At 66.3% G+C, this 57,375-nt stretch carries 49 protein-coding genes, 1 tRNA gene and 1 pseudogene (1 of these 51 only partly in view); 20 read left to right on the forward strand and 31 right to left on the reverse strand.

The genetic code is table 11. The features are described 5' to 3' along the window. Positions 1-206: 206 nt before the first annotated feature. Entirely contained in the window at positions 207-2,036 is a 1,830-nt protein-coding gene (locus ACQR1L_RS33710) for a reverse transcriptase domain-containing protein (RefSeq protein WP_434862216.1), read from the forward strand. Positions 2,037-2,545: 509 nt separating this feature from the next. After that, a complete protein-coding gene (locus ACQR1L_RS33715) occupies positions 2,546-3,946 on the forward strand; it encodes an amidase (RefSeq protein ID WP_434862217.1) in 1,401 nt (466 codons plus the stop codon). 34 nt (positions 3,947-3,980) lie between these two features. Here the strand turns inward: ACQR1L_RS33715 and ACQR1L_RS33720 are convergent. The 5 genes and pseudogenes from ACQR1L_RS33720 to ACQR1L_RS33740 form a co-directional block, all read right to left on the reverse strand. Then, a pseudogene (locus tag ACQR1L_RS33720) lies at positions 3,981-4,088 on the reverse strand (urea carboxylase); the annotation flags it as partial. Between the two features lie 46 nt (positions 4,089-4,134). Next, positions 4,135-4,665 (reverse strand): hypothetical protein, encoded by a 531-nt coding sequence (locus ACQR1L_RS33725; protein WP_434862218.1) that lies wholly within the window; start codon positions 4,663-4,665, stop codon positions 4,135-4,137. Continuing rightward, entirely contained in the window at positions 4,655-5,527 is an 873-nt protein-coding gene (locus ACQR1L_RS33730) for an FAD:protein FMN transferase (protein ID WP_434862219.1), read from the reverse strand. The genes ACQR1L_RS33725 and ACQR1L_RS33730 overlap by 11 nt, the downstream gene beginning before the upstream one ends. After that, a complete protein-coding gene (locus tag ACQR1L_RS33735; RefSeq protein ID WP_434862220.1) occupies positions 5,508-5,966 on the reverse strand; it encodes an FMN-binding protein in 459 nt (152 codons plus the stop codon). Before ACQR1L_RS33735 ends, ACQR1L_RS33730 begins: the two co-directional genes overlap by 20 nt. A 412-nt stretch (positions 5,967-6,378) precedes the next feature. Then, complete coding sequence (locus tag ACQR1L_RS33740) at positions 6,379-8,373, reverse strand: multicopper oxidase domain-containing protein (RefSeq protein ID WP_434862266.1); 1,995 nt, start codon at positions 8,371-8,373, stop codon at positions 6,379-6,381. 592 nt (positions 8,374-8,965) lie between these two features. Between ACQR1L_RS33740 and ACQR1L_RS33745 the strand changes: the two genes are divergently transcribed. Continuing rightward, entirely contained in the window at positions 8,966-9,268 is a 303-nt protein-coding gene (locus ACQR1L_RS33745) for a hypothetical protein (RefSeq protein ID WP_434862221.1), read from the forward strand. Positions 9,269-9,299: 31 nt separating this feature from the next. Here the strand turns inward: ACQR1L_RS33745 and ACQR1L_RS33750 are convergent, their stop codons facing one another. From ACQR1L_RS33750 to ACQR1L_RS33810, 13 genes are all read right to left on the reverse strand, one after another. Beyond that, positions 9,300-9,971: a hypothetical protein gene (locus ACQR1L_RS33750; protein ID WP_434862222.1), complete on the reverse strand. Its 672-nt coding sequence runs from the start codon at positions 9,969-9,971 to the stop codon at positions 9,300-9,302. A gap of 8 nt (positions 9,972-9,979) precedes the next feature. Further along, a complete protein-coding gene (gene gspM / locus ACQR1L_RS33755; RefSeq protein WP_434862223.1) occupies positions 9,980-10,534 on the reverse strand; it encodes a type II secretion system protein GspM in 555 nt (184 codons plus the stop codon). Continuing rightward, positions 10,531-11,514 (reverse strand): PilN domain-containing protein, encoded by a 984-nt coding sequence (locus ACQR1L_RS33760; RefSeq protein ID WP_434862224.1) that lies wholly within the window; start codon positions 11,512-11,514, stop codon positions 10,531-10,533. The genes gspM and ACQR1L_RS33760 overlap by 4 nt, the downstream gene beginning before the upstream one ends. 101 nt (positions 11,515-11,615) lie before the next feature. Further along, positions 11,616-12,560 carry a general secretion pathway protein GspK gene (locus ACQR1L_RS33765; RefSeq protein WP_434862225.1) on the reverse strand — a complete coding sequence of 315 codons (945 nt, stop codon included), beginning with the start codon at positions 12,558-12,560 and terminating at the stop codon, positions 11,616-11,618. Next, on the reverse strand, positions 12,557-13,255 hold the full coding sequence (locus tag ACQR1L_RS33770; RefSeq protein ID WP_434862226.1) for a PulJ/GspJ family protein: 699 nt from the start codon (positions 13,253-13,255) through the stop codon (positions 12,557-12,559). Before ACQR1L_RS33770 ends, ACQR1L_RS33765 begins: the two co-directional genes overlap by 4 nt. Further along, positions 13,255-13,644: a PulJ/GspJ family protein gene (locus ACQR1L_RS33775; protein ID WP_434862227.1), complete on the reverse strand. Its 390-nt coding sequence runs from the start codon at positions 13,642-13,644 to the stop codon at positions 13,255-13,257. Before ACQR1L_RS33775 ends, ACQR1L_RS33770 begins: the two co-directional genes overlap by 1 nt. After that, on the reverse strand, positions 13,622-14,074 hold the full coding sequence (locus tag ACQR1L_RS33780; RefSeq protein WP_434862228.1) for a pilus assembly FimT family protein: 453 nt from the start codon (positions 14,072-14,074) through the stop codon (positions 13,622-13,624). Before ACQR1L_RS33780 ends, ACQR1L_RS33775 begins: the two co-directional genes overlap by 23 nt. Before the next feature lie 23 nt (positions 14,075-14,097). After that, positions 14,098-14,574: a type II secretion system major pseudopilin GspG gene (gspG, locus tag ACQR1L_RS33785; RefSeq protein WP_434862229.1), complete on the reverse strand. Its 477-nt coding sequence runs from the start codon at positions 14,572-14,574 to the stop codon at positions 14,098-14,100. Between the two features lie 13 nt (positions 14,575-14,587). Continuing rightward, complete coding sequence (locus ACQR1L_RS33790; protein ID WP_434862230.1) at positions 14,588-15,802, reverse strand: type II secretion system F family protein; 1,215 nt, start codon at positions 15,800-15,802, stop codon at positions 14,588-14,590. 4 nt (positions 15,803-15,806) lie between these two features. After that, on the reverse strand, positions 15,807-17,477 hold the full coding sequence (locus ACQR1L_RS33795) for a GspE/PulE family protein (RefSeq protein WP_434862231.1): 1,671 nt from the start codon (positions 17,475-17,477) through the stop codon (positions 15,807-15,809). A gap of 121 nt (positions 17,478-17,598) precedes the next feature. Beyond that, the gene (locus tag ACQR1L_RS33800) at positions 17,599-17,958 is read right to left on the reverse strand and encodes a tetratricopeptide repeat protein (protein ID WP_434862232.1); all 360 of its coding nucleotides are present in this window, start codon (positions 17,956-17,958) and stop codon (positions 17,599-17,601) included. Positions 17,959-18,122: 164 nt separating this feature from the next. Then, the gene (gspD, locus tag ACQR1L_RS33805) at positions 18,123-20,423 is read right to left on the reverse strand and encodes a type II secretion system secretin GspD (RefSeq protein WP_434862233.1); all 2,301 of its coding nucleotides are present in this window, start codon (positions 20,421-20,423) and stop codon (positions 18,123-18,125) included. A 133-nt stretch (positions 20,424-20,556) separates the two neighbouring features. After that, positions 20,557-22,272, reverse strand: a complete 1,716-nt coding sequence (locus ACQR1L_RS33810) for a hypothetical protein (RefSeq protein ID WP_434862234.1) — start codon at positions 22,270-22,272, stop codon at positions 20,557-20,559. Between the two features lie 1,016 nt (positions 22,273-23,288). On the opposite strand from ACQR1L_RS33810, the gene ACQR1L_RS33815 reads away from it, so the two are divergent. The 3 genes from ACQR1L_RS33815 (at position 23,289) to ACQR1L_RS33825 (ending at position 30,533) form a co-directional block, all read left to right on the forward strand. Beyond that, positions 23,289-28,163, forward strand: a complete 4,875-nt coding sequence (locus tag ACQR1L_RS33815; RefSeq protein ID WP_434862235.1) for a helicase — start codon at positions 23,289-23,291, stop codon at positions 28,161-28,163. Between the two features lie 34 nt (positions 28,164-28,197). Further along, entirely contained in the window at positions 28,198-29,670 is a 1,473-nt protein-coding gene (locus tag ACQR1L_RS33820) for an SUMF1/EgtB/PvdO family nonheme iron enzyme (RefSeq protein ID WP_434862236.1), read from the forward strand. Positions 29,671-29,843: 173 nt separating this feature from the next. Further along, positions 29,844-30,533, forward strand: a complete 690-nt coding sequence (locus tag ACQR1L_RS33825; RefSeq protein ID WP_434862237.1) for a DUF4399 domain-containing protein — start codon at positions 29,844-29,846, stop codon at positions 30,531-30,533. 829 nt (positions 30,534-31,362) lie between these two features. On the opposite strand, the gene ACQR1L_RS33830 is transcribed toward ACQR1L_RS33825, so the two are convergent. Together ACQR1L_RS33830 and ACQR1L_RS33835 are read right to left on the reverse strand one after the other, a co-directional pair. Then, positions 31,363-31,447, reverse strand: a tRNA-Leu gene (locus ACQR1L_RS33830). Between the two features lie 135 nt (positions 31,448-31,582). Next, a complete protein-coding gene (locus ACQR1L_RS33835) occupies positions 31,583-31,879 on the reverse strand; it encodes a FliM/FliN family flagellar motor switch protein (RefSeq protein WP_434862238.1) in 297 nt (98 codons plus the stop codon). A gap of 14 nt (positions 31,880-31,893) precedes the next feature. On the opposite strand from ACQR1L_RS33835, the gene lipB reads away from it, so the two are divergent. Next, positions 31,894-32,616: a lipoyl(octanoyl) transferase LipB gene (lipB, locus tag ACQR1L_RS33840; protein WP_434862239.1), complete on the forward strand. Its 723-nt coding sequence runs from the start codon at positions 31,894-31,896 to the stop codon at positions 32,614-32,616. 3 nt (positions 32,617-32,619) lie between these two features. Here the strand turns inward: lipB and ACQR1L_RS33845 are convergent, their stop codons facing one another. Beyond that, positions 32,620-33,045, reverse strand: a complete 426-nt coding sequence (locus ACQR1L_RS33845; RefSeq protein ID WP_434862240.1) for a tautomerase family protein — start codon at positions 33,043-33,045, stop codon at positions 32,620-32,622. Between the two features lie 107 nt (positions 33,046-33,152). On the opposite strand from ACQR1L_RS33845, the gene ACQR1L_RS33850 reads away from it, so the two are divergent. Both ACQR1L_RS33850 and ACQR1L_RS33855 read left to right on the forward strand, forming a co-directional pair. Beyond that, positions 33,153-34,019 carry a LysR family transcriptional regulator gene (locus ACQR1L_RS33850; protein WP_434862241.1) on the forward strand — a complete coding sequence of 289 codons (867 nt, stop codon included), beginning with the start codon at positions 33,153-33,155 and terminating at the stop codon, positions 34,017-34,019. A gap of 50 nt (positions 34,020-34,069) precedes the next feature. Beyond that, the gene (locus ACQR1L_RS33855) at positions 34,070-35,107 is read left to right on the forward strand and encodes a helix-turn-helix domain-containing protein (RefSeq protein ID WP_434862242.1); all 1,038 of its coding nucleotides are present in this window, start codon (positions 34,070-34,072) and stop codon (positions 35,105-35,107) included. 18 nt (positions 35,108-35,125) lie between these two features. Here ACQR1L_RS33855 and ACQR1L_RS33860 read toward each other — a convergent pair whose 3' ends face one another. The 3 genes from ACQR1L_RS33860 to ACQR1L_RS33870 are packed head-to-tail and all read right to left on the reverse strand — an operon-like array spanning position 35,126 to position 37,804. Next, positions 35,126-36,562, reverse strand: coding sequence for a TIGR01777 family oxidoreductase (locus tag ACQR1L_RS33860; protein WP_434862243.1), 1,437 nt, complete (start codon positions 36,560-36,562; stop codon positions 35,126-35,128). Beyond that, a complete protein-coding gene (locus ACQR1L_RS33865; protein ID WP_434862244.1) occupies positions 36,559-37,218 on the reverse strand; it encodes a DUF4166 domain-containing protein in 660 nt (219 codons plus the stop codon). The genes ACQR1L_RS33860 and ACQR1L_RS33865 overlap by 4 nt, the downstream gene beginning before the upstream one ends. A 16-nt stretch (positions 37,219-37,234) precedes the next feature. Then, a complete protein-coding gene (locus ACQR1L_RS33870; RefSeq protein WP_434862245.1) occupies positions 37,235-37,804 on the reverse strand; it encodes a GbsR/MarR family transcriptional regulator in 570 nt (189 codons plus the stop codon). Between the two features lie 153 nt (positions 37,805-37,957). Between ACQR1L_RS33870 and ACQR1L_RS33875 the strand changes: the two genes are divergently transcribed. Next, the gene (locus tag ACQR1L_RS33875) at positions 37,958-38,767 is read left to right on the forward strand and encodes a class I SAM-dependent methyltransferase (RefSeq protein WP_434862246.1); all 810 of its coding nucleotides are present in this window, start codon (positions 37,958-37,960) and stop codon (positions 38,765-38,767) included. 9 nt (positions 38,768-38,776) lie between these two features. Here ACQR1L_RS33875 and ACQR1L_RS33880 read toward each other — a convergent pair whose 3' ends face one another. The 5 genes from ACQR1L_RS33880 to ACQR1L_RS33900 form a co-directional block, all read right to left on the reverse strand. Further along, positions 38,777-39,079: an acylphosphatase gene (locus ACQR1L_RS33880; protein ID WP_434862247.1), complete on the reverse strand. Its 303-nt coding sequence runs from the start codon at positions 39,077-39,079 to the stop codon at positions 38,777-38,779. After that, on the reverse strand, positions 39,076-39,942 hold the full coding sequence (locus tag ACQR1L_RS33885) for an isocitrate lyase/PEP mutase family protein (protein ID WP_434862248.1): 867 nt from the start codon (positions 39,940-39,942) through the stop codon (positions 39,076-39,078). The genes ACQR1L_RS33880 and ACQR1L_RS33885 overlap by 4 nt, the downstream gene beginning before the upstream one ends. A 108-nt stretch (positions 39,943-40,050) precedes the next feature. Then, positions 40,051-42,066: an acetyl-CoA carboxylase biotin carboxylase subunit gene (locus ACQR1L_RS33890; protein WP_434862249.1), complete on the reverse strand. Its 2,016-nt coding sequence runs from the start codon at positions 42,064-42,066 to the stop codon at positions 40,051-40,053. A 153-nt stretch (positions 42,067-42,219) separates the two neighbouring features. After that, positions 42,220-42,426, reverse strand: a complete 207-nt coding sequence (locus ACQR1L_RS33895) for a hypothetical protein (protein WP_434862250.1) — start codon at positions 42,424-42,426, stop codon at positions 42,220-42,222. A 71-nt stretch (positions 42,427-42,497) separates the two neighbouring features. Then, positions 42,498-43,625: a zinc-binding metallopeptidase family protein gene (locus ACQR1L_RS33900; RefSeq protein ID WP_434862251.1), complete on the reverse strand. Its 1,128-nt coding sequence runs from the start codon at positions 43,623-43,625 to the stop codon at positions 42,498-42,500. A 226-nt stretch (positions 43,626-43,851) separates the two neighbouring features. On the opposite strand from ACQR1L_RS33900, the gene ACQR1L_RS33905 reads away from it, so the two are divergent. The 9 genes from ACQR1L_RS33905 to ACQR1L_RS33945 all read left to right on the forward strand — a co-directional run bounded on the left by ACQR1L_RS33905 (position 43,852) and on the right by ACQR1L_RS33945 (position 54,090). Next, on the forward strand, positions 43,852-46,320 hold the full coding sequence (locus ACQR1L_RS33905; protein ID WP_434862252.1) for a PAS domain-containing protein: 2,469 nt from the start codon (positions 43,852-43,854) through the stop codon (positions 46,318-46,320). Positions 46,321-46,390: 70 nt separating this feature from the next. Further along, entirely contained in the window at positions 46,391-46,642 is a 252-nt protein-coding gene (locus ACQR1L_RS33910) for a type II toxin-antitoxin system RelE family toxin (RefSeq protein WP_434862253.1), read from the forward strand. 1 nt (position 46,643) lies between these two features. Further along, entirely contained in the window at positions 46,644-47,057 is a 414-nt protein-coding gene (locus tag ACQR1L_RS33915; RefSeq protein ID WP_434862254.1) for a helix-turn-helix domain-containing protein, read from the forward strand. 133 nt (positions 47,058-47,190) lie between these two features. Next, positions 47,191-48,639 carry a sensor histidine kinase gene (locus tag ACQR1L_RS33920; protein WP_434862255.1) on the forward strand — a complete coding sequence of 483 codons (1,449 nt, stop codon included), beginning with the start codon at positions 47,191-47,193 and terminating at the stop codon, positions 48,637-48,639. Then, a complete protein-coding gene (locus tag ACQR1L_RS33925; protein WP_434862256.1) occupies positions 48,624-49,979 on the forward strand; it encodes a sigma-54-dependent transcriptional regulator in 1,356 nt (451 codons plus the stop codon). Before ACQR1L_RS33920 ends, ACQR1L_RS33925 begins: the two co-directional genes overlap by 16 nt. A 114-nt stretch (positions 49,980-50,093) precedes the next feature. Continuing rightward, a complete protein-coding gene (locus ACQR1L_RS33930) occupies positions 50,094-50,789 on the forward strand; it encodes an OB-fold nucleic acid binding domain-containing protein (RefSeq protein WP_434862267.1) in 696 nt (231 codons plus the stop codon). 39 nt (positions 50,790-50,828) lie between these two features. Beyond that, a complete protein-coding gene (locus ACQR1L_RS33935) occupies positions 50,829-51,497 on the forward strand; it encodes a hypothetical protein (protein ID WP_434862257.1) in 669 nt (222 codons plus the stop codon). Positions 51,498-51,539: 42 nt separating this feature from the next. Beyond that, on the forward strand, positions 51,540-52,814 hold the full coding sequence (locus ACQR1L_RS33940; protein WP_434862258.1) for an MFS transporter: 1,275 nt from the start codon (positions 51,540-51,542) through the stop codon (positions 52,812-52,814). Positions 52,815-52,836: 22 nt separating this feature from the next. Further along, positions 52,837-54,090, forward strand: a complete 1,254-nt coding sequence (locus tag ACQR1L_RS33945; RefSeq protein ID WP_434862259.1) for an arsenic transporter — start codon at positions 52,837-52,839, stop codon at positions 54,088-54,090. Between the two features lie 11 nt (positions 54,091-54,101). Here the strand turns inward: ACQR1L_RS33945 and ACQR1L_RS33950 are convergent, their stop codons facing one another. Next, complete coding sequence (locus ACQR1L_RS33950; RefSeq protein ID WP_257165135.1) at positions 54,102-54,596, reverse strand: ferritin-like domain-containing protein; 495 nt, start codon at positions 54,594-54,596, stop codon at positions 54,102-54,104. Between the two features lie 200 nt (positions 54,597-54,796). Between ACQR1L_RS33950 and ACQR1L_RS33955 the strand changes: the two genes are divergently transcribed. Further along, positions 54,797-56,650 carry an alkaline phosphatase family protein gene (locus ACQR1L_RS33955; protein ID WP_434862260.1) on the forward strand — a complete coding sequence of 618 codons (1,854 nt, stop codon included), beginning with the start codon at positions 54,797-54,799 and terminating at the stop codon, positions 56,648-56,650. 424 nt (positions 56,651-57,074) lie between these two features. On the opposite strand, the gene ACQR1L_RS33960 is transcribed toward ACQR1L_RS33955, so the two are convergent. Next, positions 57,075-57,375 carry the end of a S1C family serine protease gene (locus tag ACQR1L_RS33960; protein WP_434862261.1) on the reverse strand. The gene runs 824 nt beyond the window's last position, so the window shows 301 of its 1,125 coding nt (coding positions 825-1,125); the start codon falls outside the window, past its right edge; the stop codon is at positions 57,075-57,077.

A 57,375-nucleotide genomic window follows, 5' to 3' on the forward strand; every position in this document is an offset into this window, starting at 1 on the left:
ACTGGCCCGATCTTCACTGGGCCGGGGCTGCCCACCCATCCGCAATCGCAGAATGGGTTCTTTGAACCCAATTGCGGATGGGTGGGCGCCCCGGCTTCGAGTGGATCGATCCAGTTCTTGGAGAAGACGAAGGCAAACCGGCCTGCGCTCCTTCCGATCTCTCTTGATCGCTCTGCAGCGCCCCTCCTGACCGGAGGGCCGGCCGCGTGACCGACACCGTTTCGCCGGGCAAGCTCACGCGCCAGGAGCTCTACGACCGCATCCGGGAATCCTCGAAGGACGAGGTCATTCTCGAAGAGATGATCCGGCTCGGCTTCTGGCCCGATGGCGAAGCAGCGCCCGCGCCGGCTGCGGAGGCCGTCCGCAACCGTGCGGAGGCCATTCGCGAACTCGCCGAATTGCAGCGTCAGAACGCCGCGCTCGGCGATCCCGTGCGCGCATTGAAGGAAATGCACAAGCGCCGCAAGGCCGAGGCGATGGCGCGGCGGCAGGAGACCAGGCGTCGCCATGCCGAGGCGCGGCAGACGCGGGCGTTTGCCTGGTACGAGCGGCGCAAGCGCGACGTGCTCTATCTCGGCGAGGATGTTTCGCCCGGACTTCATAACCGAATGAATGCCACGCCCTTGCGTGATGGCCTGCCCCCACTTGCGGACGCCAAGGCGCTGGCCGATGCGATGGGCATTGCGCTCGCCGAGTTGCGCTTCCTCGCCTTCAACAGGAAGGTGGCGTCGGTCAATCACTATCAGCGCTTCACGATCCCGAAGAAGAGCGGCGGCGAGCGGCTGATCTCGGCGCCGATGCCGCGCCTCAAGCGCGCGCAATATTGGGTGCTCGACAACATCCTGGGCCGAGTGCCGCTGCACGAGGCCGCGCACGGCTTCGCGCCGGAGCGCTCGATCCTGACAAATGCGCGCAACCATGTCGGCCGCGACGTGGTGATCAATCTCGATCTCAAGGATTTCTTTCCGACGCTGACCTATGTCCGCGTCAAGGGCCTGTTCGAGGCGCTCGGCTATGCCGAGTCCGTCGCGATTCCGCTTGCGCTGTTGTGCACCGAGCCGATGGTCGACGAGGTCACGCTCGACGGCGAGCGTCACTTCATCGCCGACGGTCCGCGGCTGCTGCCGCAGGGCGCGCCGACGAGTCCGGCGATCACCAACCTGATCTGCCGCAAGCTCGACCGGCGCCTCGCAGGCCTCGCGCGCACGCTCGGCTTCGTCTACAGCCGCTATGCCGACGACATGACCTTCTCCGGCTCGGGCGAGGCGGTGAAGAAGATCGGCACTCTGCTCAAGGCCATCCATGGCATCGTCGAGGCCGAAGGCTTCAAGGTGCATCCGGACAAGACGCGCGTGATGCGGCGGTCGGCGCGCCAGGAGGTGACCGGCCTCACCGTCAACGAAGCCGTCGCCGTGCCGCGCGACCTGATGCGCCGCTTCCGCGCGGTGCTGCAGCAGGTCGAGCGCCATGGGCCCGCCGGCAAGCAGTTCGGCCCCGGCAAGGATGTGATCCGCTCGCTGCTCGGCTTCGGGCACTTCGCCGTCATGGTAGACCCGGAGCGCGGCGGCCCGCTGCTCGCGCGTGCGCAGCAACTCGCCGCACGCTACGCGCCCGCGCGCTCGGCGCGGCGCCTGACGCGCAGCGCCTTCCGCAAGGCCGCGGCCGCGGGTCAGATTCCACCCGGCCGGCAATGGACTCCCGCGATGCGGCCGCCGCCGGCGCCGGACCCCGTGCTGGTCGCGCTGGCGCGGCAGGAGGAGAAGAAGCAGGCCGCGCAGGCGCGCGCCAACGCGCCCGGCCCGTCGCGCCCGCCGATCGTGCCGCCACCGGTCTGGGGCGCGACACGCGCGAACGAGCCGCAGGCGGCCGGTTCGGCAAATCCGTCGACCACGCCCACGAAGCAGCGGCCGCCATGGTACGTCACGGCGCTGGTGATCCTGGCGGCCGTGCTGCTCTCCGTCGCGATCATTCCCGGCGGCGCCGCGATCGCCGGCGGTCTGCTGTATTTCTACTACAGGACATGGTGGAGGCGCTGAACCGACGCGCCGCCGATCAGGACGTCTCGCGCTTCAGCGATCGTCGGCTCTGAACAAAACGCGCCTGGTACATGGCTTCGTGACTGATCCGCATCGTCTCGTCATCCGGGAAGTCGATTTGCACCGAGGGCACGACCTGGAATTGCCGCTGAGCCGGTTCTGACGGAAACTTCGGCACGGCGGCGGCGCCTCCTGGATTGCACTCCGTCGTTGACAATGCGATGGGGAGTTAACTACCTTCTTCGAAGGGTATCTGTCGAACGTGGCGTGCGCTGAACTGGCCGACGTCGTCCAGCTCTTTGCACCGAGTGCTTCGTTCGAAGACGGACCCTCGACGATAAATCATAGACGCGGCATGTGAGCCATTCGTTGCCTCATTCGGGAGGTACGGGTGGCTTTTTTCGTTTGCCGCCCAAGATCTGTCGATCGAGACACGTCCGCGTCGCCAGACCGGCAGCGCAGGTCCGAGTGCGGAGCATGAGTCATATCGCCAGAGAGGATGACGAACGATGGCAGCAACAGATGTCCACTATCTCGGCCTCGTCGATATCGGACGAAAAATCCAGGCCAAGGAGTTGTCGCCGGTCGAGGTGACCGAGGCCATGCTCGGGCGGATCGAGCAGCTCGACGGCAGGCTCAAGAGCTTTGCCCATGTGATGCCCGACTCCGCGCTCGCGGAAGCGGCGGCAGCTGAAAAAGAGATTGCTTCCGGCAAGATCAGGGGGCCACTGCACGGCGTGCCGGTGGCGGTGAAGGATCTCTGCTGGGCCAAGGGCGCGCCGGCGGCGCATGGCATGACCATTCATCGTGACTTTCGTCCCTCTGAGGACGCCACGGTGGTCGCCCGGCTCAAGGATGCCGGCGCCGTCATCCTCGGCAAGCTGCAGCAGACCGAAGGCGCGTACGCCGATCATCATCCGAAGATCGATCCGCCGAAGAATCCGTGGAATGCCGATCTCTGGCCCGGCGCATCGTCGAGCGGGTCCGGAGCCGCCACCGCGGCCGGCCTCTGCTTCGGCTCGCTCGGCACAGATACCGGCGGCTCGATCCGTTTCCCGTCTGCGGCCAACGGGGTCACCGGGCTCAAGCCGACCTGGGGGCGTGTCAGCCGTTACGGCGCATTCGAGCTCGCAGCGACGCTCGATCATATTGGTCCGATGGCACGGAACGCAGCCGATTGCGGTGCCATGCTCGGTGTGATTGCAGGGGCGGATCCTAAGGATACGACCTCGGTTCCGCTGCCCGTCCCTGACTATCTTGCTAATCTCTCTGGCGACCTCCGGGGTTTGACGATTGGGATCGACAGGCGCTGGACCAGCGAAGGCACCGACAACGACGCATCCGGGGTGCTGGCCGAAGCTCTGCGGGTGGCAGCCGATCTCGGTGCTGAGATCAAGGAGATCAGTTTCCCCGATCCCAAGGCGGTGATCGACGACTGGTTCCCGCTTTGCGGCATCGAGGCCGCGGTCGCGCACGAGGACACCTATCCTGCGCGCAAGGACGAGTACGGTCCCGGGCTCGCGGGTCTCTTGGAGCTCGGCCGGCAGCAATCCGGCATGGACTATCAGAAGATCGTGCTTCGGCGCGAAGCGTTTCGCGGCGCAGTCCGCATGTTGTTCGAGACCGTCGATCTCCTGGCGGTTCCGGCGCAGGCCTTTGCTGCGCCGAGCCTCACCAAGATGGCGACCCTCGGCGAGGATGCTTCGCTGATCGGTGGCCTGCTTCGTTTCACATGCCCGTTCGACATGACGGGAAGTCCGACCGTAACCTTGCCGGGGGGCTTTGCTGCGAATGGCGGTCCGGTCGGATTCCAGTTCGTCGGCCGTCATTTCGACGAGGCCAGCCTGGTGCGCGCAGGCGATGCGTTTCAGCGCGTCACCGACTGGCACAAACGTCACCCCGGGATCTGATGTAACCACCGATCAGATTGGCCCGCAGGCAGAATCAGAACCTCTCAGCCGCAGCCGCCTCCCTGATCTCGACCCGTACGGGAGTCGGATCGAAGCCGTTGCAGGGGTTGTTGACCCACGGGCAGTTGGAGATCACGAACAGCGCGCCCGCTGTTCGACGGCGCTCGCATAGCGAATGACGTATGACGTCAGCTGACCTTGCTCATCAGAGGCAACAGCTCGGCGTCGGCCGGCGTCTCGGCGGGCACCAGAGTGGCGGCGACCGCGTGCTGTGTCGGCAGAGGCGGCCTCACGGCTGCCACACTGGAGCGGCCGACGACGATATGGGCCGTGAGCACGACGGGAACGCCGAGCCCGAAGGCGATGTGGACGGTGCTGATCCAGGGACGCAGTGCTTCCGAGCCGACGTAGTAAAGCCCGAACGCGGTTGCGATCAGCAGGCCGTACAGCGCGATGCTGAGCACCCCCGTCGCCCTGTTCCTGCTGGCGCGCCAGGCGCGCTGGACGTGCATCGGACCGAGCGCCCCCAGCAGCATCAGCGTGATCATCGCAGTGCCGCCATGCGCACTCAGGAGCATGGCGGAAGCCTGTTGCCAGGCCTCGCTGTCCGCCTCCGAGCGGGTCTTCATCTGATCGGCGTAGATCCACAGCGCTCCGCTGGCAAACAGGAGACCGAAAATCGTATAGAGAGCGAAGCGAAACGCACCCTTAAGCCGCATGCTGCAGATCTCCTTGCCAATCGGGGGTCGTGAGGATGTCGCCGTTCGCCGCGACGAGCATGGCGCTCGCGCCGAACCGGCTGAGCTGCCCGGCAGCGGCTTCGCCCGAGATCATGACGATCTTGGTCAGCGCGTCGGCCACCATGCAGGTTGGCGCGCAGACCGTTGCGCCATGGATATTCTGAGCCGGCCGCCCCGTTGCCGGATTCACCACCGCGGTATCCGTCGTCTCGACAGATCGGAACGGATCGAAGCGGCGCGCCGAGGAAGCCATGGCCTTGTCGCGCAATTCCAATTGGCAGACGATGCCGCAAGGTGAGCGCGGATCGCGTATATCGACCACCCGGGCACGCGGGCCGAACGCGGCGAGGTCACCGCCTGCGTTCACCATGGCTGCGGCGATGTCGTATGTCCGCAGCGCAGCGATTGCGCAGTCGACGGCAAAACCTTTTGCGATTCCGCCGAGGTCGATCTTGTATTCAGCACGGTGGAAGCGGACGCGATCACCGGCGAGCAGTTCGATCGCGGAGTCCTCCTTCTCGACAATAGGCTGTCGCGCCCGGCTGGACACGCCGATATCGAAGGCGCCATCGGACAGACGCGCCATATCGACCGCCGCCTGCAGCACCTTGGTGGTCCAGGGATGCACCTCGACCGCGCGACGGCATGCCTCGCGGTTCAAACGCGAGACGTCGCTCTCGGGATCGTAGACGCTCATCAGCCGATGCACCTCGGCGACGGCCGCGAACGCGGCTTCGACCGCCTGCTCCGCTCCGTGCGGGCGCGCGTCATCGACGTGGATCTCGACATAGGTCCCGAGCAGCGGCCGCGCGCGCCGCAGGCTAGCGGAAGTGGCTGGCATGATAGGTCAGCACCTTCTTCACACCCTCGGTCACGTGGGTCGAGGACAGCGTCGCGCCGGATATGTTGCGGATGTCGGAATTGATACGAATCTCGTTCTGGCTGCTCTTGCCGACGAACTGCGCAAGCCAGCTCGCATCATGCACCTCGCCGCCATAGGATTCGCGGTAGTTCAGGATTTCGACCTTGCGGACGCGCCCGTCCGGGCCGATCGCAACCGAGTAGTCGATCAGCAGATGTTTTCCGACGACATGATCGTAATAGAAATAGCCGCCATTGCTCGCCTTCCAGACCCGGCCGGCCTGCACCTCGGTGAAGCTCGCGCCGGGAAATGCAGCCTTCTGCGCCTCTTCGACGCTCATGTACTGCATGGCGTAGCCCGGCGAGGCCATCGACACGATCGCGGCGGCGGGCGCCGTCCATTTCAGCCAGCCGCTCATCACGCCCACCTCGTATTTGTTGTCATGTCACGATCCTCCCTCGCGAGCCGGCAGCGACGTCTTGCGGACGATCATGTCCTCAAGCTTCGCGACGGAAACGACACTGGCGTGATCGTCCGCCAGCCTCGTCATTCCGTTCGGCTTCCGTCAACCGCACCCAAGCGACTTTCTGCAAACCGGACTGATTGTCAGTGCGAATGAATTAAGTGGTTTGATTGCGGCGAATTGCCGCGTCGATGTTGGCGATTTGCCGGAGCGGCTGCGAAATTACGATGTTGGCGGTTGTGCTTTGACCGCACGGTCCCGTTGCCACGCCGACCGAACTGCTCAAGCGCGAGCGCCCTTCTCCATCGCGTTGTCGGCGCCGCGATCGCGACGCCGACATCCTCAGTCGAGGTCGGCGCGGCTGCGCCTACCACGGCATCTGGTTCATCGCCTCCCACGGCGATCCGTTATAGGGCGACGGCACAACCTTGATCTTCGCCATCATGCCTCCGTCCTCATGTTCGAGGATGTGGCAGTGATAGACGAACTCGCCGACCTGCGAGAACGGGATGTCCACGACCACCGGCTTCGACGTGCATTGCCCGCTGCGCCACTGCTCGATGGTACAGACGCCGTTCTGAGCGTCCATCACCTCCGGCACGTTGGGGGTCGCGACTCCCAACGGGACGTTGTCCTGCAGCATGCCGCCGCCGATGTTCTTGTTGAACGACACCGCCAGCGGCGTGTTCTCGCCCGCCTTGCTGTTGACCGTCCGGAACCGCGTCTGGTGAATGTGGAAGTTGTGGTTCTCGGTCGAGAGCTGCACCAGCTCCCAGGTCTCGTGCACGGGGCGCTGCCCTGCCGCCAGCGGCAGACAGACGATGTTCTGCGACGGATCGAACTGGCTCACCGGGAGCTGGGTGCCGGGCACCGGGTTGCCGTTCTGGTCGACCTCCTCGTAGCCGAGGCCGAAGGTGCCATCGTCGTTCAGATCAGCCAGCCCGAAGAAGATCCGCCGGCGATGACCGGGCGGCAAGGGCTGGCATCCGTTGCGCAGCGGCGCGGCACTGGCATAAGGCACCTTCGCATCGAGAATGCCGGACGGTTGCATCGTCGCCAGCGCATCGCCCCTGATGTCCAGGCCGTAGGCGATGTGGTTGCGCGAGCCGTGCTGGTGGAAGCGCACCTTGGCGAGATCGACCGCCGGCCACTGATCGCCGCTGCCCATCGTCAGCCCGGCCATCTTGAACGTCGCGGAGGCCACGCGTCCGGGACTCGCGATCGCGCCCGTGTTCGGATCGCGGTAGGTGACGAACACCTCCGTGCGCGAGCTCGGCATCATCACCATCTGGGTGACACAGACCGGCTTGGAATGGAAACGCGACGTCGGCAGCGGCGGACACGGCACCACGCGGAAACGCGCGCCGCCGAGATGGACCATGGTGTCCATCGTCGTATCCTGCGGCAGGTTCACGCTGACGCCGTCCACCGAGATCAGCTGCATGATCATCGGCTTCTGCGTCTCGTCATCCGTGAGCTGAAGATTGTAGGACAGGCTGCCCGACGCGTTGGTCAGACGCCAGACCTCACCGTCCGGGTCGGTCACCTTGATCTTCGGGAATGTCCGCCCGTTGACCGTGAAGTACCATTTGCCGCCGCTGAAATTGGTGCCGCCATCGGCCGAGGTGTCGACGCCGGGGCACGAACCCTCGCGCACCTCCGAACTGTCCGCCGGAAACTGCGCGCAGAAGCCAGGATCCTGCTGGTTGATCACCTCGCCCGGCTGGACGTTGACCGGGCCGCTGTCGAACTGCACCGGACCACCGGGCGCGACCTGGAGATCCTTCAAGATCAGGTGGCGCACGCTGGCGTCCGGAAACGGCGTATCCCTGGCGTCGCCATGCGCGTAGTCGGAGACCTCGCCGACCGAGATGATGCCCGCCAGCCCCTGAGACACTTGGTTCAGCGAGATGCCGTGGATGTGCGGGTGAAACCAGAACTGTCCGGACGGATGATTGCGCGGAATGTTGATGCGGAACTCCGCTGAGTCCATCTTGTTGGAGCCGTGCTGATGGGTCGTCTGCGGCACCGGCATGCCGTTGGCCGAGTTGAAGATCTGCACGAAGACGTAGTCGCCGAAGGTCGGATCATTGAGCGTCGGCGCGCGCGGCTCGACGATCAGCCCGTGCGTGTGCAGATTGGTCGGATTGCGAAACAGGTTGGCCTGGCCGGGGTCGGTGTTGTGGTTCACCTTGGCCGGATCGAGCTGCGGCAGCTGGTTCACCAGCTTGATCTTGAGCGTGTCGCCCTTCTGGAGCGCCAGGCGCACGCCGCCATAGTCCGCTACTGCGGAATGAGCCGGACAAGTGTTGCCCCATGCGGGCCTGCGGCAGATCTCGTAGACCCAGCCGGTCGGATTCATCGGCGAGCCGCTCGGCGGAGCATAGCTGATCGTCGAGATCGGCTTCGCCTTGGCGATCATCAGGAGATCGAGGACGCCGCGCGAGCTCCTGAACACGGTGGGCTCCGCCAGATCATGGGCGCTCGCCATGGTCGCGGTCATTGCGAGACCTGCCAACAGCGCGGCTGCGGAGAGCGATGTTCTGATTGTTGGTTTTCTCGTTGGTTTGCGTGGACACCCGACTGACATCCCTGATCCCCATTCGGCTCGAGACAAAGATCGTTGCGGCGCGATGCAGTTCATCGGATGCCGCTTGCGCGAAGCCTCACCCATGATCGGCGATGAGGCCCTCGCACCCTCCCGCTTCGTGGCTACGGATGGGGGGTGTCTCCTTTGTGACCGTTTCTTTCGCTTTGTGAGACCCGCAAAGCCGCTCTTCAAGAATCGATCTAATCAGGCTGACAAACAATCATGCTGTGCGCAGGCCGCACGTACGGCGACACAAAAACGACAACCACCCCGCTTAGTTCGCTTCCGACGGGATCTGATGAGTCGGCAGGATTCACCGCGACGATCCCCGTAGATCTTTCGACCACGCCAAGGAGGCCTGAGAATGCTGCTTGCTGTTGCTCTCGCATGGGCGTGCAATGTGGCCGGCGTCGCCTGCGGCACGCCGACCGTCGAGACCATTCAGAAGGCCTACGAGCAGGAAGCGCCGGCGTCCGGCGTGCGCCACGACAAGGGGCTGAAGATCGTCGAGGCGAGCTGCGACAAGGGCGACGGAAGCGGCCGTTTCCTGTGCCAGGTCTCGTTCGTCTCCGAGGACGATCCCGACAAGCGGCTGTATTTCGACATCGTCTCCGCGGCGCTCACCGACAAGGGGTGGGTCCTGACCAGCGGATTGTGCAAGCGCTGAACGAATTTCCTCGCGGCGGCTTTCTTACCTCTCACAAGTGGCGGCGTCCCGACCTTTGCCGCTGATGCATGCGGAGCAGTCTCGATTCCGGCGACAGAAACGGCGCGCCTGATTGCGCCAATGGCGGCGCAGTCGGTGTCGAGGGCATGTCGGCGATGGTCGTCGCAACCGGGATGATCGACTGCCCCGGCGTCTGCTGCGCGAAATAGAGCACGATGAGCTCCCCGCCCTTTTGCAGGGTGGCCGATCGCGCCTCGACATGGCGCAACGTCCAACCCTGATAGTCCGCACCGGTTCGGACGCGCAGAGGCGTATTGCTGCCGGACTCGAGAAAGATGGCAAGCCCGCGCTCGCCGTTGACCACGGTGCCGACCAGCGAGAGCGCCGGCCGCTCCGGCCGGCTCGGCTCCTGAATGTCCGGCGCGGCAGCAACAGGCGGCGTCGGCGCCTCTTCCGGCGGAGGACGCCGCGACGGCGAGAAGATCGGCCGGTCGCGCGTCGCGGATAGCTGATCGAGCGGAATGCCCCAGAGCGGGTTGCCCGTTCGCGCCTGCCCGTTCGATGTGAGCGGCCTGTCTTGCGCCACCGCCGGCGCGCGCTCGTTCGCGGCCGTGAGCGCAAGATCTGGGCCGGCAGCCTCGGCGGACATGTCGCGCGAGGTCGCGATGAGAACGCTGATGGACAAGGCGGCGCAGAGTTTCATCGGAGCGTTCATTGCGGGCTCTGCCATTGTCCGGACACCATGATCGTGATGCGCAGCCTTCCGTTCGACATGGCTGCAGGGGCGCCGCCATCGACAGCCAGCTCGTCGATGAACAGGCACGGCATGCCGGCCTCCAGCTCGTAGAGGATCGGCTGCAAGGCGGTCTGGTCAGCCTCGAAGCTCGCGCCGACGCTGACCTGACGATCACTGGCGCGCGGGCCTTGAACGTCGATCTGCGAGGACGACACGCTGCCGCCATGGCGGCCCACGACCTCGTTCAGACGCTGCAGCAGCGCCGCGCCGGCGACCGTCACGGTGGGACCTTCGAGAAACGCCGATCCGGCCACGGCTCCGCCGCCTCTGTCCTCGCGGCCAACCGCCATGCTATGCGCATCGAGCAGCCGAAGCGTATCGGTGAGCGCCTCCAGCTCAGTGCGCTGGTCAAGCAGGCTCCTGACCGGCAGCACCGTGGCTGCGCCCAGCATCAGCAGCAGGCCGGCGTAGACGGCAGCCGCGATACGGGGCGAGAACGGAGTGGCGGTGAACAGCGATCCGATGCTCATGTGCCGGGTCCGAAATGAGGCTTGATGCCTGCTTCGATATGGAAACGCTGGCCGGCCTCGTCGGCCGAGCGTGTGGTCGGCGCAGAAAATGTCGCGCGCGTGAAGTGCGGCGATTGCTCGATCAATCCGATCAGCGCGGGCGCATCTTGACTGACGCCTGCGATCTGCAGCCGGTCCTTGTCGATCCGCAGCTCGGTCACATAGGTGTCGTCCGGGAGCACCCGGGATAGCGCTTCGAGCAGCATCACGTCGGCCGCCGTGTCCTGCTTGCGTCGCAACAGACTGCTCAGCGCCGCATTGTCACCCCCCTGCGAGCCCAGGCGGAATTTTGCGCGCCGCTCTGCAATCTTCTGCGACAGCATCCGTTGCTGGTCATCGAAGCGCTCGCCGAGAAAGCCCGTGATCGCCAGCGACAGCGCCGCCGCGACTGTCGCAACGATCAGAACGGCCGTCAGCATGCGACCGACGCGGCCAACGTCCAGCGATCCGCGCAGCTGCTGTTCGATCAGCCGCGTGGCCGTTGCCGTGACGGCCTGGCCGGCGTCCGATCCCGCAGGGGTCTCGGCAGCAAACAAACTGACGGACGCGGCACGCCAGGACTCCGCCAGCCGGACGAGCGGATCGATGCTAGATCTCGGCGCGGCGACGACCGTCGTCCGAATGCGGTCCCCTGGGATTTCGGTCGGAGCCGTGCTGCCGAACACCGCCTCCTGCGCCGTCCACGGCGTCAGACGATCGAGCTGCGAGCGGACCATCGAGTCGAGAAACTCGACCGCACGCTTGGGGAGATCCAGCGGACGCCACAGGAAGCGGTCGGGCCGCAGGGTGATCCTGATCCGACTGCCGCGCAGCACGTCCTTCCAATTCGAAGGAAGCTCGGCGGCAACTCCATGCACCAACCGTATCGTAACGTCCTGCGGCACCGATCGCCCGCTCGCGCTGATGATGAACATATCGCGCTCGGTCTCCACCAGCTCCACCGACGGTCTGAAATGGATCCGGCCGATCGCATCGACGATGGCTTCGGCGACCGACCCGATCCATGTCGTGAACTCGCGGCGCGCGCGCGTCAGGATGGTCATCACAGCGCCCTTCCTTTCTCCCTGAGCATCGCGGGGCTGCTCACATCGTCCCGCCATGACAGGATGCGATAGGGATCGTCGCCGTCGCCCAGCAGGATGACGGCCTCGGCCGCGGCCCGCCGGCCGGCATCAAAGTCGATCGTGATCCGCACCCGAAACGCATCGCCGACGTCCAGCGTCGCACCGGCTCGCGCTGGTCCGAGCACGGACGATACCGACCTGGCGTCCCGACGCAGCGCGGCGCGCTGCGCGAGGAAGGCCTTGAGGAGATCCTGGGTCATCCCGGGCAGCGCAGCGACGACCTCGGGTAGCGCTTCCAGCGCATCGACCTCGCTACGCCCGCTGAAGACCGTCACGAAAGGCATCGCCTGGTCGACGAGAGCCGGCGGGATGTTCAGCACCAGCTGAAGCTCCTCGGAGCTTGCAAAGGGGGCGCCGCGCGGGACGTAGTCCACGCCGGCCGTCCGGTAGAGCTCGCGCTCGGCGTCCGGAGCATTGTCGCCCGGCGCGGTGCGCCAGCCAATGATTCGTTGCGCATAGTCGCCGGCCTTCTCCGGGCGCGCTCCCAGCGCCACGAACAGATTGGCGAGCATCGGCCTGGAGGCATGGTTGAGATCGATGCGGGCTGCTTCCGACCGGAACGCGACCGACACCTGCGCATGGTCGAGCCTGAAGGAGAAAGCCCCCGCGGGCGCGCGCTGCGGCCTGGGCACGGCAGATAGTTTGTAGGCTGCGAGTTCGAGACCGGCCGAGACCAGCGCGGCAGACCGGAGCCGGGCATCATCGAGCGACAAACGTTGCGCCGTGCTGACCAGGTAGACCGAAAGCGCTCCGGCCAATCCGGCCAGCGCGATCACGATCCACAACGCTGCAACGAGCACGAATCCGCCCTCGCGGTCGTGACGGAGGTGATCCACGGCATCCGTTGCGGCGCGCATGATCATGGCTCCGATCGCGCCGCGGCACGTCCGACGGTGGCGCTCGCGGGCAGCAACGGCGTGTCGCAGGTTCGGTCCGCCGCGCTGCAGACGCTGTCAGCTGGAGCCGAGACATGGATGACCGCGATGCGCGAGATCGATGGCGCGCTCGCATCGCTCGCGTTGCGGACGGTCACCCGCACCGCGGCCGGCAGCGTCTCGGACGCGCGCCACGACGGCATCCAGTTGCGGTCGGCACCCGCATAGGCAAACGAGACATGATACGGCGCCTGCAGCAGCACGACCGGCTCGGCCAGCGCGCGAGCGCTGCCCGGCGCGAACGCAGCGCGTCTTCGGCTCAGCACCGCGCCATCGCCCTCCCCCGCCTCGGCGATCCGAACCAGCTCGAGCCCGCGGCCGCTCCGAAGACCGAGTGCCACCCGGACGAAGCTGACCGAGGTCTCCGATCCGTCGAACAGCACGGATTTGGTCTGGCCGTCGGGCCGGATGAATTCCGCCGCCGCGATGTCGGCGCTGATGCGGTCGAGCGCGACGCTCAGGGACTCATTGCGCTGGATGCGAAGCAGCCCGCGATTCCAGTTCGGCATCCATTGCGCGGTGATCGCCGCAAGAGCCGAGACCAGCAGTCCCATCAGCGCCATCGCGACCAGCGCCTCGATCAGCGTGAAACCGGCTTGTGGATCTTTACATCGGCGCGCCATCACTCGGCCTGCCTTCGGAACAGACGGATGGTCTCGAGCTCCATCGTGGCGCCCGATGGCGACCGCACCTGGAGCACGATCTTCTGCGGCGTCCAGGCAGATGCACCGGGCTCGGCCGCGAGCGGCTGAGCCTGTGCGCGCCAGGTATGCGCCACCGTTTCCCCGGACTGCATTCCCGACGCCGGCAAGCGTGACGGGAATGCCAGCCACAGCGCATTATGGGCCGCCTGCACCAGCGCCACGTGCTGCTCCAGCTTACGGCTTCCACGCGACGACGAACCGGTCAGCGCCGCAATCGCGACGAGCGACACCGCCACGATCGCGAGCGCAATCAGCGTCTCGATCAGGGTGAAACCCGCGGTCGCGTTATGGTCTGGTGAGGCCGGCATTCGACGCCACTTCGATCCTTCCCGTCAACCAGTTGACCCGGATTTCGTAGCCGGCTTCGCCATGCGCGAGCGCGACGATGCCGCCGCACGACATGCCGGAGCCGAAAAAGCTGATCGTGTCGAACGCCGGCCGATCGACGCAATTGCGCGGCAGCACCGTCTCGAGCCGTACGTCCTCAGGCAAACGGACCACCTGCCCGCTCGTCCCCGAGCGGATCGTCCGTGCCGGCGCATCGATGCGGGTCTCGACCGCGCGCCCGTGTCGGATCGCGGCGTTGCGATCGGCCTTGAGCAACGCGGCCGCTTCGAGCGCATAGGCTTCAAGTCGCGGCCGCGAAGTCTGCCTGGACATCGCCGGCAACAACACGGCCGCCATCAACGCCACGACCGCAAGCCCGCAGACGACTTCGAGCAGCGTCAACCCGGCCATGCTGCCGTCCGGATCATTCATCGCTAGCGCACCCCGACGGTGACCGATGAGGAGATGTCGGCCGCGAGATCCGTGCCGCCCTCCTGGCCATCAGATCCGTAGGAGAGGATTTCGTAGGGGACGTGCTGCCCGGGAGACCGGTAGACATAGGCATGGCTCCACGGATCGCTCGGAACGCTCCCTCCCTTCAGGTAGGGTCCGGCCCAGCCCACAATCGTCGATGCTGGCCGCACCAGGGCAGTCAAGCCTTCCGACGTCGTCGGATAACGGCCGGTGTCGAGGTAGAACAGATCGAGCGCGCTCGAAAAGCTCTGGATCTGAATGCGCGCCGTCTTCACGCGGGACTCGTTCAACGACGACAGCACGCGCGGCCCGATCAGGCCCATGATCATCCCGATGATGGCGATGACGACCAGCATCTCGACCAGCGTGAAGCCGCTCTCGTCACCGCATCGGCTGCGCAGACGCCGCATGGCGGCGCTGGTCGCTGGCTGTGTCATCTGCTGATCTCCTCTACCCGACGAGTTGCGTCACCGACAGCAGCGCGCTCATCACCGACACGATGAGGCCGCCGACGACGGCGCTGATGAGAATGATGGCGGCGGGACCGACGATGCCGACGATGCGATCGAGGCTCCGCTGCAGCTTCGCCTCGTAGAACTCGGCGATTCGCCCGGCGAGCACCGGCAGCTGTCCGCTCTCCTCGCCGATCCGGATCATCCGCGTCGCCATCGACGGCAGAACGTCCACCGCATACAGCGCATCCGACAGCTTGCCGCCGTGACGCACACGATCAGCCGCAGCGTTCCATGCCGCCCCGCTGCCGGTCACCGACATGATGTCGAGGAGAATGCGCAGGCTCGCCGTCAACGTCAGCCCGCTGCCGAGCAGGATCGCAAGGTTGCGGCAGAACAGGCTGGTGCGGTACGACTGGAACACCGCAGCGAGACCCGGCAGCCGCGACAGCCGCGCGATCAGCGCGATGCGCACACGGGCGCGACCGAGCAGGACGACAACTGCAATCATCAGCGCACTCGCTGATGACGCTAGCGCGAGAGCGTTGCCGCGCACGAAATCCGAGATGTCCAGGAACGTCGTGATGGCCGCGTCGCGATCGGCGCCGAAATCGCGCAGCACGGCCGAGAACTGCGGCAGCACGACCACGAAAAAGAACAGCATCACAAGGCTGGCGGCGACCAGGACGAACAGCGGATACTGCATCGCGTCGCTCAGCTTGCGCCGCATCGCCTCAGAGCGCGCCCGCTCGGCGCCGAGCAGTTCGAGCACGTGGTCGAGCGTCCCCGACGCTTCCCCGACCCGCACCAGCGCCAGATACATTGCAGGAAACTGCTGGGGATGCTGCGCCAGCGCCTCCGCCAGACTTTCGCCGGCCAGGACACTCGATCGTACCCGGCCGACGACCGGACGCAACCGGCCGATATCGGCGTCGCCTGCCAGCAGTTCGAGCGACTCTTCGAGCCGCGCGCCCGCCTTCAACAGCAGAGCCAGATCGCGCGTGAAGGTCGTGACGTCGGCCGGCGAAGGACCACCGAACCAGGCCAGCGTGTCCCGCGCGGCAGAACCCGCAGGACTTTCCTCGAAGGTCTCGATCGGCATCAGCCGCAGATATTCGATCCGGTCGATGACATCCTTGGCCGTCGCGGCCGAGATCGTGCCGTGCACGACGTCACCCTTCTCGGTCAATGCGCGATAGCGGAAGGTGCTCACCTGTTCACCTCAGTGTCGTCACGCGCAGGATTTCAGCGACCGACGTCACGCCCGCCCGGCACTTGGTGAGGCCATCGTCGAGCATCGTGGTCATGCCGCTGTGCATCGCAGCGCGATCGATCACGCCCGCATCGGTCTTGCCGTGAACCATCGACCGGATCTCGGGATCAAGTTCGAGGATCTCGAAGATGCCGAGGCGGCCGCGATAGCCGGCGCCGCCGCAACGCTCGCAGCCGGCCGGCTCATACACGGTCTCCCCGGCATTGAGGCCGACCGCCTGAAAGCGCGGATCGGCGCGGAGATCGTCGCCGCTCAGCCTGCGCCGCGACTTGCAATGGTCACACAGCCTGCGGACGAGCCGCTGCGCGATCACGGCGCGCAGCGTGGAGCGAAGCAGAAAGTCCTCGACGCCGAGGTCGAGCAGCCGCGGCACGGCGGCCGCAGCGTTCTCGGTGTGCAAGGTCGTCAGCACCAAATGGCCCGTGAGCGCCGCGTGAACGGCGACATGGGCGGTCTCGCCGTCACGCACCTCGCCGACCATGATCACGTCGGGATCCTGCCGCACGAACGATCGCAACGCGCTCGCGAAGGTCAGACCGATGGCCGGCTTGACCTGCGACTGGTTGATCCCCGGGATCTCGTACTCCACCGGATCCTCAATGGTGAGGATCTTCCGCGTCGGTTCGTTGAGGATCGACAGTGCCGTCGCGAGCGTCGTGGTCTTGCCGCTGCCGGTGGGCCCACAGATCACGATCATGCCGTGGGGCAGCGCGAGCAGCCGGCGCAGCGCTCGATCGTCATGGCCGGCGAAGCCGAGCTTCTCGATCGACAGCAGTCCGCGGTCCTTCGGCAGCAGCCGGATCACAGCGGATTCGCCATGCTGCGTCGGCATCACCGCGACACGGGCGTCCAGCTCGAAGCGGCCGATGTGAAGCCGCGCGGCACCATCCTGCGGCAGGCGCCGCTCCGCAATGTTGAGCCCGGCGACGATCTTGATCCGCGAGATCACGGCCTGTGGCAGCACGCCGCCGGGCGCCGGCAGCGGCTTCAACAGACCATCGACCCGCATCCGGATCGACAGACCGTTCCGCATCGCCTCGACATGGATGTCGCTCGCGCGCAGCTCGACCGCCTGCTCGAACAGATCATTGACGGCGCGCACCACCGGCGCACCGGTAGCCAGGTCGCGCAGGCTGTCGATGTCGTCCTCGCGCAGCTGAGGCTGCGCCGGCTCGGAACGCCCCGAACTTTCGTCATCGCCTGCCAGACGGTTGAGCACGGTGAGGATGTCGTCGGACGATGCCACCACCAGTTCGACCGGACCACCGAACACCAACTCAGCCGCGCGCACCGCCGCCGTATCGCGGGGGTCGGCGACCGCCAGGCAATGCGGGTGATGCGACGATTGAAACGGGAAGATGACCGTCTCGCGCAGGAAGCGGCGGGAGAAGTGCTCAGCCAGCGGCCGGGCCGCGAGCAGATCGGCCAACGCGATCCGCGGCAATCCGAGCTGGCGCGCAATCGCGTCGGCGAATTCGGGCGAAGCCTGATCGAGCGCCTCTGCTGCCCCCTCGGCCGGCGTCCGCAAAGTCGCGCCCCCCAGCGCAGCTCCATTCGGAGCCAGCGGAGAGCCCGCAGGACGGTCGACCGCGTGATGAGGAAACGTCGAAGCCATGGCGCTTTCCGAGGATCGTGCCCGATCACCTCATGCCGAGGCCGAGATGGAGAGCCGTCGTCCGAGACCTTACGTTTTCGATTTCAAAGATGACGCTTATGAGATGGACGACTTAGAACAACTACAAACCTGGTTCTGCTGCGACGACACGATGGGGACCGAGATGCGCGCGCTGCCAATCCAGCGACAGATGCTGGCCTTCCACGATCTGTGCCTGCGACATCTTCGAGGCGACGGCATCGCGAATCCGCAGGTAAGGCTCGCGCAGACGCAGCGGCGCCGCGGCCGCCGCGAGGTTCAGCCATTTGTAGGCCAGCACCAGGTCCTGATCGACGCCATGGCCCTTGTCGTAGCTCAGCCCGAGCAGATGCTGCGCCGCGGGCTCGCCCCGCTCGGCGGCTTCGATGTAGAGCTCGACCGCGGCATCGTAGGACTGCGGAACGCCAAAGCCGTTGTCGTACATATAGCCGAGCGTGGTCATCGCGCGCGGATCTCCCCGCTGTGCGAGAGGCACCAACAAGGCGGCCGCGCGGACATAATTGCCTCGCGCGAACGCCGCCCACCCGTCACCGCGGGGCCGGGCTTCGGCGCCGACAAGGCCGAGCGACAACGCCAGGACGCCGGCTGTGATGACCGAATGCCACCTCATCGCGTCGTCCGCGACGTCTGGAGGGCGCTGGTCGAGACCGGCCTGATGGTGCCGCGCAGTTTCGAGCGGAGCTCCTCGGCGACATAGTGGGCATCGGTGCCATCGCGGATGATCTGCGGGCGAATGAAGATGATCAGCTCGGTGCGGCCCCGCGTGCGGTCGGTGTTGCTGAACAGCTCGCCAAGGCCCGGGATCTGGTCGATGCCCGGAACGCCGCTCCGGCTGCCCTGGCGGGTCTCGCTGATGAGGCCGGCGAGCAGCACCGTCTGGCCGCTCGCCACCGCAACCGAGCTCTTCACCTTGCGCTGCGCTACCGTGGGCGTGAGGCTGTTGGCGGTCTGCGGCGCGACGTTGCTGATTTCCTGCTCGATCTCCAGCCGCACATTGCCGTTCTCGTTGACCCGCGGCGCGACGCGCAGGATGATTCCGGTGTTGCGATAATCGATCGTGTTCACGACCGTGTTGTTGGTGGTCAGCACGGTGGCGCTGCCGGTCGAGACCGGCACCTGGTCACCCACCTGCAACGTCGCTGCCTGATTGTCGATCACGACCAGCGAGGGGTTCGACAGCACCTTGACGTCGGTCACCGTATGCAGGGCGCTCAGGATCGCGCTCGGCTGCGATTCCGAGCCGATCAGGAAGTTGAAGCCCGGGAATGCGCGATTGAGGAAGGCGTTGGTGATCGTGCCGGCGGCCGACGCGACCGTCGCCGGCGCTGAGGTCGAGGTGGTGTTCAGCAGTGACCCCTGATCGGGGCGCAGGCCGAGATTCTTGCTGGTGAGGAAGGCCTGCACGCCGTAGTTCAGATTATCGTTGAGGGTGACCTCGGCGATGGTCGCGTCGATCGCGACCTGCAGCTGCGGTCGATCGCATTGCCGCAGCGTGGCTTCGATGATCCGGTAATTCTCACGGTCGGCGTAGATCAGCAGCGTGTTGTTGACGACATCGGGCGTGATCCGCACGCCGTCCATCAGCGGCTTGCCGCTCCCGGAGGACATGCGCGGCTCCGCGGGCGCATCAGCCGGCGCAGGCGGCGGCGTCCCGCCGAAGCCGCGCGTGGCCACCAATCCGTTGCCGCCCTGCTGCTGGCTCGAGAAACCCGATTGCGCCGTAGTCCCCGCGGCCGACAGCCGCTCGCCGCTTGAGCTGGTCGTGGTACCCGATCCCGGAGCGATGTCCGTCGACGACGCGTCGGCCGCGCTGCCTGCGCTTCCGATGAACATGTCGTTGAGCACGCGCGCCATCTGCCGCGCTTCACCGTATTTCACGCGGTAGACATGCACGCTGTTGCGAAGCGTGTTGCCCGCGTCCAGCCGCTTGATCCAGGTCTCGGCGGTCTTCAACAAGGCCGGCTTGCGGCTGATCACCATGATCGCATTCATCCGGCTGATGGTCTGGAACTTGACCATGTTCTGGCCGAGCCCGCTGTCGCCGGTATCCATGATCTTCTCGAGCTCGGCGACGATCGGCTCCGGATTGCCGTTGGCGATCGGGAAGATTCCGACCGACTGGCCGCGCATCCAGTCCGCATCAAAGCTCAGCGCGGCCTCGGCCGCGGTGCGGCGCTCCGCGCCCGTTCCCTGAATCAGCAGCACGTTGCGGCCGGGATCGGCGCGCACCACGCCCGGCTTGAGCGCGAAGCTGTCGAGCAGCTTCAGAAGCGTCGGCGCCGAGACATATTGCAGAGGCAGCGCCGTGATGCCGTAGCCGGCTTCCGCCGAGGCGCCGGAGGCATCGACGGTGCCGGCCCCCATCGCCTCGCCGAGCGGTATCAACCGATAGCCCGACCCGTCGCGGACGAGCGCCGTGCCGGAGAGGCGGAGCGCGTTTTCGAGCACATACGCAACATCGGTCTTCGCGACCGGGCGCACCGACGACAGGCTGACCGTCCCCTGAATTCGCGGATCGATCGTGTAGCCGACGCCGAGGATATCGCCCAGCATCACCTTCGCGACCGTCGCAATCGGCGTGTTCTCGAAGTTCAACTCGAACCCGTTGCCGACCGCCTGCGAGTGAGCGGCGACCTGCTCGACCGGAATCGCATTCGTGGCCGGCGCTTCCGCGCGCGCGTCGCGTGCGCCCCGGATATCGTCGTTGCCGCCGTAGATCTCGGCGCGCGCACGGCGGGCGGCCGGAGACTGCTCGGGCATCACCTGCCTCGGATAGCGCGGTGAAAGATCGAGCCGTCCCACCTTGTCCATGACGTCGTCGCGGTTGTCACTGCCGAGCGTTGCGGGATTGCAGCCCGCCAAGGCCAAGGACAGGCCGAGCGACATGACGGCCGGCATCACGAGCATGCGGACCCGCAATCGATCGCGTCCAGAATCAACGATATTCAACACTCACCCGCCCACCCGATGTGCCGAGTCTTCCGTCGGTTAGTCCCGGGACGGCGTGACCTCCACGCCGGCCCGGGGGATCGTCCGCGCCCTACCAGAGCCAGCCGACGCCGGCGAGCACCCGGTCGGACATCGCACCGGCAGCGCTGTGGTCGATGACCTTGGTGTAGTTGAGCTTGTAGACCAGGCTCGGATTCGGGAAGATGGCGACGCCGACGTCGTGGAACGTCATGTCGCCGCTGCCCGTGACGTTGTTCAGGCCGTTTCTGAGATCGGCGCCGAGCATGCCGGAGGTCTGGAAGTTCTGCCGCGTATAGCGATAGAAAGGCACGATGTCGTAGTCGTTGGGCGCGCGGAAATGATAGGCGATCTCGCCCGAATAGCCCCACATGGTCTTGCCGACATTGTTCGTGTCGTCGAGATCGTTGTTGGCGCGCAGGTTTTCCGGATTGGAGAAATGCACATAGGCATATTCGCCGCGGAACTCCAGACCGGTGTTCGGGACGCGATAGCGGGCCTCCGTATTGAAGATCGTCATCGCGTTCTTGCCGAGCAGCGTCTCGGTGCCGTCCGCCTCCGTGGCATAGGCGCCGCGCGGCGTCACATTCGGCGAATAGTAGATCGCCGAGCTGCCGGCGAACCCGGGCAGGAACGACGGCGCGTAGCTGAGGCGGAACGTATAGGCGAGCTGGTTGCTCAGCTGGCGGTAATCGCCGATCGGTGCCTTGGACAGCGCGAGCGCCTCCGAGCCGCTGATGCCCGCCTCGTAGCCACCCGAAACGATATGGCCATTGTCGCCGCGATGGGCGAAATCGTCGCCGAAATCCTCGGCGCTCTGGCTGACCTGGAACTGGTAGTTCAGGCCGTCGACGATCTTGCCGTAGAATCCGGCCGACGGCGCGTACCAGGTCGTCGGGATCAGGCCGTTGGCGAGCTCGGGACGGCGCACGCTGTAGAACAGGGTCGGCTCATGATACAGATTGATGAACGAGATCGGGATCAGATCGATACCCGGCGACCGCAGGGTGAAGTGGTCGTTGAACTTGATGTCGAAGAAGGCCTGCTCGACCTCGATCGCGCCATGCAGCTTGTCATCGTTGTCGAACGCCGTGCCGCCATGCTCCCATTCCAGCTCGGCATTGAAAGTAATGTAGTCATTGACCTGATAGGTCGGCAGCAGCACGAGGCGGGCCATATCGAAGCCGTTCTGCCACTGACCGTTCGCGGCCGGGTTCTGCATCGAGCCGAGCTTGATTTCCCCATACATGCCGATGCGCATGCCCGGCACGGGTGACGGCGCCGCACCGAACAGATCCCTGCCGGGCGTTGGCGGTGGCGCCTTGAGATCTGACGCCGGCAAGAACTTCGGCTTCGGGTCGGAGTCGGCGAACGCTGCCGCCATGCGCGAGACCGGAGAAGGCGACGCCGTCTCCTCGGCTGACGCAGAGGCCGTCTTGCCGTCCTTCGGGCCCGCGAACGGCACCGCGGTGACACCCGGCTTCGCGGCAGGCTGGGCCATATCCCACGCCTTCCCGTGCGTGTCCTTCGCGCCGGTCAGTGCCACCGAGTCGGAGGGACGCCGCGACGCCAGCGAGGCGGACTGTCCGACACTCGTCTTCTTCGCCTTGGCATCCTTGAGCTCGACCTGGAGCGTATTGATGCGCTGCTCCATCGCGTCGAGCTTCGCCATCAGCGCCTTGACCGCCGCTCCCTCAGCGGGGCGCGCATGGGACTCGTCGGCGGCTCTCGCCGCGACCGCGCCGAGCGCCAATGTCGATGCCGCCGCGAGCAACGATGAGACGATCATCCCGCGGCTGCGCGCTGCACGAGCACCGCGACAATTCCTCAGAGCCCCGCTTGGAGACACCGGGGCGCCAGTGCGCTGGGCATTGCAGCTTATCAAGACCATTCGTCGGACCTCCCCATGATCGAAGCGCGGGCGATTTTCCCCTGCCCGCGCCACAGAACCGCTCGTGCGCAACCGCGCCCCATTCGCGCTAGAAGCGTGCGATGTCGATACTTGAGAAGCGTGCGATGTCGATACTTGGGCTCGCCGGCGATGCTCGCGTGTCAGCAGTTTGACGCCATCAGCAGGACGGGTCCCTGGGAGCATGGCAGGCTGCGGTCGACCGATGACTCCGTCGTGCGTCAGGACGATGCTAAGTCGCTCAACGGCCTATTGATTGTTCCGAGCTTCATGCGCCGCACGCGAACAACCAACAGCTGGTCCCCAGCGGTTGTATTTGCATCGTCGCGCAGCCGCGCAGCGGCCGGCGCCACAGTTTTTCCGGCGCGGCCGTACTTCGATAGACATTGCGGTCGGGCGATGGCGCAGCCTGGAGACCGGTGTTGAAATCAAAAGATAAAAACGGTCAGCCGGCCGGAGTGAGATTGCGGCGAGATGACGCATGATGAGTTCAATGAGCGTTGCAAACGCGGAAGCAAATACCTGCTGCCGACGATCAAGGCAGCTCATGACACGCGGCGACTGACTGTTTAAAGAAATTCTAAAACGCCATCGTCCGGCGTTCGCCCGATTCCTTGGAATGATTACAAATCAGTTGGTTCGGCCAACTCATCAGGCCATCACGCGATGATCCTCCCATCATTACGCCGCATTGCCTTCCCCTATTGCTCATCAGTTAGTACGGCCTGACTTGCTCGTTACAGTATTCGTGCAGATGGCAGGCCGTCGCTATCCATGTCTGTTGATCGCGGCCGATGATCGCGACAGAAATTACTGCAAGGCAACACGAGTTCGAAAGCAGGCTTGTCAATGAACCGATTGCTTCGCTCCAGGGCGACCATGATTGGAGGCGCGTCATGAACGCAATCCATCGGTTGGAGATGACGACCGGACCGTTGCAGACGTTGCTCGGTCATCTCGCCGAAGCAGTTGCGCACGATGCGTCGACGATCGAACGCCTGCCAGATTGTTCGCTCACGGTCGAACGGCGCCAAATCATTCATCAGCACGAGCTTGAAGGACTGCCCGGCGTCACTTTCAACACGTTCGATGCGGACGGCCCGGTGTGGCTGTCGATCGAATGCCTCGCCGCAACCGAGCCGCCGGTCGTCGCGGACGATCTCGTCCGGTGGATCGACGTGTCCTCCGATCCGGACCGGCGCCCGTTGGTCCGGCAGCGTGTGACGATCACGGTGCAAGCCGCGGAAAAGGAGCGGCTGATCGCGGACGGCGATGCCCGCGCCGAGCACTGCACGCCTGCGGCCGGCCACGAGGATGGCGTGGGACTCTGGAGCGTGCGGCTGTGCCTCGAGCAGCGCGCCGACCTCGTGCAGCGCCTGGAGCACTATCTCGGCGGCCCGTGGGCAGCCTGGGCAGGCGCCGAGCGGCCGCGCCGCCGCACCATCGCGATCTATCAGACCCTGCGGGAGCTGGCGCGCGCGGACGGTGCCGCGGGCCAGCAGCGTGGTTGCGAGATCGTGTGGGGCATCGGCGTCACGCGGTGGCGCCGCCATGGGCATGAGCTGGAGCTTCCGTTGCTCGAGCGGCTGGTCACGATCGAGGTTCTGGACCGCGCCGACGCTGAAATCAGGATCAGGCCGCGGCTGGCGGCCGCGACGGCACATCTGAAGCCATTCGAGGCGCTCTCGCCGGCCACCAAGCTCGCGGCGCATGCGGCCGAGCAGATGCTCGAGCGCGGCGCGGAGCTTTCGCCCTTCCAGCCCGCCACCTTCGAGCCGATCCTCAGCGCCATCGGCTCGCAGCTGGACCCGCAAGGGATCTATTGTCCGACGCTGCCGGATTCAGCGCTCGTGCTCCCCGAGGAAAGCGAGCAGCTGGTCGTCTCCGACCGATGGGTGCTGTTTGCGCGGCCGCGCTCGGACCTGCTGCTGCTGCGCGACATCGAACGCCTGAGACGCGCGATCGACTACACGCCCGGCGCCGAGTGCTGCCTCGGCCGCATGGCGCAGCTCCTGCTCGGCGGCCCCGATCACGACGGCCATGACGGCCCGCGGCTTCGGCTGTCCGGTGTGATCGGCGAGCGGATCGATATCGCGCCGGAGACGCAGGTCGCCACCGATCGGGGGGACCTGTTCTTTCCGCTTCCCACCAACTCCGACGAGATGGAGATCGTACGCCAGCTTCGCCGCTCGGACGGGGTCATCGTCAGGGGCGCAAGCGGGCCGGACCGGAGGTCCGCGATCGCCAATGTGGTCTGTCATCATCTCGCGCTCGGTCTGCGCGTCCTGATCGTTTCACGGCATGACATGGCGCTGTCGCTGCTCGCGACCACGCTGCCCCGGCCGATCCGCGATCTGACGCTCGATCTGACCGGCTCCGACGCCGATGTGTTGAAGCGCGCCGAGGGCGTAATCAGCCGGCTGCAGTCGATCATCGACGTGACGGGCCTGCGTGATCAGGCCGAACAGGTCAATCAGCTCGAGCAGAGCATCATCTCGACCAGTCACGCGATCAGCCGCCTCGACGACGAGATCGCCGACATCGCAAGCCGCACGCTCCTGCGCTCCGGAACGAACGCCCCGTCCTTCGAGGACCTGGCCACGCTGGTGTCCGACCGCGACGCCTATGCATGGTTCACGGATCGGCCTCTCGGCTATCTCGGCGAGAGCGACCTGCTCGTGGCGGCCGTCGAACAGGCTCGGGCGGCGCGGCTGCGGCTTGGCAACGACCTCGCCTTCGTCGACGATCCGCTGCCGGATGTCTCAGCCCTGCCGGACACCGCGACGCTGGTGCGTCTGCATCGGGGTCTGCAGCCGGTCGCTGTATCGATGCCAGTCGACGGCGACAAGGACGAGCTGGCGCGGCACGTCGTCAATGCCCTGGAGCCGAACGGCGCGGAGAGGTTCGCCGATGATCTCGATGCGCTTGCTGGGGCGCACCGGGTGGTCGCCGGCGAACCCTGGCTCGCCGCCTTGTCGCCGCTCGGCACGCAGCCCGATATCCTTCCGACCAGCGCGATCCTGGTCGATTTTGCCCGCGACGCGTCATCGCTGTTGACGCGGCGGAGCAGCTTCCTGGTGCGGCCGGTGGAGACGCCCACCGACGCGTTTGCCAGCGACCCCTTGCTGGCGGTCATCGAACGGCTCGCGTCCGGTCAAAGCGCGGTCGCGACATTCTCGCTGTCCGGGCGTGCGCTGAAGCGGACGCTGGACGACATCAAGGTGTCGGGCTTCCGGCCCAAGAGTGCGGCCGATTGGGCCCATGTTCGCGACTATCTCCTCTGGCGGCGTCACCTGCACTCGCTCGACGTGCGATGGCGGTCGCTGGCGGAAGAGATCGGCGCGCCCACGCCGGAGCAGGACGGGTCCAACACGCTTCACGTCCACGAGCGCGTCGTCAGGCAGGTCGAAGTCGCGATCGTGATGGCGGAGCTGGCAAAGCGCAACGTCGTCACCGCCGCTGCAAAGCTGTCGATGCCTGACGATGCGATCGCCGGCCTGCTCGGCGACGCCTCGCGGCTGACCGCGCTGGCAGCTGCGATCAGGAGCGCCGCGGCGCGCGCCGCGCAGCAGCGCAACGAGCTCGCGAGGCTGACCGAGCTGTTTGGTGGCGGCGGGTCGATCAACGCGCAAGTCCGGGCCGACATCCTGTCGCAGCTTGGCCGCGCCGACATCGACCTTCGCGACATGGAGACGCGATGGAGCGCGATTCGTGCAAGGCTGCAGAGGCTGCACGATCGGCGCCAGGACCTCGAACTCATTCGCGAAGTCTGTGAGTCCGTGACCGAGGCCGGTGCAGGGGCGCTCGCCCGGCGGATCCGAACCGAGCCGGCGCGCCGGGATCACAGCGATCCGGTGCTGGTCGCGGACTGGACGATGGCCTGGAACTGGGCCGTGCTGATGCGGCAGACCGAAGGTGTCGGCCAGCATCAGCGGCTGCATGATCTGTCAGGCCAGCGCGCGCTCTTGGAAACGCGGCTGCGCGAGCTGTTCGAGCAGGTGGTCGTTGCACGGATGCAGTTGCACCTCGCGCAGAACACCGGCGGCGCTGTCCGCCAGAGCTTCGATGTGTTCCTGACCACGCTGCGCAAACTGGGGACGAGCTGTTCCGGTCCCAATGCCGGCCGAATGCGTCAGGTCGCGCGCGAGGCCCTCGAAACCTGCCATGACGGCATCCCCTGTCATCTGCTGCCCGCCTGGCGCGTCGCCGAGCAATTGCCCGCGCGTCTCGGCGCGTTCGACCTCGTCGTGGTCGACGACGCATCGCAATCGGACCTGCGCGACCTCACCGTCCTGCTCAGAGGCCGGAAGGTTCTCGCCGTCGCAGATGAGCTTGTGAGAGAAGGGACCGACAATCCGGCTCGCGTCGATGTCGGAGACATCGCTCCCGCCGGTCTCGGCGGCCTGCCGCTCTCGCTGCGCCAGCTGATGCCGGCAAACGCAAAGCTATGCGATCTGCTCGAACGGCTGTTTCCGAACCGGGTGATCCGGCTGCGCGAGCACGCCCGCCGGATCGATCCGCTCGCGATGTCGATGGCGGCCCCGTCGCAGCCATTCGCGCCGCTGCAGGCTCCGCCGACCATGTCGGATGTTGCGGCAGTCTCCGCAGACGCGTCGGAAGATCAACTCTCGGCAGCGCTGGAGGATGAGATCGCCAGCGTCGCCGAAGGCCTGTCGCTCGCGCGTCAGGAGCGGCACGCCGAACCGCCCTTGCCGGCAGAGGCGTCGCCGCCGCCGTGGCTGCGCAGCCGGGCAGATGCGGCCAAGATCGATCGCGACATCCATGCATCGCACGGACCGCACGCGATCGATGATCGAGTCGTGGAGACGGCGCCGGCTTTCGCCGATGTCGCAACAACTCCGATCGCCCGTGCGACGCCGCCATCGGAAGCGACGACGCCCGTCAATGCCGATCCGGCGCATCTCCATGCGATCATCGCATCGGCGCAGCGACGGCGGCCGCTCGATGCCGGCGCGCCGATGCGGCGCCCCTACCGCAGCCGCGCCATTGCCGCGGCCGCGGTCATCGCGGTGGCGCTGGCCGGCGGTTCGATCTACTGGCAGCCGGCATCCAGCCGCATCGCAAGCTCGTGGGGCTCCGTCTCGAGCCAGTTGGCGTCCTGGACGGCGGCATCGCCGACGACAGCGGCGCCGGCGAGCACCGAGCCACGCAAGGTCACTGCGGAGCGAATGACGACGGGCGCCGCGAGCATGGCGGGCCGCGAGACTGCGGGCTTGCCGGAAAACCTTCCGTCGCACGCCGTGCTGTATCAGGAGGATTCGCAGGATCCGCTCGGCAAGCGCTATCTCGGCAAGGTGACCTGGCGCGTCGAGCCGGCCGCCGGCAGCGTGCCCACCTCCATCAAGGGCGACATCGAGATCGACAAGCGGATGAAGGCGACGCTGTCGCTGCGGCCGAACACCGAGAACGACATGCCGGCCAGCCATATCATGGAGTTGAAGTTCAACTGGCCGGATGACCCGGCTCATGCGGGCGTCGACACGCTGAAGGGTGTCAGCATGAAGATGAAGGAGGCGGGCCGCGGCGCCGCCCTGGCGACGCTCACGGCCAAGGTGACGCCGGAATTCTTCATGATCGCGCTCTCGGCCGGCGAGGTGGACGCCAAGCGGAACGTCCTGCTGCTGAAGGGCAAGGAATGGATCGATATTCCGATCGTCTATAACGGCGGCAGCCGCGCCGTTCTTGCGATCGAAAAGGGAGCAGACGGTGATCGCGCTTTCAAGGACGCATTCAGCGCCTGGGGACAATGAACGGGACGCCGTGCCGGGGCATGGCGGTTCGCGTGTGAGCGGCGGGATCAACGTCCTCAGGCCGTCGCTCGCCCCTGCCCCCGGCGGGCCCGAGCGGTCGCTGGAAGCCGTGAGCTATCCGGTGCCTTGCGACCAATGCGGCCGCGTGGTGAATGTGGCGCTGAGCGCGCTGCGCGCCCCGAGCTTTCAAGACCTCGCCGAGCAGCTTGCATGCCCCGACATCCAGGCCCGCCGCAGCAAGCGCGGTGGGCTGCTCATGATGATGTGCGGCGCTCTGAAGCAATCGCTTGCCGAGCGCTGCGACCGGGCCGAGGTCGAGGCCACCGCGCCTGTTCGCGGCGAAGCCGGCCGCGTGGTCTGCAACATTCCCGGCGTTTCCATCGCTCAGCATACGCCGCAGGAGGCGCGCAGCCTTGCACTGATGTGGCAGGCGCACGGACAGACCAGGCTGGCGGCGCGGCTGCGCGACGCCGCGGCCAGCGCCGAGCGCCGTCCCCTGCTCCGAACCGGCATGGCCGCCGGCCTTGCGCTCCTGCTGTTCGCGATGGCAGGCAGCTGGCTCCTGCTCACGCGCCAGCCCACCACATCCCCGCCAGCGCCGCCGCAAACCGCCGACGCGCCGGCCGCTGCGTCAGACCTCGCCAGCGCAGAAGCTCCGCAGCGCGCGGCCATGGTGCAGGCGGTCGCCAGCGCGACGGCGACGGCGCCGCTGCAGGATGTCGCCGCCACCACCGCAGCCGACGAGGCGCCAACCGCAAAACTCCCGGGCGCTGTCGCCGCCGCGGAGGCCGCGCCCCCGACGCCGCCGACACAAGAGCCGGAAGCACCGCGAACCCGCCTGCCTGATGTCGTCATGATCCCCGGTGGAAGCTTTGCGATGGGCGGCACGGAAGCCGCCGAGCTTCCGGTCCATCGTGTCACCATCAAGCCGTTTGCGCTCGGCAAATATCCGGTCACGATCGGCGAGTGGCGGGAATGCGTCGCCGACAAGGCATGCGCGGATGTCACCAGCGGACCGGACGACAATCCCGTCTCCAACGTCAGCTACGATGATGCGAAGGACTACCTGGCCTGGCTCTCCCGAACCGTCGGCAAGCCATTCCGGCTACCGACCGAGGCGGAATGGGAGTATGCGGCGCGCGCGGGAGCGAACACCAAATACTGGTGGGGCGATCAGATGCGCGCCGGAATGGTCAACTGCCATGGCTGCAACGAGGCGGGCGCGCCGCCGCAGCTGATGAAGGTCGGACATTTTCCCGCCAATCCGTTCGGCCTGTTCGACATGGGCGGCAGCGTCGACCAATGGGTCGCCGACAGCTGGCACAAGACCTATCAGGGCGCGCCGTCGGATGGTTCGGCATGGATCGACGAGCAGAGCTTCATCCGCGTCATTCGTTCCGGCTCCTGGAAAAAGGACGCGAGCTATGCGCGGAGCGGAAGCCGCGATCGTTATGATGGACGGATACGCTACCCGACACACGGCTTCCGCGTGGCGCTCTCGCTCTGAGATGAGCTGCATCGAGGTCGCCGACACGGCGCTCATTCGATGCAGCATTTTATAGGAATTCTGATCGAAATCGCCTCGCGAGGCTGAGGGGAACCTCAATTCCGCCGCGCTTGGTTCGATTGATAGTCTGCCCGTTCGGGTCCGTTGTTTTCCAGATTTGTGAGCAGAGCGTTGTGAGTAACAAGACATCCGTGCGGTCGGCGGCGCAATCCGGATTGATGACCCGCCGAGATTTTTCCATTGCGCCGCTCTCCCTTGCCTGCGTCGCTTTCGCTGCGTCGCTGACGCTCGCCCCGCATTCCTCGTGGGCGCAGAGCAGGAGCGCGCCCAAGGACGCCTACGTCTACTTCATCTCGCCAACGGATGGAGACACCGTGAAAAGCCCGTTCTGGTGTCGCTTCGGTCTGCGCAACATGGGCGTGACCCATGCCGGTGACAGCTTCTCCAATACCGGCCACCATCATCTGCTGATCGACAACAACGAACAGATCAGCCCTGGCGAACCCATCCCGCAGGACAGACACCATCTTCACTATGGCGGCGGCGAGACCGAGGCCCTCATCGAGCTGCCTCCGGGCAAACACACACTTCAGCTCGTGATGGGTGATGGCATGCACTTCAACTTCGATCCGCCGCTGATGTCGAAGAAGATCACGATCACCGTCGAGGGCGGATCAAATCGCCGAAACCGTAGCGCCGCGGAGACGCACCACCACAAGAAGCCCATCCGCGCGGCACGCTCCGCCGAAACCTCGACAGCAGAAGCGCCGCCGGACGATCCGTCGAAGTCGGCCGGAGCGCTCGACTTCCTCAAAGGGCTGCTGTCGGGCACGAGTGACGCCGGCACGAAGTCACCGCGTTGAGACATGCGCGAGGGGCCTGCTACCAAAGCAAATTGTCGCTGATCGCCCCGCCAGTTCGGAATACGACGAAGTCGCGAGTCCACAATCGACAGCATAATGGGAGCTGGCGAATTCGACGGGGCTTCGTGAGCTGGCGGCGGCATTTTGTCCTGTTCGGCAAGTCGCGAGAAAAGCCGTCACGGAGTGAGCAGGCAAGCAGCGTGAGGGCCGCGGCTTGAGGTGAGTAGAGCTGGCCCAGCCATCGTTCGCTGTCTGCAATTCTCCAGCGCGATCGGCCCAAGCCCGTCCGCCATCTTCGCTTAAGAATAATCTACTTGCTATTTTTCAGAATTCATGGTTTTCTGTCTCCATCCCGGCCCGCGAGAGGGGCGCTTCGCGATCGTCACGAGACGTGGGGCCGGAGATGCGGTGGCCGTAAGCGTGCTGCAGCGGGTGTGATGCCTGCCGACGAACAGCGCGCTTTGCGGACGTGAAAGCGCGTGGTTCTGGCCTCCCGGTGCTGAGGCCAAGCTGGTGGGGATGATCCGCCGGCGACGGGGTCAAGAAGCCGGTCCCCGAGGAGATCGCGCCATAAGCGTGAAAACCATCGCGCGGGGAATGCCGGGTCCTCGGCTGAACCTGTGGTGACTGCCGCCTGCTTTTTTTGCTGCAGGCGGGCCATGGGTGCGGCCAGCGCCCGGCATTCCCCGCGCCCTCTCATCTTGCGAGGGCGGAACGACCGGCACAACTCGGACGCTCTAGCGCCGCGAGACGAAGTCCCACGCCTTGCGCGACAGGCGTCACGCCGGAACGAACCGGAAACAGAATGGGATTTTTAAGGAGAGAGGGATGGTGCGCTCGGAGGGACTCGAACCCCCACGGTGTTACCCACTGCCACCTCAAGGCAGCGCGTCTACCAATTCCGCCACGAGCGCGAAGGAGAAGCCGGAGCCTGGAAACAGGCGGCACCGGATCAGTGGCGCCCGTGTATCAAATCGATCTCGGGGGGACAACCCCCGCCCTGCCCTAAAATACCGGATTGTGGATGGTTTTTGCGTCGCCCCGCGACCCTATCGCGTCGTCGGGGTCGGCGAGCGCGGCAGCATCTGCTTGACCTCGACCGCAATGCGGTTGCGATCGACCAGCACGACGCCGTTGGCGATCGGCAAATTGTTGGCCAGCACCTTGACGTCGTCGGCCTCGGTCGCGTCCAGCTCGATGATGGCGCCGCGCGACAGGCGCAGAACCTGGTGGATGGGCATTGAACAGGTGCCGAGCACGACCATCAGGTCGACTGTCACTTTATCGAGGGTTGACACTGCGAGAGCACCCAAGTCACTGGAATCCGTTGCCCCAGAGATCACCATGTTACGGTTAGCCAATGGTTAACAGCCGCGAAACCCTCGACCTGACCAGCTTTGCCGGGCCGCCCGGCAACGCGGTCGCGTGGCGCATCTCCGATTCGCTGGTCGACTATGCCGAGGCGACCGCCGCCATGGAGGCGCGGGCCGCGGCGATCGCGGCGCATGAGGCGGCGGAGCTGGTGTGGCTGCTCGAACACCCGCCGGTCTACACCTCCGGCACGTCCGGAAAGGCCGAGGACCTGCGCGATCCCCGGTTTCCGCTGCTGTCGACCGGACGCGGCGGCCAGGTCACCTATCACGGCCCCGGCCAGCGCGTGGCCTATGTCATGCTCGACCTGAAGCGACGCCGGCCGGACGTGCGGGCCTATGTCGCGGCGCTGGAGGAGATGATCATCCGCACCCTCGACGCCTTCAACGTGCGCGGCGAGCGGCGCGAGGATCGCGTCGGCGTCTGGGTCAGGCGCCCCGACAAGGGCGCGGGCCACGAGGACAAGATCGCCGCGATCGGCGTGCGGCTGAAGCGCTGGGTCAGCTTTCACGGCATCGCCATCAATGTCGAGCCGGACCTGTCGCATTTCCAGGCGATCGTGCCCTGCGGCGTCACCGATCCGCGCTACGGGGTGACGAGCCTCGTCGATCTCGGCCTGCCCGTCACCATGGCCGATGTCGACATCGCGCTCCGGCAGGCCTTCGAGAGCGTGTTCGGCGCCGTCGCTGCCGACCTCGCCGCGACCGCCTGAACTTCAGGTGCCGCGCTGCGGCGGCACATCGAGCTTGGCCGCGACGTAGCGGCGTTCCTGGCTCAGGCCGCCGAAGCCATAGGCGTCGGCCTTGACCTCGTCGACATGCAGGTAGGTCTCGTGATGCAACGGACCGATGAGCTCGGACATGCGGTCGAACACGGCGGCGAGATAGGCGGCCTTCTCATCCTTGGTGTTGGTGCCCTCGCTGACATGGACGTCGATCCAGTAGCTGGCGAGCCCCTGCTCCGCCAGCGACGCACCGCCCGCGAACCAGTCCGCGGCGTCCGCTTCGGACACGATCACTGCGGTGACCTTGGGGTCCTTGCGCAGGATGCGCGCCGTCAACTCCGTGACGGCATCGGCAATGTGCTTCTTGAGCGCCGGCTGGCGGCGCGAGCTGGCGTAGATGATGTTGATCAACGGCATGGTCGGCTCCCTTTTCGAGCGCATCGCTGCGCCTCATCAGCAAAGCTAGCCGCGGCCTCTCCATTTTGGTATCTTATCGTACCGGATATCAATGATAACGGTCTGATATGACAGCAACGCTCGACATCGCCACCGTCCGCGCCTTCCTGCTGGTGTCGGAGCTTAAGAGCTTCACCCGCGCGGCCGAGGCTCTCGGCACCACCCAGGCCGCCGTCAGCCTGAAGCTGCAGCGGCTGGAGGCGCTGCTCGGCAAGCGGCTGGTCGAGCGTTCGCCGCGCGCCGTCCGGATCACGGCCGACGGCGCCGCCTTCGCCGAGCATGCCGTGGCGCTCATCGCCGCGCATGACCTTGCACTCAGGGGAAAGCCGGTCGAGCGGGCGCTTCTCTCGCTCGGAATCAGCGACCATGTCGCCGGTCCCGAACTGGTGCCGATGCTCGAACAGCTCCACAGGGCCACGACGGATCTGGCGCTGTCGGTGAGCATCGCCTTCTCGCGCGACCTGCTCGACCGCTACGACGCCGGGCAGCTCGACGCCGTCATCGTGCGGCGCGAGGCGAGCCGCCGCGGCGGCGAGACGCTGATCACCGACGAATTCGGCTGGTTCGCGGCGCCCCGCTTCCGTCTGCCGCCCGACGGCGCGCTGCCGCTCGCGACCCTGGCGCCGCCCTGCGGCGTGCGCAGCATCGCCGTCCGCGCGCTCGACCGCGCCAAGCTCGCCTTTCGCGAGACATTCGTCGGCGGCGGGGTCACGGCGGTCACGGCCGCGGCGCGCGCCGGCCTTGCGATTGCGCCGCTGGCCCGCCGCATCGCGCCGAGCGGACTGATCGAAGTCGGACCGGACCTCGGACTGCCGCAGCTCGGCCGCTCCAAGGTCGTGCTCCATGCCAAGGTCGGCGACGCTGCCAAGCGAGCCGCGTTGCGCACACTGGCCGCGGCCTTTCGGAGCGCTGCAATGTCGAATGAATTGACGTGACCGGGACGTGATGTAACATGCGTTAACAATCGGAGCTCAGGAGCAGCGGCTTGAACCGTCTCTTGACTGCAGCAGACCTCGTCAGCGCCCCGGCCCATCCGAGCCCGGCACCTCACGGTCTCGAACCCCTCCATCGTCACGCGCTGATCCGGACCTCGAATGCGGAGGTGTTGCGCGACCTCGCGGACCGGCAGCTCGGCGCCGAGCGGGTGGATTTACGGCACGCCGAGCGTTTCGAGACGATCGTCAATCTCATCGAGCTCGAAACCATCGGCCTCGGCTTCGGTACGTCGACCTGCGATATCGTCTCCGACCATCGGGCAGCCGACTTCATCAGGGTGCAGATCGCACTGAAGGGGCGCGCCATCAGTTGCGCCCGCGGCGAAGCAACCGACGTGAACGAGAATCAGTTTGCCGTGGCGCCCGCCGGCGTGCCCTGGCAGATGGCTTGTCAAAGCGGCCATCGCCGCCTGACATTGCGCCTCGATCCGCAGGTGCTGCGGCAACGGCTGACCGCGCTGGCCGGCGCGCAGCCGCGGGCCGATTACGCGATTGATCCGGCCATTCCCGCCGCGGATCCGCAGGCCCGTAGCCTGATGCGCCTGCTGGATTTCCTCACCACCCAGCTCAACGAGCCTGGCGCGGTGTTCCCGGCCGCCGTCTACCGCGAGCTGGAGGACGCCGTGCACGTGGCGTTTCTCTGCGCCAGCCGGCATCGCTTCCGCGACCTGCTGCTGGACCCCAGCCCGATGCCGGATTTCGGCCTCGTCAAGCGGCTGGAGGATTACATCGAAGCCAATTGGCGCGAACCGATCACGATCGAGCGGCTCGCGCGCGAAGCCGGCGTCAGCGCGCGCTCGATCTTCCGCCTGTTCGAGCGCGTGCGCGGCTATTCGCCGATGGCGTTCGCCAAATCCGTCCGGCTGCGCCGAGCGCACGAGATGCTGCGCTCGGGCGATCCGGCGGTGACGGTTGCCACCGCGGCCGCCGCCTGCAACTTCGCCAATGCCGGACATTTCGCCCGCTACTACCGCGCCACGTTCGGCGAGCTGCCGTCGGTGACCATGGCGCGGGCGGAGCGCAAATGACGGTTCGGGCATGGCGGCTCACAGGATCGATTCCAGCGCGCTGCGCAGGCTCTGGTGCCGGAACACGAAGCCGCTCGACAGCGCCTTGTTCGGCACCACGCGCTGCCCGCCGAGTAGCAGCTCCTCGGCAAAGTCGCCGCCGATCCGGCGCAGCAGCCCGGCCGGCACGCGCAGCAAGGCCGGCCGCCGCAGGCAGCGCGCGAGCTCGGCGGTGAAGGTGAGATTGCGCACCGGCAGCGGCGCCGTCGCGTTGACCGGGCCGACGATGCCGTCGGTCGCGATCACATGGGCGATGAGCCGGACCAGATCGTCGCGCTCGATCCACGACATCCATTGCTGGCCGGAGCCGAGCGGACCGCCGAGCCCGAACTCGAACGGCGTCAGCATGCGCGCCAGGAAGCCGCCGTCGCGGCCGACGACGAGGCCGATCCGCAGCAGCGCCACGCGGACGCCCTGCACCTCGGCGGCGCGGGCCGCCTGCTCCCAGGCCTCGCAGAGATCATGGCTAAAGCAGGCATGCGACTTCGCGGACTCCGTCAGCGGCTGGTCCTGCCACAGGCCATACCAGCCGATCGCGGAGCCGTTGACCAGCACCCTCGGCTTGCGCTCGAGCCGCGCGATCAGGGTGACGACCGCTTCGGTCGTCGTCAGGCGCGACTGCAGGATCGCCGCGCGCTTGGCTGCGGTCCACGGCGCGTCGCCGATCGGCTCGCCAGCGAGATTGACGATGGCATCGATCCTAGTGTCGGAGGCGATCTGATCGAGATGGGTGATCAAGGTCAGCGGCGGTGGCAAGGCGGCCGCCCGGCCGGGATCACGCACCAGCGCGATGACGTGATGGCCGGCCGAGCTGAGGCTCGCCACCAGGCGCGCCCCGATGAAGCCGGTTGCCCCCGTCACGAGAATGGTCTGCGCCGGCGGCAGAGCCGCAACCAGCCCTTCCGCGTCGGGCCGCGACATCCGGGACAGCCGCGCCACGGCGGCGAAGTCGCGCACGCCGCACAGGCCGGCGCCCACCGCGGCAGCGGCCGCGATCCAGCTCAGCCAGCCCGCATAGGCCGGCACGATCGCAGGCGGGCGCATCGCCCAGTCGATCAGCACGGGCACCAGCAGCATCAGGATGGCGCCGTAGTTGATCGCGAGCAGCGTATGATTGATGCGCTCGCTGGGCGGCAGCTTGCGGGTCAGGTCCTCCTCGACGAAATCGGTCAGCGTGATCGCGATCTCCGCGACCAGCACTACAAACACGAGCAGCGCGAACAGGCCATGCGGCTCGCACCAGCCGAGAACGGCGAACAGCAAGGCATAGAGCAGATTGCGGGCGCCGTGCAGCTTGAGTTCGCCCTGCTGCGACGGCCGCCAGGCCAGCCGCTCGGTGAACTCGTGATGATAGAAGGTGTCGAACACGCCCATTGCGACCTGCAGGGCGATCAGGGACCAGAGCAGCGGCGTCATGGTGAGGACTCCCGGAACGTGGCGCTCTGGCGGATGATCCGGCCGAAGCGCGGATGGACGATCTCGAGCGTGAAGCGGAAGGCGCCGCCGCCGAGATCGGAATGCGTGACGGTGAGATCGCCGGGCGTCAGCCAATGCGGCAGGCGCCAGCGCCGGCCGGCGAATGCAAGCGTGTAGCCGGCACTGTGAAACGCGAGCGCCCCATCACTCACGCAGACGCGCAGGCTCATGCTCAGGGCCCAGCCGAGATATTCCTCGAGCCCGGTCGGCCCGGCGAAGCGCTTGGCCGAGTGGATGACTTGAGGAAAACCATGCGGACGGCCGCAGATGCGGGTCCAGATCTGGCCGCCGCTCGCCGCGTCCTCCGTGACCGCAACGATCATCGGCACGCCGGTCGCGGTCGAGGTCGGCAGCGGCCCGCCGATCAGCCGCGCGGCCTGCGCGAACCAGAAACCGGCACGGCTCATCTCGGCCTGATCGACCTCTCCGACATAGACCACCGTCGCGCCCTCGGCGAGCCGCTTGGAGAAGCGGCGCCAGATCGACACCGGCAACCGGCCCCAGTCCTCCGGCGACAGCAGCGCGCGAAAGCGGTGATCATCATGGAGCCTGGCGTTGGAGGGCGCTGAAAGTCCGAGATGCCGGTGGCTCACCATGACGCCCTCCAATGAACTAATCGCTGCCCGACCTGGATCGTCCCGACGGCAGCAGGTTTGCGATCTTCTCGCCGAGCTTGATCAGCGCGACCAGACGCGGCCGCGGCACCCTCAGCATCTGCGCGTACCAGCGGTCGACCAGCTCGGTGAAAGCCAGCATGTCCTTCAGCCGTTTGCTCGCGACCGCGCTGATGGCGGGGTCCGCGGTCGCCTCCGCCACGCAGGCGCGCAGCGCAGCGATCGCGGGATCGATCTCGCGCTCCTTGCGCCCGGCGGCGATGCGCTGCGCGACCTCCCAGATGTCGGTCTCGGCCTCGAAATGATCGCGGCGGTCGCCCAAGATCGGCACGCGCCGGATCAGGTCCCAGGCAAGCAGCTCCTTCAGCGAATTGGAGACGTTGGAGCGCGCCATGCCGAGCGTGTCGGCAATGTCCTCCGCCGTCATCGGCTTCTCCGCCAGGTACAGCAGCCCGTGGATCTGGCTCACCGAGCGGTTCACGCCCCATTGGTCGCCCATGTCGCCCCAGTTGAGGATGAAGCGCTCGACGGCGGCGGGCAGCTTCTTCTTGCCTGTAATTTCTGTCATGACAGAAATATCTGACTGATGGAGCTAAATGTCAAGAGCGTCCGTTCCGCTGAACCGGAGGGCCGCTTGGCAAGACGGACATGAAGGCGCAGACGTCCGTCGCTGACGATCGCGCCTGATCGTTCCCTGCCCGGTCTGGAACAGGAGTAAGCCATGACGGCATCCGACAAGGCCTTCACCGGCTCAATCCCGCAAATGTACGACGAACTACTGGTTCCCCTGATCTTCACGCCCTATGCGCAGGATCTCGCGCGACGCATCAAGACGCTCCGGCCGCGCGACGTGTTGGAAACCGCAGCGGGAACCGGCGTCGTCACCAGGGCGCTGGATGCCGAGCTGCCGCCGGAGGTGCGGATCACAGCGACCGACCTCAACGAGCCGATGCTGGCACAGGCCAAGACGCATCTCACTGACGCCCGCCGCGTCGCATTCCAGCAGGCCGATGCGCTGGCCCTGCCCTTTGCCGACGCGAGCTTCGATGTCGTCGCCTGCCAGTTCGGCGTGATGTTCTTACCGGATCGCGTGAAGGGCTATGCCGAGGCGCGCCGCGTGCTACGCCCCGGCGGACGCTTCGTGTTCAACGTCTGGGACCGGATCGAGGACAATGAGTTCGCCCATGTCGTGCACGAGACGCTGCAACGGGTCTTCCCGGACAACCCGCCGCAATTCTTCACCCGCACGCCACACGGCTATTTCGATCCTCTGAAGATCAGAGCCGACCTGAGTGACGCAGGGTTTTCCGACATCGTCATCGAGCCGCTGCCTCACCGCAGCCGCGCCCCGTCTGCGCGAGAGCCTGCCGTCGCCTACTGCCAGGGCACGCCGATGCGCGGTGAGATCGAGGCGCGGGGCGCGCCCGACCTAACCACCGTGACTGAGGCGGCTGCGAACGCGCTTCGGCAACGGTTCGGCAGTGGACCCGTCGTGGGGCAGATCCAGTCGCTGGTGATTTCGGCGCGGTAAGCGCCGCAACTACACCGTGGGCAGCACGGAGAACTCTTCGCCAGACCTGCGCAGCGCGAGTTGATCGGGGGTGGCCGGCGTGTCCGTCACATCGTCGACGCGCGCAGCCGGCGGACCGTTCCGGCAGGCGGCGACCATGGCCGCGACGTCATCGGCCGGCCCCGCGAACACCGCCTCGACACTGCGATCGGCGCGATTGCGCACCCAGCCTTCGAGGCCGTTCAGGATCGCTTGGTCCTCGACCCAGGCGCGGTATCCGACGCCCTGGACACGGCCGCGGACAGTGACGTGAACGAGGACGCGATCGCTCATGATCCGGGCCCGAGAAAATCGCGCAGCCGCGTCTTGACGTCGGCCTCGCGCATGACACGCGACGTCAGTTCGGCCGACGGCAGGCCCTTCAGCTGCTTCGGCGACGCGCCATCGCGTAGCGCCTTGAGCGTCTCGTACACAGCCTGCGTGGCCGCAGCAATCGGCGCATGGCCCTGCAGCGCGACGCGAACGCGGCGCGAGGCGAGATAGCTGAGGTCGGACATCTCCTCGGGCGCGCCGCCGAGCACGATCGGCAGCGTCGTGTTAGTGGCAATCGCATCGAGCTGATCGCGCGTGGTGATGCCGGTGAAGAAAAGCCCGTCGACGCCGCAAGCCTCATAGGCCCTGGCGCGTGCAATCGCATCGTCGAGCGAAGTCATGGAGACGGCCCCGGTGCGGCCGAGAATGACCAGCGAAGGATCGCCGCGGCCGTCGAGCGCGGCCTTCACCTTGCCGATGCCTTCGTCCAGCGCGATCAGCTGCGGCTTGGCAGCGCCGAAGGCCTGCGGCAGCAACGTATCCTCGATGGTGAGACCGGCGGCGCCCGCGGCCTCCAGTTCCTGCACGGTGCGGCGGACGTTCATCGCATTGCCGTAGCCATGATCGGCATCGACCAGCACCGGCAGCGCCGCCGCGCGCGACATCCGCCGCATCTGCTCGGCGAGTTCGGTGAGGGTGATCAGCGCGATGTCGGGATCGCCGAGGATGGCGAGAGACGCGGCCGAGCCGCCGAACATGCCCAATGGGAAGCCGAGGTCTTCGGCGATCCGGATCGAGATCGCGTCATAGACGGAGCCGGGATGGATGCAACGGTCGCCAGTGAGGATCGCGCGAAGCGCGTCTCGACGTGCACGGAAGGTCATGCTGGTCTCCCACGTCGTTCCCTAGGCGATGCGGAGCATCGAAGCCGGAACCTCGAGATTCCAGGTTCGGTCGCTATCGCGACCGCCCCGGAATGACGAGTGTTCTACTTACGCGAACTCCAGGATCAGCGCGTCGACCGCGAGCGTCGCTCCCGCCGAGGCATGAACCTTCTTCACTGTGCCGTCCTGCTCGGCACGCAGCACGTTCTGCATCTTCATGGCCTCGATCACGGCGAGCGTCTCGCCGGCCTTGACCTCCTGGCCTTCGGTCACGGCGATCGACACCACGAGACCGGGCATCGGGCAGAGCAGTTTCTTGCCGCTGTCGCCCGCGGTGACCACCGGCATCAGCCGTGCCGCTGCCGCTTCAGCTTCCGTGTAGACGTAGACAGGCGCTTCGACGCCCTGATGTGCCAGCCGCACGCCGTTCGGGATCGCGCGCGTCTGCACCGCAATCTCTGCGCCATCGATGGTGCCGTGCCAGACCGCATCGCCCGGCTTCCATTCGGAGACCAGCGCGTGCGAAGGGCCGACCTTGCCGTCAGCACCGACAAAGCGGACCGTGATCGCGCCATTGTCCCTGGCGATGTCGAGCAGGATCTCGTCACGGCCCAGCCACACCGCGCGGCGGCCCTGCCGTGTCACCGGACGGCCGATCATCTGCTGCGAGATCTGCCGCTTGCGCTCGCCGAGCACGTGATCGATCGCAGCACCGACGGCGGCGAGCCGGCGCGCAATCTCGCCTTCCGGCGCACGCGCCGCAAAGCCCTTGGGAAATTCTTCCGCGATGAAGCCGGTCGACAGCCGGCCCTCGCGCCAGCGCGGATGGTTCATCAGCGCCGACAGGAATGGGATATTGTGACGGATGCCGTCGACATAGAAGGCGTCGAGCGCGGTCGACTGCGCCTCGATGGCGGCCGCGCGCGACGGCGCGTGGGTGACCAGCTTGGCGATCATCGGATCGTAGTAGATCGAGATTTCGCCGCCCTCCTGCACACCGGTGTCGTTGCGCACGGTGATGCCATCAGCCTTGCTCTCAGCCGGCGGGCGATACTTCGTGAGGCGCCCGATCGAGGGCAGGAAGTTGCGGAACGGATCTTCGGCATAGACGCGCGACTCGACGGCCCAGCCAGTGAGCGTCACGTCCTTCTGCGCCAGCGCGAGCTTTTCACCGGCGGCGACGCGGATCATCTGCTCGACCAGATCGATGCCGGTGACGAGTTCGGTCACGGGATGCTCGACCTGCAGACGGGTGTTCATCTCCAGGAAATAGAAGCTCTTGTCCTGACCGGCGACGAACTCTACGGTGCCGGCGGAATCGTAGTTCACGGCCTTGGCGAGCGCGACCGCCTGCTCGCCCATCTTGCGCCGGGTCTCCTCGTCGAGCAGCGGCGACGGCGCCTCCTCGATGACCTTCTGGTTGCGGCGCTGGATCGAGCATTCGCGCTCGCCGAGATAGATCACGTTGCCATGCTTGTCGCCGAGCACCTGGATCTCGATGTGGCGCGGATCGACGATGAACTTCTCGATGAAGACGCGGTCGTCGCCGAACGACGCCTTGGCCTCGGCCTTGGCGAGGTTGAAGCCCTCGGCCACTTCGGCGGTCGAATGTGCGATGCGCATGCCCTTGCCGCCGCCGCCGGCGGAGGCCTTGATCATCACGGGGTAGCCGATTTCGTCGGCGATGCGCACCGCGTGCTTGTCGTCCTCGATGACGCCGAGGAAGCCGGGCACGGTCGAGACCTTGGCCTTGGCGGCGGCCTTTTTCGATTCGATCTTGTCGCCCATCGCGGCGATGGCGCCGGGATTGGGACCGATGAAGACGATGCCGGCCTCTTGGAGCGCGCGCGGAAACGCCTCGCGTTCGGAGAGGAAGCCGTAGCCGGGATGCACCGCCTGCGCGCCCGTCTTCTTGCAGGCCTCGACGATGCGGTCGATCAGCAGATAGCTCTCGGCGGCGGCGGGCGGCCCGATCAGCACGGCATCATCGGCCATCTCGACATGCAGCGCATCGCGATCGGCTTCCGAATAGACCGCAACGGTCCTGATTCCCATGCGGCGGGCGGTCTTGATGACCCGGCAGGCGATCTCGCCGCGGTTCGCGATCAGAATGGTTTTGAACATGTTCTTGCTTGATACCTTTGGGCGGGCTCCCCGCTCGCGGCGAAGCAACGGACCGCGGGCTTGACCGGTTCGTCTATAGCAAAATCGCCCGCGCGCAACCCGCCTTGCGTCTGATCAAGTCGTCCTCCGAGGCATGCCAGTCGCGCTGTGCCGTCACCCGGAATAGCTGTGGAAACGTCCCCGCGCGTAGGCGTGCGAAACCGCCTTCATCAGCTCGGCGACCTCGGTCTCCAGATAATCATTCGCAACGATCAGCGCGCGAATGGTGCCCCTGAGATCACCACCGCAGGCTGCAATCGCCTGGTCCACGGCGGCCTCGAGCTGATCGTCCTCAGAGCTGGAGCGGGCTTTGGTCGACATCGAAGGATCGCCATCGTAGACATCTGCAGCCGCTTTTGTTCACTTTATGTTCTTAAGAGTCAAGGCCGGGATCACACCGCCCCGACCTCCTCCTTCTGCACGGCCTGCGGCTTGTCCGGCGTCCGGCGCGCTGCGACGGTCTGCTGTGCGCTCTGCCGCACGAGACCATGGATGAAGCCAAGCTTTTCGATCACCGGCGGCGTCAGAATGAACGGATACAGATCGCGCGCGCCCATGGCCCGGGCCACGCTGTTCATGGCGAAGGTGAACGGCAGCCAGGCATTGACGATGACGTCGAAATCATCGGCGACATAGGGATCGAAGGTGACGCGGGCCGTCAGCCCGCCAATCTGGTCGGCCGGCGGATCGATCTCGATGCCGAACTCGGAGGCCATCTCCAGCGTATCGACGATGTGCAGATAGTGCGCCCAGGTCTCGGCAAAGTCCTCCCAGGGGTGGGTCGTCGCGTAGGCCGACACGAAATTGTCCTGCCAGTTGGCCGGTGCCCCCTGCTCGTAATGGCGCTTCAGCGCCTCGCCATAATCCTGGCTGTCGTCGCCGAAAACCGCTCGGCATTGCTCGAGCAGGCCGGCATCGCGCACCAGCACGTCCCAGAAGTAATGCCCGACCTCGTGTCGGAAATGACCGAGCAGCGTCCGATACGGCTCGTCCATCTCCAGACGGCGGCGTTCGCGCTCGATGTCGTCAGCCTCGGCCAGAGCAATCGTGATCAGCCCGTTGTCGTGGCCGGTCATGACCTTCTGCTGCCCGGCCGGATCATCGGCGAGGAAGTTGAAGATGAGGCCGTGCTGCGGGTCCTCGAGCCGCGTCTTCAACGGCAGCTTCCAACGAATCAGGGAATAGAACAGCCGGTGCTTGGCCACCTCCAACTCGCGCCAGCTGACCAGCTGCGCGGGGTCGGACAAATTGGGAATGGTGCCATTATGCCGGCAGGCGCGGCAGAAGCCCGTGGTCTCGCCGGCTTCGAGCAGCCAATTGCAGACATCGTGCTCGGCATTGGCGCAGAAGAAACGCCCCTCCCCGCCGTCGGCCAAGGTTCGAAAGCCTTCGCCCGCCGGCTCGATTGCCGAGAGCGTCTGGCGCTCCGGCATGAAGGCGAGCTGATGTCCGCAGCGCCCGCAGCTGCGATTCTCGAAATACAGGATATTCTTGCAGGCCTGACAGACGAAGAGCTTCACGGTATGGACCTACGCGTTGCGGTGTCTAGCGCCTGACGACGCATGACAGTAACAGTCCGTTCCGGGGCTGCGGAACTTTTTATCTGCCCCTACGTTTTCGTCACGCGGACGTTCGTCCGCCTCAATTGCTGGCCAGTTTGTTGTCATTGAACCCTATGTCGCCACGCTTCCGAACACCTGCGGTGAGATTTTCCGGCGACCGCTTGCCCTTTGAGTGCAGGTCAGCATGAACAGCGCGGATGCGCCCAGAGACGACGTTGTCCCGGATGCGACCGGCGCGGCCGAGCTGCGCCAGCACATCGAGGAGATCGCGCGCGACCGCGACCAGGCCTACCGGGCCCTGCAGGAGCGCGAGGGCGAGCTGGCGCGCATCCAGCGCATCGCGCGGGTCGGCGGCGTCGAGGTCGATCTCCGCGAGGGTTTTCGCAACCGCCGCTCCCCCGAATATCTCATCATTCACGGCCTGCCGCCCGAAGCCGCCAACGAGACCCACGAGGATTGGGTGAGGCGTGTCCACCCCGAGGACCGCGCCAAGGCCGAGCAGGACTTCATCGCGGCGGTGAAGAGCAAGCAGGAAGACTATACCACCGAATACCGCATCATTCGCCCGAGCGATGGCGAGACCCGCTGGATCCGCGTCATCGCCCGCATCGAGCGCGACTGGAACGGCCGCGCCATCCGGCTGGTCGGCGCGCATATCGACGTCACCGATCAGATGGATGCGCAAGCCAAGCTGCGCGAGAGCGAACAGCGCTTCCGCCTGATCGCCGACAGCGCGCCGGTGCCGATCTGGGTGACCAAGCTCGACCGCACCCGCTCCTTCGTCAATCGCGCCTATGTCGATTTCCTCGGGCTGCCGCATGACGAAGCGCTCGCCTTCGACTGGCGCAACGCGCTGCATCCGGACGACCTGCCGCGCATTCTCGGCCAGCAGCAATCGGGCGAGTGTTCGCTGAAGCCGTTCTTTCTCGAGGCGCGCTATCGCCGCGCCGACGGCGAATGGCGCTGGCTGCGCTCGGAATCACAGCCACGCTGGGACGCGAACGGGCAGCACATCGGCTTCATCGGCGTCGCCCACGACGTCACCGCCGCCAAGCAGGGCGAGATCGAGCTGCGCCGGATGAACGAGACGCTGGAGGAGCGCATCCGGGAGCGCACCGCGCAGCTCGCCGCCAACGAGGCGCGGATGCGCGCCATCTTCGACACCAGCAACCAGTATCAGGCCATTCTCGACATCGAAGGCCGCATCACCCATGCCAACCGCATTGCCGTCATGGGCATGCGCGCGGGCGGCGTGGATGTCATCGGCCAGCCGCTCTGGGACGCGCCCTGGTTCACCTACACGACCGGCGTCAGCGAGATGCTGCGCACGGCGTTTGCGCGCGTGCTCGCCGGCGACAGCTTCCGCACCGAGGTCCGGCTCGAATTCGCCAACGGCGACCGGCATTTCGAGCTGTCGATGCGGCCACTATTCGACCAGCATGAGACGATCATGGGTGCGGTGGCCGAGGCCGTCGACATCACCGAGCGCATCCAGGGCGAGGAGCTGTTGCGGCAGTCGCAGAAGATGGAGGCGGTCGGCCAGCTTACCGGCGGCGTGGCGCACGACTTCAACAACCTGCTCACCATCATACGGTCGGCCACCGACTTCCTGCGCCGTCGCGATCTTGCCGAGGAACGACGGCGGCGCTACGTCGATGCGATCTCGGAGACCGTCGAGCGCGCCTCCAAGCTGACCGGGCAATTGCTCGCCTTCGCGCGGCGGCAACCGCTGACGCCGCAGGTGTTCAATGTCGGCGAGCAGGTCGAAAGCGTGGTGCAGCTGATCCGCCCGCTGGTCGGCAGCCGCATTCATATCGCGCTGGCCGCCGAGGAAGCCAGCCTGTTCACCTTGGCCGACATCGCGCAATTCCAGACCGCCCTGATCAATCTCGCGGTGAATGCACGCGATGCCATGAACGGCGAAGGACGGCTGACGATCGGCGTGCAGCGGACGGACCAGATCCCGTCCTTGCGCGGCCAGAGCGCGCGCCCCGGCGCCTTCATCGCGATTTCGGTCACCGACACCGGCGCCGGCATCGCGCCGCAGAACATCAATGCGATCTTCGAGCCGTTCTTCACGACCAAGGAAGTCGGCAAGGGCACCGGCCTCGGCCTCAGCCAGGCCTTCGGCTTCGCCAAGCAGTCCGAGGGCGACATCGCCGTCGACAGCCGGCTCGGCCAGGGCGCGACCTTCACGATCTACCTGCCGCAGGCGGCGGCGCCGCAATCCGGCACTGATGCCGGCGCCGCGCGCGTCGAGCCCGCCACGATCGGCCGCGGCTACCGCGTGCTGGTGGTCGAGGACAATGACGAGGTCGGACAGTTCTCGACCGAGCTGCTCGAGGATCTCGGCTACGTCACGCGGCGCGTGTCGAACGGCCAGGACGCGCTGGCCATCCTCGCCGACAACGAATTCGCGGTCGATCTCGTGTTCTCCGACGTCATCATGCCAGGGATCAACGGCCTCGAGCTCGCCGGCCTCATCCGCGACCGCTATCCCGGATTACCGGTCGTGCTCACCTCGGGCTACAGCCATGTGCTGGCGGAGAACGCCCATCACGGCTTCGAGCTGATCAAGAAGCCCTATTCGGTCGAGTCGCTGTCGCGCATCCTGCGCAAGGCGATGGCCGAGAAGGCGCCGCTGCCGCGGTGAACGTCCTGAATATCACGAGCCAGAGATATTTTCCCTCGAAATCGGCAGAAAATATAGCTATAATGCGATCGTGAAAACGATCGTCCTGACCCATGCTGCGGCCAAGGACCTGGATGCACTGCCACTCGAGGCGCGCGAGCAGGTCACGGAAGCTCTGAACGGTTACGCCATGAGCGGTCAGGGCGACGTCAAGAAGCTGTCCGGTCGCGATGGCTATCGCCTTCGGATCGGCGCCTACCGCGTCATCTTCGGTGAGGACGCCACCACGATCCTTGCGATCTACATTGGCCGCCGCTCGACGACGACCTATGGGAGGAACTGAGATGATTCCGATCCGTCCTCAAACCATCCGCTCGCCATCGGGCGAAGAGTTGATCGTGCTGACGCGTGCCGAGTTTGACGCTCTGATCGCAGCTGCTGCCGATCGGCTTGAAGACGCCGACGATGTCGCGATCTTTGATGAACGCACGGCCGCACTTCGCGACGGCGGCGATGCAAGGCTTCCGGCGGAAGTCACCGCCGCGATGCTGTCGGGCGACAGCCTGCTTCGTGCGCTGCGTCGCTGGAAAGGTCTCACACAGACTGAGCTGGCCGAACGGACCAATCTCGCGCAGGGCTACATCAGCGATCTCGAAACCCGCCGCAAGGATGGGACTGACGAGACGCTCAAGGCGATTGCAGCCGCGCTGGACGTCGACGCTTCCTGGCTTACCGGTAACGATCCTCGAGCAATGTAACAGCCTTGAGGGCGTGCAGTGACGGGAACCAATGTAGCTGCATGGACGTTGTGTGCCGGAGATGAGATGTGGCGATCGGCGTTAGGCGCATCGCGCTGCACGCTCGGCATCCCTTGTCATTGCGGACCATTTGATGCGCTCCCTACGCTCGCGGCTGTCGGCGCTCTGGCTCATGCTGGCGGTTTCCGGCGCGGCGACGGCCTATCTCCTGGTCGAATCGTTTCAGCAATCGTCGCAGGCGCGCGTGGCACGCGCGCAGGATCTGGTGGTGCGCGGCTGCCGTGATATCGCCGACCGCTATCAGTTCTTCGTCTCGGGCTGGGGCGGCGCGCCGATCGATGATCGCATCAAGCAAGACCTCATCCCCGTGGTGCAGTCCGCGCTGGCGGCATCGCCCGGCGTCGAGGGCGGCATCTGGCAGGCCGAGCATGGCTCGCTTGCCTATGCCTATCCCACCTACGAGGGGACGGGACCCAAGACCGATCTCCCCGCGGCCGAGTCGAGCGTCATCCAGCAGGTCAATGGCGATGCCCAGCGCAGCGGCCGTCCCGCGACGACGGAAAATGCCGGACGCTCGCAGACCCTGATCGTCCACGCCTGCCCGCTGCGCGGTCCGCTGCAAAACGTCACGGCGTGGACGATGAAGCGCGCCGCCACAACGGAGGGCCCAGCCTACGCGCATTTGCTGACGGGTCTCTCCGTGCTCGCGCTCACTCTGCTCGGCTCGGCCATCTGGCTCGCCTTCATCCTGGCCTCGTGGTCGCGGCGCATCGCGATCATCGAGTCCGCGCTCGGCGCGGCGCCCAACACCGCCGACCTGCCGCAACTGCCGCACACAGGCGCGCGCGAGCTCGACCGCCTGGTCGACGCCGTCAACGATGCCGGCCATCGGCTCGCGGCGGAGCGCGAGCGCGCGACAGCTGCGGAGCGGCTCGCCGCCGTCGGCCGACTGTCGGCAAACCTCGCCCATGAGATCCGCAACCCGATCGCGGCGATGCGGCTGAAGGCCGAGAATGCGCTCGCCTCGCCTGATCCCGCGCGCAAGAGCCGCGCGCTCGAGGCGATCCTGCAGCAGGTCGCGCGGCTCGACGCGCTGCTGCGCGATCTGCTCGCGATGACGCAAACGAGTCGTCCGGCCCCACGCACCGTTGATCTCGTAGCTTTCCTGCAGGCGACGATCGAGACCCATCGCGAGCTGGCCACGCGCAGCGGCCTGCAGCTGCGCGCGCTCGCGCCCTCCTCCACTGAGGCCGCCTGCTTCGATCCCGCCCAGATGCAGCGCGCGCTCGACAATCTCATCCTCAACGCGATCCAGAACACGCCCGAGGGCGGCGAGATCGTCGTTGCGGCCGAAATCCATGATCGCCGCCTGCTCTTCCGCGTCACCGACAGCGGCCCCGGCATCGATGCCAGCATCCGGGATCGCCTGTTCGAACCCTTCGTCAGCAACCGCGCCGATGGCACCGGCCTTGGCCTCGCCATCGTACGCGAGATCGCCCGCGCTCATCACGGCGAGGCGAGACTTGCTCCTGTCACGACCGGCACCAGCTTCGAGATTTCCCTGCCATGGCAACCATCCTGATCGTCGACGATGACGCCGGCCTGCGCGATGGTCTCGCGGAAACGGTGACCGATCTCGGTCACCGCGCACAGACCGCAGCCTCGGGTCGCGAGGCGATCGGCATGGTCTGTGCCGAAACCGATGCCGTGCTGCTCGATCTGCGCATGCCCGGGATCGACGGCATCGAAACCCTGCGCCGCATCCGCGCCGATGGCGACGCGCCGCCGGTGATCGTGCTGACCGCCTATGCGAGCCCGGAGAACACCATCGAAGCGATGCGGCTCGGCGCCTTCGATCACCTCGTCAAGCCGATCGGCCGCGAGGCGCTACGCGAGCTGATCGAGCGCCTGCCGCCGCGAGCCCATCCGCAGCATGACAAACCGGGCACCGACGACAGCGGCCTGATCGGCACCAGCGAGGCGATGCGCCGGGTGCAGAAGACGATCGGCCTTGCCGCCGATGCCGAGGCGACAGTGCTGATCCGCGGCGAGACCGGCACCGGCAAGGAGCTGGTTGCGCGCGCGCTGCATGTCCATAGCCGGCGCAGTGCGAGCCCCTTTATCGCCGTGAACTGCGCGGCGATCCCGCAAGACCTGCTCGAAAGCGAATTGTTCGGCCATGTGAAGGGCTCGTTCACCGGCGCCACCTCCGATCGCTCCGGCGCCTTCCGCGACGCCGGCGCGGGAACACTCTTCCTCGACGAGATCGGCGACATGCCGCTGGCGATGCAGGCCAAGATCCTGCGCGCGCTGCAGGAGCGCATCATCACGCCGGTCGGCGGCAAGCCGGTCAAAGTGGCCGCGCGCGTCATCGCCGCCACGCATCGCGATCTCGCCAGGCAAGTCGCGAGCGGCGCCTTTCGCGAGGATCTCTACTACCGGCTGAACGTGATCCCGATCGAGCTGCCGCCGCTGCGCGAGCGCAGCGAAGACATCCTGCCGCTCGCCCACCACTTTCTGGCGCTGGCCACGACGGACCGCCTCCGTCCGCAACTGAGCGACGCCGCCATCGACAAGCTCGTCCACGCGTCCTGGCCCGGCAATGTGCGCGAGCTGCGCAATACGATCGAACGCGCCTGCGTGCTGACGCGCGGCAGCTTGATCGACGCCGACGACATCGACATCACCAAGAGCCCGATCGATGCGGACGGAGATCCTGCCACGGATCTGCCCACGGCCGTGGCGCGCCTCGAGGAGCGCCTGATCCGCCGCGCGCTCGCAGCCTGCGGCGGCAATCGCACCGAGGCGGCGCGGCAGCTCAACATCAACCGGCAGCTGCTCTACACCAAGATGCAGCGCTACGGCCTCGGCGACGAGGTGTCAGGAAATCTGACGCGCAGCGTCGGGAAAGACGACGGCTAGCGCCAGTTGCGATTATGCAACCCCTTGATTTGTCGTGGTCTCGCAACTGGCACGGCCGTTGCGAAACAATTCGCGTCACCACCCTCGACAAGGAGTTCCAGGATGACGCGAAAGATGACGCCGATCGTGACCCTGCTCGCGCTCGCCGCAGGCCTCGGCACCGCCTCGGCACAAGCCCCGCTCTCCCCGCCAGATGCGACATGGGATGCGTCGCAGCTTCCGGAGACGCGCGGCATCGTCAAGCAGTACACGCTGACGCCGCGCGGCGACGTCGACGGGCTGATCCTCAACGACGGCACCGAGGTGAAGCTGCCGCCGCATCTGACGGCGCAGGTCGTGTTCACCATCAAGCCAGGCGACGGCGTGTCCGTGCGGGGCTTGCGCGCCCGTGCGCTGCCGCTAGTCGATGCCAGCCAGGTCACCAACATCGCGACCGGCAAGAGCGTGGTCGACAACGGCCCGCCGGATGGACCGGGACGACGCGGCAGCGATCAGACCATCAGCGGACGCATCGCCACGCTGCTGCATGGCAAGCGCGGCGAGGTCAACGGCGCGGTGCTCGACGACGGCACCGAGCTGCGGCTGCCGCCGCCGGAAGCCGAGCGTCTCGCCGACACCTTGCGTGTGGGACAGACGATCTCCGTCCGCGGCGATCTCTTGGAGACCGCGCTCGGCAGGCTGGTCGACGTAAGGGCGATCGGCGCTTCGCCTAATCAGCTGACGGAGATCGAAGGCCCGCCGCCGCCGCGTGGCCCGAGGGGCGGTCCCGATCGGCTCGGCCCCCCGCCGCCGCCTCCGCCGCGCGGCTGAGCCCCTCCAAACCAACGAAACAGACCTGAGGAGACAATCATGCATTGGATCGACCCCGACAGCCTGCCGGCCGTGACCGGAATTCTCGAGCGCTTCGTGCTCAATCCTCATGGCGAGGTCGACGGCTTCGTCATGCGCGCGGGCGACAATGACGTGCTCGTTCACACGCCCCCGCACATGGAGGCAGAGCTGACGCGTCAGATCAAGGCTGGTGAGAAGGTCGGCGTGCACGCGGTCAAGCCGCGCGGCGCTGACTTGCTCGCCGCCATCGCAGTGACCGGCGCAAACGGACGGCAGATCGTCGATCACGGACCCGACGAGGAGCGTGAGCATCCCACGCACGAGCATCAGAAGATGGACGCGGCAGGCACGGTGCGGCTGTCGCTGTTCGGGCCGAAGGGCGAGTTGCGTGGTGCGCTCCTGACGGACGGCACGGTCGTGAGGATCGGGCCGAAGGAAGCCACTGGCATCGCCGGCCTGCTTGCGCCGAACGCCACCTTGGCGGTCCGCGGCGACGGCATCGACACGCGCTTCGGCCGGGTGATTCACGCGCGCGAGGCCGGTGCGAGCCCGAAGACGCTCAAGCCGCTCAAGCACGTCAAGCCGGAGCCGAAGCATGCTGATGGTCACAAGCACGGACCGAAGCACAAGCACGGCCCCAAGCATGGACCTAAGCATGGACCTAGGCACGATCACGCCCACGCGTGATCGCCTGCGCGCCGAACGTCACGAGGAGCCGAGGCCAACAGCATGTCACAGGATGAAACCACCACGCGCCGGGCGGGCCGCGCGCTCGACGCCGCGAATTTCTTCCTGGCCGACGTGCGCGACGGCCTCGGTCCCTATCTCGCGATCTATCTGCTGACCGAGCAGAAATGGGACGAAGCCTCGATCGGTGTCGTGATGTCGCTGGCGACGATCGCGGGCATCGTCGCGCAGACGCCGGCCGGCGCGCTGGTCGATGCGACAAGGGCCAAGCGCATGATCATGATCGTGGCCGCGATCATCGTCACGGCAGGCTCCCTGGCCCTGCCGCTGATGTCGAGCTTCTGGCCGGTGGCGATCTCGCAGAGCATCGCCAACGCGGCCGGCGTGATCTTCGCGCCGGCGATCGCCGCGGTGTCGCTTGGAATCGTCGGCGCCAAGGCCTTCACCGCCCGGATCGGACGCAACGAGACCTTCAACCATGCCGGCAATGCGGTCGGCGCGGTCATTGCCGGCGTGGCCGCCTATGCGCTGGGCCCGTCGGCCGTGTTCTATCTGATGGCGGTGACCTCCGCCGGGAGCCTCATCAGCGTGCTTGCGATTCCCGAGCGCGCGATCGATCACGACGCGGCGCGCGGCCTGTCGCACGAGAACCACGGCGACGCAGCGAAGCGCGATGAACAGCCCTCCGGTCTGAGTATCCTGCTGACCTGCCGACCGCTCCTCATCTTCGCGATCTGCGTGGCGCTGTTCCACTTGGCCAATGCAGCGATGCTTCCGCTGGTGGGACAGAAACTCGCATTGCAGGACAAGAATCTCGGCACCAGCCTGATGTCGGCCTGCATCGCCGCGGCGCAGCTCGTGATGGTGCCGATGGCGCTCCTGGTCGGGGCCCGCGCCGACCGCTGGGGCCACAAGCGGTTCTTCCTGGCGGCGCTGCTGATCCTGCCGCTGCGGGCGGTGCTCTATACCTTGTCGGACGACAAGGCGTGGCTGGTCGGCGTGCAACTGCTCGACGGCGTCGGCGCCGGCATCTTCGGCGCCATCATGCCGGTGATCGTGGCGGACCTCATGCGCGGCACCGGCCGGTTCAACGTCGCGCAGGGCGCGGTCATCACCGCGCAAAGCATCGGGGCTGCGCTCTCCACCGCCATGGCAGGTCTCGTCGTGGTCCACGGCGGCTACAGCGCCGCGTTCCTGGTGCTCGGCGCGACGGCGGCCATCGCCGTGATCGTGTGCTGGCTGCTGCTGCCGGAAACCGGAGGCGCGGAAGCCGCACATTCCAGCCAGGCCGCGGCGCCCGCTATCCCCGCCGAATGATTTGCTCTAACCATCCCCGATCATGTTCGCACATACGACCTGGCTCGCCTACGCCATCATCATCACCGCCACTGCCGGCGTCATCATCCGCCCCTTCCGGCTGCCCGAAGCGATCTGGGCGGTCACGGGCGCGCTCCTCCTGGTGGCGGTCGGCCTGCTGCCATGGACGGACGCGCTCGCCGGCATCCGCAAGGGCGTCGACGTCTATCTGTTCCTGATCGGCATGATGCTGATCGCCGAGCTCGCCCGCCGCGAGGGCCTGTTCGACTATCTCGCGGCCTACGCGGTGGAGCACGCCCGCGGCTCGCCGCAGCTGCTGTTCCTGCTGGTCTACGCGGTCGGCACCCTGGTCACCGTGCTGCTCTCCAACGACGCCACCGCGATCGTGCTGACGCCGGCGGTCTATGCCGCGACGCGGGCGGCCGGCGCCTCGCCGCTCCCCTATCTCTACGTCTGCGCCTTCATCGCCAATGCCGCGAGCTTCGTGCTGCCAATCTCCAACCCGGCCAATCTCGTGGTGTTCGGCCAGCACATGCCGCATCTGACGGACTGGCTGCGCCAGTTCACGTTGCCATCGATCGCGGCCATTGCCCTCACCTATGTCGCGCTCTGGTTGACCCAGCGCCGCGCCCTGCGCGAGGAGACGCTGCGGACCGATGTCGAGAAGCCGCATCTGAGCCGAGAAGGCCGGCTTGCCGCGATGGGCATTGTCGCCATCGCCGCCGTGTTGCTGACCGCTTCCGCGCTTGACGTCCAGTTGGGCTTGCCGACCTTCGTCTGCGGCGTGGTCACGGCGGCCGCGATCCTGCTCGTCAGCCGGCAGTCACCCTGGCCGATCGTCAAAGGCGTGTCCTGGGGCGTGCTGCCGCTGGTCGGCGGCCTGTTCGTGATGGTCGAGGGATTGAGCCGCGCCGGCGCGATCGGCCAGCTCAGCGCCTGGCTGCATCAAGGGGTCGCCGCCTCGCCGGCCGGCACGGCCTGGGCCGCGGGGCTGATCACAGCCGTGGCCGACAACGTCGCAAACAATCTGCCGGTCGGCCTGGTCGCCGGCTCGGTCGCGGCCAGCGATCACCTGCCTCAGGAGGTGATCCGGGCGATCCTGATCGGCGTCGATCTCGGCCCCAACATCTCCGTCACCGGCTCGCTGGCGACCATCCTCTGGCTCACCGCGCTGCGGCGCGAAAAGATCGAGGTGACGGCCTGGCAGTTTCTGAAGATCGGACTCGTGACGACGCCGCCAGCGCTGCTGGCAGCGCTGGCGGCGGCATTGTGGTAGCGATCGTGGGATCAGGCGGCGGCTTCGTAGTTGACTGCCGTCTCCGCGATCTTGCTCAGGCTCTCGTCCGTCTTGCGCTCTTCGTTCAAGGTCTGGTCGAGCAGCTTGGCCGCCTTCGGCAGATTCAGCTTGAGGGCCCACGCCTTCAGGGTCCCATAGCGGGACATCTCATAGTGCTCGACCGCCTGCGCTGCAGCAAGCAGGCCAGCGTCGAGTGCCTGCGTGCCCTTGTACTCGTCCATGATCTCCTTGCCCTCGTCGATGATGCCCTCGATCGCATCGCACTTCTTGCCGCGGGCCGGCTTGCCGATCAGCTCGAAGATCTGCTCGAGACGCTCGATCTGACCTTCGGTCTCGTCCTGGTGCTTGAGGAAGGCGGCCTGCAGCTTGTCCGACTGCGCAGCCTTGGCCATCTTCGGCAGGGTCTTCAAGATCTGCTTCTCGGCGTAGTAGATGTCCTTCAGCGTATCGAGAAAAAGTTCGTTGAGGTCTTTGTCTGCAGCCATGGTGTGCTCCCTGTGTTGTGACCCGACAACCGGAAAGCCACACCCTGGTTCCTGCAATGGACTACCGCCGGACGAAAATCCTGCCCGGAGCGGCGCCGGCGCCTGACGAGCCCCTTGTAACAAAACCGTCACGCGGCAAAACTAAACCGCTCCCTGCGGCGACACGCCGCGATTCCTTTGATCGATTTGAGGAGTTCTTGATGCGCCGCCCGCTCCTAGCGCTGTGCGCCGGACTGACCCTGCTGTCCTCCGGCGCCGCATCCGCGCAGAACGCCACGCCCCATAACCTCATCCTGTTCATTCCCGACGGCCTGCGCGCGGCGAAGGTGACGCCGGAGGCGGCCCCGGCCATGGCCGCCGTCCGCGACAAGGGCGTCAATTTCAAGAATTCGCATTCGCTGTTTCCGACCTTCACCATGGCCAACGGCTCGGCGATGGCGACCGGCCATTATCTCGGCGACACCGGCACGTTCTCTAACACGATCTTCACCGGCTACACTTCGGCGCCCGCCGGCGACACCGTGGTGCCCTTCATCGAGAACGACGCGGTGCTCGGCGACATCGACGAGCATTTCAACGGCGACTATCTCAACGAGGACACGATCCTGAAGCTCGCCCGCAAGGCCGGATATTCGACGGCTGCGATCGGCAAGCTCGGCCCGACCTATCTGTTCGACCACACCGGCTGCCCCTGCAAGCCCGGCGCGTCCTCCTCGATCGTGATCGACGATTCCACCGGCAACAAGAACGGCGTGCCCGTGACCGACGAGGTCAAGGACGCCCTGACCAAGGCTGGCCTCGCGCTGGCGACGCCGCCGCGCGGCGACAACGGCAAGGCGGGCGACGCCAAGACGCCAGGCACGACCTCGGCCAACGTCGCCCAGCAGGCCTACATGGTCGACGTCGCCACCAAGGTGGTGCTGCCGATGTTCAAGGCGCGCAACAAGCCGTTCGTTCTGGTGTTCTGGTCGCGCGATCCCGACGGCAGCCAGCACAATCACGGCGACAGCCTCAACACCATCACGCCGGGCATCAACGGTCCGACCTCGATGGCCGGCATCAAGAACGCCGACGACAATCTCGCCGCGCTGCGCAAGGCGCTCGACGATCTCGGCCTGTCCGCCTCGACCAACATCATGGTCCAGGCCGACCACGGCTTCTCGACCATCTCCAAGGAGAGCAAGACCTCGCCCTCGGCCAAAGTCAGCTATGACGACACCCCGAAGGATTTTCTGCCGATGGGCTTCCTGGCGCTCGACCTCGCCAAGGCGCTCGAGCTGCCGCTGTTCGATCCCAACGACAAGAACGCTGCCGTGCCCGCCGGCAAGCATCCGAAGGCCGGCAACGGCGTGCTCGGCAAGGACCCGACCAAGCCCGATCTCGTCGTCGCCACCAATGGCGGCTCCGACCTGATCTATCTGCCGAACAACGACAAGAAGCTGGCCCGCCGCACCGTCAAGGCGCTGCTGGAGCAGGACTATGTCTCCGGCATCTTCGTCGACGACAAGCTCGGCGAGATCCCCGGCACCCTGCCGCTGTCGGTCGTCAATCTCGACGGCAAGGCGGTGACGCCGCATCCCGCGATCGTCGTCAACTTCCGCTCCTATGTCGCGCCTGGCTGCGACGTGCCGAGCAACTGCTCGGTCGAGGTGGCCGACACCGTGCTCCGCCAGGGCCAGGGCATGCACGGCTCGTTCAGCCGCGGCGACACCTACAACTTCATGGCGGCGATCGGTCCCGACTTCAAGGCGGGCTTCGTCGATCCCCTGCCCGTCAGCAACGCCGACGTCGGCATCACCGCGGCCAAGCTGCTCGACCTCAAGGTCGCGCCGAAGGGCAAGCTGATCGGCCGCGTCATGACCGAGGCGATGCCGAACGGCGCGACGCCGAAGGCTACCTCCGACGTCATCAAGTCAGACCCGGCCGCGGGCGGCCTGCGCACAGTGCTGAAGCTGCAGCGTGTCGGCAGCCAGCGCTATTTCGACGCCGCTGGCTTCCCCGGTCGCACAGTTGGACTGGACGACGAGGCGCCGAAGAAGACAGCGGCGAAGTAATCAGTCCATCGCGTGTCATCCGATCACGAGAGTGCCCCGCGAAAGCGGGGCATCTTTGTTTGGAACGCAGGCGTGCCCTAGCACGGGTCCGTCGCCGCATGAGCGACTTATCCGCCGCAAGCGCAACTCTCTCCGTCATTCCGGGGCATTCGCGCGCAAAATGGCGCAGCCATTTTGAAGCAGCGCGAATGAGCCCGGAATCCATAGCCACGAGCGGCTATGAGTTGGAGAGAGATGCCACAGCCACCTCGCGCCACACGCCCGCTTGTGGCTATGGATTCCGGGCTCACGCCCTGCGGGCGTGCCCCGGAATGACGGGTGGAGAGATCGCATGACCAGGCGAGCAAAGCGACTCGCGGGGAGACTGCTTCTGCAGACCGCTTCGTCCTCAGACGCGGTCATCGCTGTCAGGCACGAAATTCCCTCACCGCGCCACATCGAGCGTCACCCGGACCTCGATGGTCTTACGGTTGCGGAGCACGCGCAGCACCACGCGATCGCCGGGGGTCTTGGCTTCCAGCGCACGCGTCATGTCGTCAGGCGAGTCCACCGCCTGGCCGTCGATCGCCAGCACCACGTCGCCGAGCGCGAAGCCGCCGTCGCGCGTGAGCCGCGCCGGAATCAGCCCGGCCTTCTCCGCCGCCGAATCCTGCTCGACATCGAGCACGAACACGCCGGAGACGCCGAGCCGCGCGGCGAGCGCCTCATTGGCCTTGGCATCCGTC

The sequence above is a fragment of the Bradyrhizobium sp. HKCCYLR20261 genome (assembly GCF_051168435.1).
Taxonomy (GTDB): domain Bacteria; phylum Pseudomonadota; class Alphaproteobacteria; order Rhizobiales; family Xanthobacteraceae; genus Bradyrhizobium.

Coding starts and splice junctions, on each gene's coding strand:
- ACQR1L_RS33715 (WP_434862217.1), top strand. CDS start 2,546: ATGGCAGCAACAGATGTCCACTATCTCGGCCTCGTCGATATCGGACGA.
- ACQR1L_RS33725 (WP_434862218.1), bottom strand. CDS start 4,665: ATGCGGCTTAAGGGTGCGTTTCGCTTCGCTCTCTATACGATTTTCGGT.
- ACQR1L_RS33730 (WP_434862219.1), bottom strand. CDS start 5,527: ATGCCAGCCACTTCCGCTAGCCTGCGGCGCGCGCGGCCGCTGCTCGGG.
- ACQR1L_RS33735 (WP_434862220.1), bottom strand. CDS start 5,966: ATGAGCGGCTGGCTGAAATGGACGGCGCCCGCCGCCGCGATCGTGTCG.
- ACQR1L_RS33740 (WP_434862266.1), bottom strand. CDS start 8,373: ATGAATCCGACCGGCTGGGTCTACGAGATCTGCCGCAGGCCCGCATGG.
- ACQR1L_RS33745 (WP_434862221.1), top strand. CDS start 8,966: ATGCTGCTTGCTGTTGCTCTCGCATGGGCGTGCAATGTGGCCGGCGTC.
- ACQR1L_RS33750 (WP_434862222.1), bottom strand. CDS start 9,971: ATGAAACTCTGCGCCGCCTTGTCCATCAGCGTTCTCATCGCGACCTCG.
- gspM (WP_434862223.1), bottom strand. CDS start 10,534: ATGAGCATCGGATCGCTGTTCACCGCCACTCCGTTCTCGCCCCGTATC.
- ACQR1L_RS33765 (WP_434862225.1), bottom strand. CDS start 12,560: ATGATCATGCGCGCCGCAACGGATGCCGTGGATCACCTCCGTCACGAC.
- ACQR1L_RS33770 (WP_434862226.1), bottom strand. CDS start 13,255: ATGGCGCGCCGATGTAAAGATCCACAAGCCGGTTTCACGCTGATCGAG.
- ACQR1L_RS33775 (WP_434862227.1), bottom strand. CDS start 13,644: ATGCCGGCCTCACCAGACCATAACGCGACCGCGGGTTTCACCCTGATC.
- ACQR1L_RS33780 (WP_434862228.1), bottom strand. CDS start 14,074: ATGGCCGGGTTGACGCTGCTCGAAGTCGTCTGCGGGCTTGCGGTCGTG.
- gspG (WP_434862229.1), bottom strand. CDS start 14,574: ATGACACAGCCAGCGACCAGCGCCGCCATGCGGCGTCTGCGCAGCCGA.
- ACQR1L_RS33795 (WP_434862231.1), bottom strand. CDS start 17,477: ATGGCTTCGACGTTTCCTCATCACGCGGTCGACCGTCCTGCGGGCTCT.
- ACQR1L_RS33800 (WP_434862232.1), bottom strand. CDS start 17,958: ATGACCACGCTCGGCTATATGTACGACAACGGCTTTGGCGTTCCGCAG.
- gspD (WP_434862233.1), bottom strand. CDS start 20,423: ATGCTCGTGATGCCGGCCGTCATGTCGCTCGGCCTGTCCTTGGCCTTG.
- ACQR1L_RS33810 (WP_434862234.1), bottom strand. CDS start 22,272: ATGATCGTCTCATCGTTGCTCGCGGCGGCATCGACATTGGCGCTCGGC.
- ACQR1L_RS33815 (WP_434862235.1), top strand. CDS start 23,289: ATGAACGCAATCCATCGGTTGGAGATGACGACCGGACCGTTGCAGACG.
- ACQR1L_RS33835 (WP_434862238.1), bottom strand. CDS start 31,879: ATGGTGATCTCTGGGGCAACGGATTCCAGTGACTTGGGTGCTCTCGCA.
- lipB (WP_434862239.1), top strand. CDS start 31,894: ATGGTTAACAGCCGCGAAACCCTCGACCTGACCAGCTTTGCCGGGCCG.
- ACQR1L_RS33845 (WP_434862240.1), bottom strand. CDS start 33,045: ATGCCGTTGATCAACATCATCTACGCCAGCTCGCGCCGCCAGCCGGCG.
- ACQR1L_RS33850 (WP_434862241.1), top strand. CDS start 33,153: ATGACAGCAACGCTCGACATCGCCACCGTCCGCGCCTTCCTGCTGGTG.
- ACQR1L_RS33860 (WP_434862243.1), bottom strand. CDS start 36,562: ATGACGCCGCTGCTCTGGTCCCTGATCGCCCTGCAGGTCGCAATGGGC.
- ACQR1L_RS33865 (WP_434862244.1), bottom strand. CDS start 37,218: ATGGTGAGCCACCGGCATCTCGGACTTTCAGCGCCCTCCAACGCCAGG.
- ACQR1L_RS33870 (WP_434862245.1), bottom strand. CDS start 37,804: ATGACAGAAATTACAGGCAAGAAGAAGCTGCCCGCCGCCGTCGAGCGC.
- ACQR1L_RS33875 (WP_434862246.1), top strand. CDS start 37,958: ATGACGGCATCCGACAAGGCCTTCACCGGCTCAATCCCGCAAATGTAC.
- ACQR1L_RS33880 (WP_434862247.1), bottom strand. CDS start 39,079: ATGAGCGATCGCGTCCTCGTTCACGTCACTGTCCGCGGCCGTGTCCAG.
- ACQR1L_RS33885 (WP_434862248.1), bottom strand. CDS start 39,942: ATGACCTTCCGTGCACGTCGAGACGCGCTTCGCGCGATCCTCACTGGC.
- ACQR1L_RS33890 (WP_434862249.1), bottom strand. CDS start 42,066: ATGTTCAAAACCATTCTGATCGCGAACCGCGGCGAGATCGCCTGCCGG.
- ACQR1L_RS33895 (WP_434862250.1), bottom strand. CDS start 42,426: ATGTCGACCAAAGCCCGCTCCAGCTCTGAGGACGATCAGCTCGAGGCC.
- ACQR1L_RS33905 (WP_434862252.1), top strand. CDS start 43,852: ATGAACAGCGCGGATGCGCCCAGAGACGACGTTGTCCCGGATGCGACC.
- ACQR1L_RS33915 (WP_434862254.1), top strand. CDS start 46,644: ATGATTCCGATCCGTCCTCAAACCATCCGCTCGCCATCGGGCGAAGAG.
- ACQR1L_RS33920 (WP_434862255.1), top strand. CDS start 47,191: ATGCGCTCCCTACGCTCGCGGCTGTCGGCGCTCTGGCTCATGCTGGCG.
- ACQR1L_RS33925 (WP_434862256.1), top strand. CDS start 48,624: ATGGCAACCATCCTGATCGTCGACGATGACGCCGGCCTGCGCGATGGT.
- ACQR1L_RS33930 (WP_434862267.1), top strand. CDS start 50,094: ATGACGCCGATCGTGACCCTGCTCGCGCTCGCCGCAGGCCTCGGCACC.
- ACQR1L_RS33935 (WP_434862257.1), top strand. CDS start 50,829: ATGCATTGGATCGACCCCGACAGCCTGCCGGCCGTGACCGGAATTCTC.
- ACQR1L_RS33940 (WP_434862258.1), top strand. CDS start 51,540: ATGTCACAGGATGAAACCACCACGCGCCGGGCGGGCCGCGCGCTCGAC.
- ACQR1L_RS33945 (WP_434862259.1), top strand. CDS start 52,837: ATGTTCGCACATACGACCTGGCTCGCCTACGCCATCATCATCACCGCC.
- ACQR1L_RS33950 (WP_257165135.1), bottom strand. CDS start 54,596: ATGGCTGCAGACAAAGACCTCAACGAACTTTTTCTCGATACGCTGAAG.
- ACQR1L_RS33955 (WP_434862260.1), top strand. CDS start 54,797: ATGCGCCGCCCGCTCCTAGCGCTGTGCGCCGGACTGACCCTGCTGTCC.